At 48.8% G+C, this 57,671-nt stretch carries 45 protein-coding genes, 1 tRNA gene and 2 pseudogenes (2 of these 48 only partly in view); 23 read left to right on the top strand and 25 right to left on the bottom strand.

All coding sequences use genetic code 11. From position 1 onward, the window contains the following. Positions 1–207: the beginning of a sugar phosphorylase gene (locus LC431_RS01995; protein WP_013577163.1), read on the bottom strand. The gene continues 1,596 nt to the left of window position 1, outside the view; the window shows 207 of its 1,803 coding nt (coding positions 1–207); its start codon is at positions 205–207; the stop codon falls past the left edge of the window. A gap of 160 nt (positions 208–367) precedes the next feature. Next, positions 368–1,375, bottom strand: a complete 1,008-nt coding sequence (gene argF / locus LC431_RS01990; protein ID WP_013577162.1) for an ornithine carbamoyltransferase — start codon at positions 1,373–1,375, stop codon at positions 368–370. Positions 1,376–1,543: 168 nt separating this feature from the next. On the opposite strand from argF, the gene rraB reads away from it, so the two are divergent. Next, on the top strand, positions 1,544–1,969 hold the full coding sequence (gene rraB / locus LC431_RS01985) for a ribonuclease E inhibitor RraB (RefSeq protein ID WP_119262127.1): 426 nt from the start codon (positions 1,544–1,546) through the stop codon (positions 1,967–1,969). A gap of 36 nt (positions 1,970–2,005) precedes the next feature. Here the strand turns inward: rraB and LC431_RS01980 are convergent, their stop codons facing one another. The 4 genes from LC431_RS01980 to LC431_RS01965 form a co-directional block, all read right to left on the bottom strand. After that, positions 2,006–3,439 (bottom strand): 6-phospho-beta-glucosidase, encoded by a 1,434-nt coding sequence (locus LC431_RS01980; RefSeq protein WP_223509201.1) that lies wholly within the window; start codon positions 3,437–3,439, stop codon positions 2,006–2,008. Positions 3,440–3,503: 64 nt separating this feature from the next. Beyond that, positions 3,504–5,036, bottom strand: coding sequence for a PTS transporter subunit EIIC (locus LC431_RS01975; protein ID WP_013577159.1), 1,533 nt, complete (start codon positions 5,034–5,036; stop codon positions 3,504–3,506). Between the two features lie 147 nt (positions 5,037–5,183). Next, positions 5,184–5,924, bottom strand: coding sequence for a MurR/RpiR family transcriptional regulator (locus LC431_RS01970; protein ID WP_013577158.1), 741 nt, complete (start codon positions 5,922–5,924; stop codon positions 5,184–5,186). 44 nt (positions 5,925–5,968) lie between these two features. Then, positions 5,969–6,472, bottom strand: coding sequence for a GNAT family N-acetyltransferase (locus LC431_RS01965; protein ID WP_013577157.1), 504 nt, complete (start codon positions 6,470–6,472; stop codon positions 5,969–5,971). Between the two features lie 260 nt (positions 6,473–6,732). Here LC431_RS01965 and LC431_RS01960 point away from each other — a divergent pair, with 260 nt between their 5' ends. From LC431_RS01960 to LC431_RS01925, 8 genes are all read left to right on the top strand, one after another. Further along, the gene (locus LC431_RS01960) at positions 6,733–7,923 is read left to right on the top strand and encodes a YjgN family protein (protein WP_013577156.1); all 1,191 of its coding nucleotides are present in this window, start codon (positions 6,733–6,735) and stop codon (positions 7,921–7,923) included. Positions 7,924–7,926: 3 nt separating this feature from the next. Next, positions 7,927–8,952 carry a M48 family metallopeptidase gene (locus tag LC431_RS01955; RefSeq protein ID WP_013577155.1) on the top strand — a complete coding sequence of 342 codons (1,026 nt, stop codon included), beginning with the start codon at positions 7,927–7,929 and terminating at the stop codon, positions 8,950–8,952. A 754-nt stretch (positions 8,953–9,706) separates the two neighbouring features. Continuing rightward, positions 9,707–10,222, top strand: coding sequence for a fimbrial protein (locus LC431_RS01950; protein WP_015690498.1), 516 nt, complete (start codon positions 9,707–9,709; stop codon positions 10,220–10,222). Positions 10,223–10,276: 54 nt separating this feature from the next. After that, entirely contained in the window at positions 10,277–10,786 is a 510-nt protein-coding gene (locus LC431_RS01945; RefSeq protein WP_013577153.1) for a fimbrial protein, read from the top strand. 62 nt (positions 10,787–10,848) lie between these two features. Next, the gene (locus tag LC431_RS01940) at positions 10,849–11,538 is read left to right on the top strand and encodes a molecular chaperone (RefSeq protein ID WP_013577152.1); all 690 of its coding nucleotides are present in this window, start codon (positions 10,849–10,851) and stop codon (positions 11,536–11,538) included. A 47-nt stretch (positions 11,539–11,585) separates the two neighbouring features. Continuing rightward, a complete protein-coding gene (locus LC431_RS01935; protein WP_013577151.1) occupies positions 11,586–14,201 on the top strand; it encodes a fimbria/pilus outer membrane usher protein in 2,616 nt (871 codons plus the stop codon). A gap of 14 nt (positions 14,202–14,215) precedes the next feature. Beyond that, positions 14,216–15,172, top strand: a complete 957-nt coding sequence (locus LC431_RS01930; RefSeq protein ID WP_162906081.1) for a fimbrial protein — start codon at positions 14,216–14,218, stop codon at positions 15,170–15,172. A gap of 494 nt (positions 15,173–15,666) precedes the next feature. Then, positions 15,667–16,698: a LysR family transcriptional regulator gene (locus LC431_RS01925; protein ID WP_205569701.1), complete on the top strand. Its 1,032-nt coding sequence runs from the start codon at positions 15,667–15,669 to the stop codon at positions 16,696–16,698. An 89-nt stretch (positions 16,699–16,787) separates the two neighbouring features. On the opposite strand, the gene LC431_RS01920 is transcribed toward LC431_RS01925, so the two are convergent. From LC431_RS01920 to pepA, 3 genes are all read right to left on the bottom strand, one after another. Further along, positions 16,788–19,643: a valine--tRNA ligase gene (locus tag LC431_RS01920; protein ID WP_112151030.1), complete on the bottom strand. Its 2,856-nt coding sequence runs from the start codon at positions 19,641–19,643 to the stop codon at positions 16,788–16,790. Further along, positions 19,636–20,121 (bottom strand): DNA polymerase III subunit chi, encoded by a 486-nt coding sequence (locus tag LC431_RS01915; RefSeq protein ID WP_013577147.1) that lies wholly within the window; start codon positions 20,119–20,121, stop codon positions 19,636–19,638. Before LC431_RS01915 ends, LC431_RS01920 begins: the two co-directional genes overlap by 8 nt. 115 nt (positions 20,122–20,236) lie before the next feature. Then, positions 20,237–21,748 (bottom strand): leucyl aminopeptidase, encoded by a 1,512-nt coding sequence (pepA, locus tag LC431_RS01910; protein ID WP_013577146.1) that lies wholly within the window; start codon positions 21,746–21,748, stop codon positions 20,237–20,239. 278 nt (positions 21,749–22,026) lie between these two features. Between pepA and lptF the strand changes: the two genes are divergently transcribed. Both lptF and lptG read left to right on the top strand, forming a co-directional pair. Then, positions 22,027–23,121, top strand: a complete 1,095-nt coding sequence (gene lptF / locus LC431_RS01905) for an LPS export ABC transporter permease LptF (RefSeq protein ID WP_013577145.1) — start codon at positions 22,027–22,029, stop codon at positions 23,119–23,121. Next, positions 23,121–24,191 (top strand): LPS export ABC transporter permease LptG, encoded by a 1,071-nt coding sequence (gene lptG, locus LC431_RS01900; protein WP_013577144.1) that lies wholly within the window; start codon positions 23,121–23,123, stop codon positions 24,189–24,191. Before lptF ends, lptG begins: the two co-directional genes overlap by 1 nt. A gap of 93 nt (positions 24,192–24,284) precedes the next feature. Here lptG and ampH read toward each other — a convergent pair whose 3' ends face one another. Then, on the bottom strand, positions 24,285–25,424 hold the full coding sequence (gene ampH, locus LC431_RS01895; protein ID WP_037033544.1) for a D-alanyl-D-alanine-carboxypeptidase/endopeptidase AmpH: 1,140 nt from the start codon (positions 25,422–25,424) through the stop codon (positions 24,285–24,287). Between the two features lie 219 nt (positions 25,425–25,643). On the opposite strand from ampH, the gene LC431_RS01890 reads away from it, so the two are divergent. Together LC431_RS01890 and LC431_RS01885 are read left to right on the top strand one after the other, a co-directional pair. After that, positions 25,644–25,728: transfer RNA gene (locus LC431_RS01890), tRNA-Leu, on the top strand. Positions 25,729–25,916: 188 nt separating this feature from the next. Beyond that, positions 25,917–25,997 (top strand): annotated as a pseudogene (locus LC431_RS01885) (DUF4102 domain-containing protein); the annotation flags it as partial. Positions 25,998–26,072: 75 nt separating this feature from the next. Here the strand turns inward: LC431_RS01885 and LC431_RS01880 are convergent. Genes LC431_RS01880 through LC431_RS01870 form a run of 3 tightly spaced genes read right to left on the bottom strand, consistent with a single transcriptional unit; the run spans position 26,073 to position 33,113 of the window. Then, positions 26,073–29,303 (bottom strand): HsdR family type I site-specific deoxyribonuclease, encoded by a 3,231-nt coding sequence (locus tag LC431_RS01880; protein WP_223509199.1) that lies wholly within the window; start codon positions 29,301–29,303, stop codon positions 26,073–26,075. A gap of 14 nt (positions 29,304–29,317) precedes the next feature. Next, positions 29,318–30,520: a restriction endonuclease subunit S gene (locus LC431_RS01875; protein WP_223509197.1), complete on the bottom strand. Its 1,203-nt coding sequence runs from the start codon at positions 30,518–30,520 to the stop codon at positions 29,318–29,320. Between the two features lies 1 nt (position 30,521). Continuing rightward, positions 30,522–33,113: a type I restriction-modification system subunit M gene (locus tag LC431_RS01870; RefSeq protein WP_223509196.1), complete on the bottom strand. Its 2,592-nt coding sequence runs from the start codon at positions 33,111–33,113 to the stop codon at positions 30,522–30,524. A gap of 544 nt (positions 33,114–33,657) precedes the next feature. Here LC431_RS01870 and LC431_RS01865 point away from each other — a divergent pair. Further along, the gene (locus LC431_RS01865) at positions 33,658–34,572 is read left to right on the top strand and encodes a restriction endonuclease (RefSeq protein ID WP_223509194.1); all 915 of its coding nucleotides are present in this window, start codon (positions 33,658–33,660) and stop codon (positions 34,570–34,572) included. Positions 34,573–35,271: 699 nt separating this feature from the next. Here LC431_RS01865 and LC431_RS01860 read toward each other — a convergent pair. Then, entirely contained in the window at positions 35,272–35,841 is a 570-nt protein-coding gene (locus tag LC431_RS01860) for a hypothetical protein (RefSeq protein WP_223509193.1), read from the bottom strand. A 626-nt stretch (positions 35,842–36,467) separates the two neighbouring features. On the opposite strand from LC431_RS01860, the gene LC431_RS01855 reads away from it, so the two are divergent. Then, positions 36,468–37,130, top strand: coding sequence for a hypothetical protein (locus tag LC431_RS01855; RefSeq protein WP_223509192.1), 663 nt, complete (start codon positions 36,468–36,470; stop codon positions 37,128–37,130). Positions 37,131–37,419: 289 nt separating this feature from the next. On the opposite strand, the pseudogene LC431_RS01850 reads toward LC431_RS01855, so the two are convergent. Further along, positions 37,420–37,788: pseudogene (locus LC431_RS01850) on the bottom strand (conjugative coupling factor TraD, PFGI-1 class); the annotation flags it as partial. Positions 37,789–38,043: 255 nt separating this feature from the next. Here LC431_RS01850 and fic point away from each other — a divergent pair. After that, positions 38,044–39,120 carry a protein adenylyltransferase Fic gene (gene fic, locus LC431_RS01845; protein ID WP_223509191.1) on the top strand — a complete coding sequence of 359 codons (1,077 nt, stop codon included), beginning with the start codon at positions 38,044–38,046 and terminating at the stop codon, positions 39,118–39,120. A 146-nt stretch (positions 39,121–39,266) separates the two neighbouring features. Here the strand turns inward: fic and LC431_RS01840 are convergent, their stop codons facing one another. Beyond that, positions 39,267–39,602, bottom strand: coding sequence for a hypothetical protein (locus LC431_RS01840; protein WP_013577141.1), 336 nt, complete (start codon positions 39,600–39,602; stop codon positions 39,267–39,269). Between the two features lie 629 nt (positions 39,603–40,231). Between LC431_RS01840 and LC431_RS01835 the strand changes: the two genes are divergently transcribed. Beyond that, on the top strand, positions 40,232–41,368 hold the full coding sequence (locus LC431_RS01835; protein WP_131638388.1) for a porin: 1,137 nt from the start codon (positions 40,232–40,234) through the stop codon (positions 41,366–41,368). Between the two features lie 65 nt (positions 41,369–41,433). Here LC431_RS01835 and LC431_RS01830 read toward each other — a convergent pair whose 3' ends face one another. After that, positions 41,434–41,655, bottom strand: a complete 222-nt coding sequence (locus LC431_RS01830; RefSeq protein ID WP_223509190.1) for a hypothetical protein — start codon at positions 41,653–41,655, stop codon at positions 41,434–41,436. 469 nt (positions 41,656–42,124) lie between these two features. On the opposite strand from LC431_RS01830, the gene LC431_RS01825 reads away from it, so the two are divergent. Further along, a complete protein-coding gene (locus LC431_RS01825) occupies positions 42,125–42,958 on the top strand; it encodes an HNH endonuclease (protein ID WP_198670057.1) in 834 nt (277 codons plus the stop codon). 32 nt (positions 42,959–42,990) lie between these two features. Here the strand turns inward: LC431_RS01825 and alsS are convergent, their stop codons facing one another. Together alsS and budA are read right to left on the bottom strand one after the other, a co-directional pair. Continuing rightward, positions 42,991–44,667: an acetolactate synthase AlsS gene (gene alsS, locus LC431_RS01820; RefSeq protein WP_131638385.1), complete on the bottom strand. Its 1,677-nt coding sequence runs from the start codon at positions 44,665–44,667 to the stop codon at positions 42,991–42,993. 27 nt (positions 44,668–44,694) lie between these two features. Beyond that, positions 44,695–45,477, bottom strand: coding sequence for an acetolactate decarboxylase (budA, locus tag LC431_RS01815; protein WP_013577135.1), 783 nt, complete (start codon positions 45,475–45,477; stop codon positions 44,695–44,697). A 104-nt stretch (positions 45,478–45,581) separates the two neighbouring features. Here budA and LC431_RS01810 point away from each other — a divergent pair, with 104 nt between their 5' ends. Continuing rightward, the gene (locus tag LC431_RS01810) at positions 45,582–46,454 is read left to right on the top strand and encodes a LysR family transcriptional regulator (RefSeq protein ID WP_013577134.1); all 873 of its coding nucleotides are present in this window, start codon (positions 45,582–45,584) and stop codon (positions 46,452–46,454) included. A gap of 1 nt (position 46,455) precedes the next feature. On the opposite strand, the gene LC431_RS01805 is transcribed toward LC431_RS01810, so the two are convergent. From LC431_RS01805 to LC431_RS01795, 3 genes are read right to left on the bottom strand one after another with little or no spacing between them, the layout of a single operon-like run. Next, positions 46,456–46,953 (bottom strand): OmpA family protein, encoded by a 498-nt coding sequence (locus LC431_RS01805; protein ID WP_013577133.1) that lies wholly within the window; start codon positions 46,951–46,953, stop codon positions 46,456–46,458. Positions 46,954–46,968: 15 nt separating this feature from the next. Further along, positions 46,969–48,249 carry a diguanylate cyclase domain-containing protein gene (locus LC431_RS01800; protein WP_037033512.1) on the bottom strand — a complete coding sequence of 427 codons (1,281 nt, stop codon included), beginning with the start codon at positions 48,247–48,249 and terminating at the stop codon, positions 46,969–46,971. Positions 48,250–48,251: 2 nt separating this feature from the next. Continuing rightward, positions 48,252–48,839 (bottom strand): YfiR family protein, encoded by a 588-nt coding sequence (locus LC431_RS01795; protein ID WP_013577131.1) that lies wholly within the window; start codon positions 48,837–48,839, stop codon positions 48,252–48,254. A gap of 587 nt (positions 48,840–49,426) precedes the next feature. On the opposite strand from LC431_RS01795, the gene LC431_RS01790 reads away from it, so the two are divergent. The 3 genes from LC431_RS01790 to LC431_RS01780 all read left to right on the top strand — a co-directional run bounded on the left by LC431_RS01790 (position 49,427) and on the right by LC431_RS01780 (position 53,979). Beyond that, positions 49,427–50,710 (top strand): HAAAP family serine/threonine permease, encoded by a 1,284-nt coding sequence (locus tag LC431_RS01790; protein ID WP_013577130.1) that lies wholly within the window; start codon positions 49,427–49,429, stop codon positions 50,708–50,710. 103 nt (positions 50,711–50,813) lie between these two features. Continuing rightward, positions 50,814–52,181, top strand: coding sequence for an L-serine ammonia-lyase (locus LC431_RS01785; RefSeq protein ID WP_037033510.1), 1,368 nt, complete (start codon positions 50,814–50,816; stop codon positions 52,179–52,181). A 145-nt stretch (positions 52,182–52,326) separates the two neighbouring features. Further along, complete coding sequence (locus LC431_RS01780; protein WP_112197406.1) at positions 52,327–53,979, top strand: dihydroxyacetone kinase subunit DhaK; 1,653 nt, start codon at positions 52,327–52,329, stop codon at positions 53,977–53,979. Between the two features lie 67 nt (positions 53,980–54,046). Here the strand turns inward: LC431_RS01780 and LC431_RS01775 are convergent, their stop codons facing one another. Next, complete coding sequence (locus tag LC431_RS01775; RefSeq protein ID WP_013577127.1) at positions 54,047–54,778, bottom strand: hypothetical protein; 732 nt, start codon at positions 54,776–54,778, stop codon at positions 54,047–54,049. Positions 54,779–55,037: 259 nt separating this feature from the next. Here LC431_RS01775 and LC431_RS01770 point away from each other — a divergent pair, with 259 nt between their 5' ends. Further along, positions 55,038–57,212 carry a YgiQ family radical SAM protein gene (locus LC431_RS01770; RefSeq protein ID WP_223509189.1) on the top strand — a complete coding sequence of 725 codons (2,175 nt, stop codon included), beginning with the start codon at positions 55,038–55,040 and terminating at the stop codon, positions 57,210–57,212. Here the strand turns inward: LC431_RS01770 and rhaM are convergent. Next, a complete protein-coding gene (gene rhaM, locus LC431_RS01765) occupies positions 57,187–57,501 on the bottom strand; it encodes an L-rhamnose mutarotase (RefSeq protein WP_013577125.1) in 315 nt (104 codons plus the stop codon). The two genes, LC431_RS01770 and rhaM, sit on opposite strands and share 26 nt — an antisense overlap. 98 nt (positions 57,502–57,599) lie before the next feature. After that, on the bottom strand, positions 57,600–57,671 hold the final stretch of the coding sequence (gene fucO / locus LC431_RS01760) for a lactaldehyde reductase (RefSeq protein WP_112198611.1). Its footprint extends 1,077 nt past the window's final position; only the last 72 of its 1,149 coding nucleotides appear in the window; its start codon lies off the right edge, out of view — the gene reads right to left on this strand; its stop codon occupies positions 57,600–57,602.

The following is a 57,671-nucleotide window of genomic DNA, read 5'->3' as shown; positions in this document are numbered from 1 at the left end:
TTGCTCGCCGTGACGGATATTATCGCCATAAGTAATCAGATAAATATTGGTACCATCCACCCAGCGGGTGGTGCGGTGTTTGCCGTAATTCCATTTGTCGGCGAGATGCAGGATTTTTTTCAGCAGGTCGGCGATGTGTTCCCGGGGGTAAATCCTGCTTAACAGGCTTTCCAGCCGCAGAACATACTCAAGATTGACTGAGCTCATATCGGTTCCTTCTTCTGCATTTTTGTTTTTTTGACCAAAGCGCTTTAAAAAGGTTAGCTGAAAATGCAGTCTTCTGGCGGGAACGGGCGGGATAAAGTGCAAAACGATGTAAAGATTGCAGCGTGCAGGAAGTGTATCCTTGCTGCACGCCCGGGGGAAATCAGTCGTTACCGAGGGTGGCAACCATCACCGCTTTGATGGTATGCAGACGGTTTTCAGCCTGATCAAATACTACGCTGTGGCTGGATTCAAAGACTTCATCGGTGACTTCCATGCCGCCGTGCAGGCCATACTCTTCCGCCATTTGTTTGCCCAGCGTGGTCTGGTCGTCATGGAAGGCTGGCAGACAGTGCAGGAATTTCACCTGCGGATTGCCGGTCAGCGCCAGCATCGCGCTGTTGACCTGATAAGGGCGTAGCAAATTAATACGCTCTTTCCAGACTTCTTTCGGCTCGCCCATGGAAACCCACACGTCGGTATACAGGAAATCAGCATCTTTCACGCCGGTCGCAATATCTTCGGTCAGGGTAATGCTGCCGCCATTTTCTTTCGCCAGGTGCTCACAGGTGGCGACCAGTTCGGCTTCCGGCCAGCAGGCCGACGGTGCGACAAGGCGCAAATCCAGACCGCATAATGCGGCGGCTTCCAGCAGCGAATTGCCCATATTGTTACGGGTGTCGCCCAGATAGGCCAGACGCATGCCTTTCAGTGGCTGGCCCGGCAGGTGTTCCTGCATGGTCAGCAGGTCAGCCAGCAACTGCGTCGGGTGGAATTCGTTGGTTAAGCCATTCCACACGGGAACACCGGCATATTGCGCCAGAATTTCCACTTTATCCTGACCGTAACCGCGATACTGAATACCGTCGTACATGCGGCCAAGGACGCGGGCGGTATCTTTCATCGATTCTTTGTGGCCGATCTGGCTGCCGCTTGGGCCGAGATAGGTGACTTTCGCCCCCTGATCGTATGCGGCAACTTCGAAAGAGCATCGGGTGCGGGTTGAGTCTTTTTCGAAGATGAGCGCGATGTTTTTGCCTTGCAGGCGGGCTTTTTCGGTGCCGTTTTTCTTAGCCGCTTTTAATTCTGCGGAGAGTTTCAGCAGTGACGAAATCTCTGACGGGGTAAAATCCAGTAACCTGAGAAAATGACGTTTACTCAACAAACTCATGATGTCGCTCCATAGCGCGTAAGCATTTCGGATTGAATTTAAATTCAATTTAACTGGATGGATATGCAAATACAACCCCGCAGCAAAAACTTTGTCGTTTATAGTGGAGACGCGCCCTGCGGTGTGTGAAAATAGCGTACAAACGTCACATTGATTGAGGACAGAGATATGGCAAACCGTGAATTGCTGGAAGAACAACGTGAAGAGACTCGCTTAATCATCGAAGAACTGCTGGATGATGGCAGTGATCCTGACGCGCTTTACACTATCGAACACCACTTATCTTCAGAGAAGTTTGAAGTTCTGGAGAAAGCAGCAGTTGAAGCATTCAAACTGGGTTATGAAGTCACTGACGCTGAAGAACTGGAAGTGGAAGATGGTTCAACCGTGATGTGCTGCGACGTGATCAGTGAAATCGCGCTGAAAGCGGAGTTGATCGACATCCAGGTTGAGCAACTGATGAATCTGGCCGAGGCCAACGGCGTCAACTATGACGGCTGGGGCACTTACTTCGAAGGCGATGACGACGAAGAAGGTGAAGAAGGCGAAGACGAAGATTTCATTGATGAAGATGATGACGGAAAACGTCATTAATCTGAATGCCTCCCCCTTCGCAGGGGGAGGCGTTAATTAAAGCACGTCCCCGTTACTCTCAATCACTTTCTGATACCAGCCGAAACTCTCCTTTTTCGAGCGCGCCATGGTGCCGCTGCCATCATCGTTTTTATCGACGTGAATGAAGCCATAACGTTTGCTGTACTGCCCGGTGGTAAACGACACGCAGTCGATGCAGCCCCACGGCGTATAACCCATCAGATCCACGCCGTCTTCCAGCACGGCTTTTTTCATCTGCGCGATGTGTTCTTTCAGATACGCAATGCGGTAATCATCGTGAATGACGCCGTCATCACCCGCTTTGTCGATCGCACCAAAGCCATTCTCGACAATAAACAGCGGCTTCTGATAACGCTCGTACAAAATATTCAGGGTGTAACGTAGCCCGACGGGATCAATCTGCCAGCCCCAGTCAGACGCTTTCACATGCGGATTCGGCACGCTGCCCGCAAAACCTGACAAGCCATTATCATCACTCGGATTGTGCGCTGAAATCGCGTTGCTCATGTAATAGCTCAGGCCGATGTAATCCGCACAGCCATCGCGAAGTGCCTGTAAATCGCCATCTTCCATTTTGATGTTGAAGCCGCGACGTTCCCACTCTTTCAGCGCATACGCCGGGTAATAACCGCGCATATGGACGTCGCTGAACAGGAAGCGTTCGTGCATTGCTTCAACGGAATACATCACGTCGTCAGGATGACAGGAGAACGGATAGAGCGGCACCATGGCGATCATGCAGCCAATCTGAAAATCAGGGTTGATGTCATGGCCAAGTTTCACCACTTTAGCGCTGGCCACGAACTGATGATGCAGCACCTGATACATCGTCTCTTCCGGATTTTCCTCCTCGGTAAATACCACGCCGGAGCAGCAATAACCGAACAGCGGATATTTCCAGTTACGCTGGTTATTGATCTCGTTGAAGGTCATCCAGTATTTCACTTTGCCTTTGTAACGCTCCATCACCACCTGGCTGAAACGCACAAAGAAATCGACGACCTGACGGTTTTTCCAGCCGCCGTATTCCTTCACCAGATGCCACGGCATTTCGAAGTGGGAGAGGGTGATTACCGGCTCAATATTGTGTTTGAGCAGCTCATCAAACATATCGTCATAAAATTGCAGACCGGCTTCGTTTGGCTGTAATTCGTCACCGTTCGGGAAGATGCGCGTCCAGGCAATCGAGGTGCGGAAGCATTTGAAACCCATTTCGGCGAACAACGCGATGTCTTCTTTGTAGTGCGAGTAGAAATCGACGGCTTCGTGGTTCGGATAGCTGTAGCCGTCAAGCACGCCGTCGGTCATCACCCGGTCAACGCCGTGCGCGCCGCCGGACAGGACGTCGCAAATGCTGATGCCTTTGCCGCCCTGGTTCCAGCCGCCTTCCACCTGATGCGCCGCTACCGCGCCGCCCCACAAGAAATCTTTCGGTAACTGATGATTCATTTGATTCTCCCTGGATACTTGATGAGGGCAGATTGCTTCTGCCCTGTAGATCGTAATGTCAGATTTAATTCATTTCAGCCTGCGCAGCCCGACGGGTTTCTGCCGGTACTTTTTGGGTCGCGGTAACATCGGGTTCATCTTTGAAACCGACCAGCCAGGTGAACAACGCACCGAGCACAAAGGCGACGCTAATGGACAACAGGAAACCGAGGAACTGTGGCATATGACCTTCTTTGAAGAACACCGGCAGTACGGCAATCCCCGGCAGGCAGTAGCTCCATGAAACTGCATTAAAGGAACCGGCAATCGCACCGCCAATCCCTCCTGCGACACAACTGCACAGGAAAGGTTTTTTCAGGCGCAGCGCCACACCATAAATAGCGGGTTCAGTGATACCGAACAGGCCGGTGACGCCCGCAGACAATGAGATCCCTTTCATTTCGCGGCTGCGGGTTTTCAGATACACGCCAAACATGCTGCCGGTCATCGCGAAGACGGCAGAAGCCTGCAGGCCGGTAAAAGTGTCGTAACCCAGCGTCGCGTAGTTGCCGACGGTGACCGGCGTAATGCCCCAGTGAACGCCAAGTGTGACCAGCGGCTGCCAGAATGCGCCCACCACGAAACCTGCAATGGTCGGGCTCAGGTGATAAAGGGTGTTATAAACGCCGCCAATCGCGCCACCGATCAGGTTTCCGACCGGGCCAAACACCAGCAGGGTCATCGGCACCATAATCGCGATACAGAACATCGGTGTGAACAGGTTGCGGATCACCACCGGCAGCACTTTATTGAAGAAGTGCTCGATGTAAGACATTGCCCAGACCATCAGAATGATCGGGATAACCGACGCGGTATAGCTCAGGTATTTCACCGGAATACCGAGGAAATCGAGCGTTGGTGCGGAAACCGGAATACCGACCACGTTCTGCAGGATATTCGCAATATCAGGATTGCTGACCGCTTCACGCATCAGTTGCTGCATGGCCGGATCGGCGGAGTTGATCGACGTTATCTTAAAGGCCGTCAGCATATTCATGTAATCGGGGCTGATCAGCGCGCAGGCTGTAATGACTGCGGTGAAAGGATTGACGTTGAATTTTTTCGCGGCGGTGAAAGCAATCATCACCGGCAGGAAGGTAAAGGCCGTCCACGACACAAAATTAAGAATACGGTAGGTACCGCTGCTGGCGTCCATAATGCCGATGGCAGCCAGGAAGGAAATAATCCCCTGCAAAATACCGCAGGCGGCAAGCTGATAAAGGAAAGGCGTAAAGATGCTGGATATCACGTCCATGACGCGGCTGACAATACCCACATTCGGTGCAGAAACCGGTGCATTTTCATCAATCTGGATCAGTTTCAGCACCTGCTTGTACGCGTCGCTCACGTGATTGCCAATCACCACCTGCATTTGTCCGCCGGCCTCGATAACGGTGATAACGCCTTTCACTCGTTTTAATTCTTCTTTATCGACGGCTTTATTATCTTTCAGAACAAAGCGTAAACGTGTGGCGCAATGTGTGATGCTAATCACATTATTATCGCCACCAATATATTTAACAATATCCTGAGCGGTCTGAGCGTAATCAATAGCCATTGTTTATTATTCTCCTGCGGGAATACAGAGGTGAGCTTTTTTGTTTTTTTACTCGTCGGCAGGAGTGTAGCAAAAGAAAAGGTATTGTCACGATATAACAAAAATCAAATCGGGTGATTTGTTACTTATTAAAAACACCCTGTTTTTTCATTGCGCTGAGTCACGTTTTATTAACGGTAATTTCTTGCCGATGGTCTCAATAATATAAAGTACCGGGATCTGCGTGGTAATATTATATTGTCCTTCGAGGACTATTTGCGGCATGTGATAAGAGATGTTGAGGTCTGCAAGCCGCGCCAGTGTTGAGTTCTCGCTGTTAGTGAGGCTGATGATTTTGCAATTATGCTGGCTGAACTGCGTAGCAAAACGCAGCACTTCTTCCGTTTCACCCGAGACAGAAAGAATAATAGCGATAGCGTCTTTATACATATCACTGTTGATCGGGAAATAAGGATCATCAATAAAGGTACTGAATTTTCCGACATTAGAGAAAAAGCGTGCGCTGTATTTTCCTAATGAACCTGATGTCCCGACGCCGACAAATATAATACGCTGCGCATTGGCAATCTGGCGGGCGGCCTTTTCTAATAATTCATCAAAATCACTGTTATTAATACTTTTGAAATAACTGATGATCTCACTGATGCCAAACGACACCGGCGGCTTTTCTTCATGCTCTAAAAACAACTTGAAACGGATACGAAATTCGGAATAACCGTCGCAATCCATTTTCTTGCAGAAGCGCAAAACTGTCGTGGTCGAGACACCTGCGGCATCCGCCAGTTCACGAATGGTCATGTACATGACTTTATCGCCGTTTTTGACGATGTAGTTGTAGACCGTCAGTTCCAGTTCGTTTAACGCTGAAATGGCTTTATGTGTGAACATTCAGATGCCTGTTTGCAAAGCGCGAATAAAGAACGTCAACGGTGTCAGAGGTGTTTTAACATCGTCACTTCACAATCGACATGGCCGGTGTTGCCGAGGGCGCAGTCAATGTGATGGAAACCCAGACGTTCATACAGCGCAATCGCCTGGGTCAGACTGGCGGTGGTTTCCAGATAGCAGCGGGCAAAGCCCTGCTGGCGTGCATGTTCAATGGCCTGTAAGGCCAGTCGTTTTGCCAGCCCCTGACCGCGCAGTGCTGGCATAAAATACATCTTCTGCAATTCACACAGATCGTTATCTGCACCGGATAAGGGTGCGACGCCGCCACCGCCCGCGACCACCCCGTCCAGTTCTACCACCCAGTAGGCACAACGGGGCTGGCTGTAGGTTTCAAACAGGTGATCCAGATTCGGGTCAGCGACGGTATAGCCTTTATCGGCGGTCAGGCCAAATTCGGCAGAAACGTGGCGGATCACGTTAGCGATGGCAGCGTTATCTTCATGGCGTATCGGGCGCACCCGCACGCTGACAGGAAGGGAGGTCGTCATGTTACTCACTCAGTTTCAATAACAGGCAAACAAACAGACCGTTTTAATACCATTTTAGGGCGTGCTGATGCAACGCCGCAGGCGTTTCCCGATGATTTTACTTATCCCAAATGCGAATTTTTTTCATTGGCAGAGGGAATAATTCGTTGCCTGAAAGGTCAGAGACATGATTAAATCTTCATCGTTACACAATGTGCTCTGCCACCTTTCTTTATTTTAAGAAGGGCGGCTTCCCATTCCTTTCAGGACGAAAGATAAAAATGTCAGATAATAATCAATATAACGATAACCTGCATCAGGTACGTTTTCATGGCAAGGGCGGAGAGTATTTCGCAATATGGCTGGTTAATGCATTATTAACCATCATCACTCTGGGGATTTATTCGGCATGGGCGACCGTTCGCCGTCGTCGTTATTTCCTCGGTAATACCGAAATTAATGGCGACCGTTTTGATTACCACGCAAAACCCGTTCAGATATTGAAAGGACGTTTGCTGGTGATTGGCGGCATTATCGTCTTTTATATTCTGGCCGCACTGCTGCCTCAGCTGGCTCTGTTGATTGCGCTGGTTTTCCTCGCGCTATTGCCCTGGGTGATTATCCGCAGCTGGCGTTATAACGCGATCATGACCAGTTACCGTGGTGTGCGTTTTAACTATCACTGCAAAACAGGCCGTGCGTACTGGACAATGTATCTGTGTCCGATTCTGTTAATGCTGGCGCTGTATATTCCGATCACTGCGGTGGTATTAATTGCCGTTCAGATGGCCAGTATCAGCGCGATTCTGATCAGCGTGGTATTAGTGGCGGTGGCATTGGTACCGGGTGTGGCAGCGGTGCAGGGTATTATCAGCGCCATGACACACGATCTGTATGTGAATAATCTCTTTTTCGGCAATACCGCTTTCCGCGCTGATCTGAAAAAAGCCGCATTTATTAAATATAGCCTGCTGGGCATTGTGTTATTCCTGCCTTTCCTGATCATCGCCCTGTGGCTGATGGGTTCCTTCTTCACTACGCTGTTACAGATGGCTTATATGGGGGGCATGTCTGAAGACATGGCGGGCATGATGCTGATGAGCAATTTATTCAGCTTCATTCTGGCCTTCATCATCATGTTTGTCGGCGCGCTGGTGGTGGCGAGCTATCAGGTGGTGGCTGTGCGCAATTACGTCTTTAACCAGACGCAAATCGGTGACCGCGTGAAACTGCGTTCATCCATGAAAACGATGTCTTATCTGGGTCTGCTGTTCACCAATGCGCTGATTGTGGTCTGCTCGCTGGGGCTGGCAACGCCTGTCGCCCATGTCCGTTCCGCCCGCTATATGGCAGCCTGCACGGCGGTGACCGGTGATTTATCCCTGCTGGAAGTTCAGGCGCATGCTGACACCGCCAACACGGCAGTGGCAGAAGAAGTGACTCAGGCGTTCGACCTTGGCGTCGGAATGTAATGCATGATCATTGAAGGCTTTTATCAGCCTCCTGGACGGGCAGCTCGCAAGGCTGCCCGCCTTTTTTTGGGCGGCGACCCGTGTCTGACGCTGGAAGCTGAAAACCTGAACCCGACTTTTTCTCTCAGCGAGATCGAGGTTTCTGATGCGCTGGGCACGATCCCGCTGTTTCTCACTTTTCCCGATGGTGGCCGTTTTGTGCCTGCCGATGACGGTGCATTTCGTCACTGGTTACGGCAGCATCGCCGGCCCGGCTGGGTATACCGCATGGAAAGCCATAAGCGCGGGGTGCTCCTCACCTTACTGGCGACCTGCCTGCTGATTTTCTTTTATATCTACGGTTTATTGCCGTGGGCCAGCAATGTGATTGCGCAGCGAATTCCCACCACTGTTGAGCAAAACCTCGGGCGTCATACGCTGACACTGCTCAGCGCCAGTGATTTCCGGGATTCGGCGTTGCCTGCCGATAAACAGAAAGCACTTCAGCAGCTTTTCCAGCAGGTGATCCCGCCGTCATTACGCACCGACCGTACGCCGGTCCGGCTGAAGCTGATGAATATTCCCGATGTGGCTAACGCTTTCATGCTGACGGACGGCACGCTGATCCTCAGCGATAAACTGGTGGCGCTTAGCCCGGGTGATGACGCGCTGGCAGGGGTAATGCTGCATGAGATGGGACATCACGCTTACCGGCATCCCATGCGCATGCTGGTGCGTTCCTCGCTGGTGTCCCTCACGCTGTTATGGATGACCGGCGATGTCAGCGGCATTGGCGATACCTTATTACAAACGGCATCGCTGGCGAATGAACTGCAATTTTCCCGCGGTATGGAGCGTGAAGCGGATAACTGGGCGATAGCAGAAATGAAGCGGGAAGGGCGCTCGCTTGAGCAAATGGCGGAAATATACAGCAGGGTATCCGCAGAATCGCAGAAGGAGAAAGCGGACGGCGTGTTACCTGACTGGCTCAGCACACATCCTGCGATGCAGTCACGTATCGGGCATATCAGGGATGCGGCAAAGGAGTAGTGATGATCTAAAACCTCTGACGGGTCCGCGAAAGAACCCGTCAGAACGTGAAGTCTTACTCGTAGGTCACCGTAAAATTCGCGACTGCATTCGCCGATAGCATTAAGTATCTTCAACTCAACGACTTCAGATGAAAAAGCAAAGTCGGGCGAAGATAACAATTTGGAAAAACTGATCAGGTCGTTAATAAGACTTGCGGGTATCAGCGTTACTTCCAGAACTGTGCTTTTGTTTTTATTATCTTTTCATCCTATTTTCTATTTCCTCTGATGATTTTTATAATTATTATTATTTATAATAAACATTTATTTCCGGTTTTGATTGGCCAGCTTTAATAACATATTGTTTTTTAGGCACTCCGCTAATTTTTTTACTGTCATGCCCGTTGATACTTTTTCGTCGGATTGCCTCCCGCGCTGTTATGAAATATCCCATTATATTTCAACTGGATAATGCGAGGTACTGGTATTGTTTAGTCTGTACATTTAATGTGGTGTATGTTCTAAAGTTATTTAATTACTAGTATTTTTGTTTGCGAATATATAGGTTTTTGCATGTAATTCAAGGTTAAAACATTGTTCGTTAACTTTACTAAAATATTAATTAAGGAGATCGGCTGTATTGTTATCCCTGTGATGCACTATTATCTGCCCCAGAAGTAAGGGCGCGTAATTATTTTACAGAACTTACTGCTTTATTAAATCGGACAGTACTGTCTATGAAATGTAAACTCAAAAAGCAAAGGGATATGTTGATGAAAATGAATACCTATTTTAAAGTGGGTCTGTTAGCTGCAGGCCTGGCTGCTGCAAGTGTTCATGCGGCAGATGAGTCTGGTAGCCTGAAATTCAAAGGTGAAATTATTGCCGGTGCATGTACGGTTGATGGTGAACTTGCACCGATCGCATTTGGTGATGTTTCAGGCAGTGCAATTGTTGATGGCTCCGTTGCAAAACAAGACATCACGATTAACCTGACCGGTTGCCCGGCCGTAGCGAATGTGAAGTTGACCACCAACGGTGATAAAGACGTCACCAACAATAAATTACTGAAATTATCTGATTCTTCTTTAGCAACGGGCTTTGGTATTGGTCTGTATAACGAAGATGGCAGCGAATTGGCAGTTCAGACAGAATCGAACCCAGTGGCTGTAAATCCAGAACTGGGTACCGCAGTAATTAACCTGAAAGCAGCTCCGGTTAAAGTGGGCGAATCTGTAACTGGTGGCGCATTTGATGCAACGACCAGTTTCACTCTGTCTTACAATTAATAAAATAAGTGAATTTTTAATTCGCTGATATTTGAATATATAAAGGATTATCTCATGAAAATGAAAATGGTTTCAGCAGCTGTATTTGTATTTGCTGCACTGAGTTCTCAGGCTGCATTCGCTATTGATGGTACACTTAATTTTACCGGTACCGTTAAATCTACTGCTTGTTCTCTGGAGTCAAAAGATTTGACTGTAACTATTGAGAAAGTAGCAGCATCTACCCTTAATGCATTAGCTGTTGGTGAAACTACTCCGGGTGCATCAGAGCCATTTAGTCTGGTATTGCGTGGTTGCCCTGCATCCGTGACGAGCGCAAACGTGAAGTTTAAAGGCAACTCAAGTACCTCTAACCAGTTTACTGATGCAACTCCTAGTGCTGTAGGTACTATCATCAAAGCAGCCGATGGTACTCTTCAGGTTCCAAATACTGATATGCCGGCTGCCCTGGTTGAAGGGGATAACACCCTTAACTATGTTGCTGCTCTGACTCGTACCAAGACTAGTAATGTTGGCACCGGCTCCTGGACTCTTAATCTTCCGTTCGAAATTACTTATCAATAATTTTGAATCTTAATAAATATACGGAATAAGGTGACTTATTCCGTTTTTTTTCGAGGTATTGTATGAAACGTGCAGCCATTTTTATATGTGGCCTGTTAGGGTTATGTTTTATTTTTCAGGCTACCGCTGGTGTAACAGTGGGTGCTACGCGAGTTGTTTTCTCCAGTGATATGAAAGAAACATCGCTTTCTGTTAATAATACAGGCATCGACTCAGTTTTTTTGGTCCGCTCCTGGGTCAGCAATTTTGAGGATGAAAGTAAAGCAAGCATACCCTTTATCGCTACCCCGCCACTTTTCAGAATTGAAAAGAACCAAAATAGCATTATTCGTATTGCGCTGAAATCTGCCGCTGGTTTGCCACAAGATCGGGAATCAATTTACTGGATGAATGTTCTGGTGATACCACCATCACAAAAGAAAAGTGATGAAGGCGGTAGCTTACAGTTCTCAGTGAATAACCGATTGAAATTGATTTATCGTCCTGCCGCGTTAAACAATCAAGATTTAAAAGATATATATTCAAAGGTTAAATTCAGCCGCTCGGGCGAAGGTCTAACTGTGACTAACCCTACGCCATATTACGTCTCATTCGGTAAAATTACTGTAAACAACTCACCAGTAACTGAAAGTGTTATGGTTCCGCCTTTGGCAAGTACGAAAATAAAAAAAGCGCCTATGGGTAATGACGTCTCCTGGACGGTTATTGATGATTACGGCGGAATCTCAAAACTAAGTCATGCCAAAATTTAAATTTGAAAAATAAGATCGCTCAACACCATTTTTAATAAGGAAGAATAATGCAGGACGAAAAAGGATTTTCTGCAAGGAAAAAACAACACTCTTTTTTTTTCGGGACTGTTAATCATTGCGGAGTACAGCAGATATTCAAACTAAAAAGTCTGCCCTTATTAATTTTATTGGCATTTAATTATAATTCTTTTGCAGCAGAAGAATTTAGTGCGGAAATGCTCAAAGCTGTCGGCAACGGCGGTAACATGGATGGCGTCGATCTTAATTATTTTGCCAATGAAGGTGGGCAAGCACCTGGCACTTATTCTGTGGATGTCTTCCTGAATAATGAGTTAATTGAAAGACGCTCTGTTATCTTCGTTGATGTTCCTGATTCACCGGGGAAGATTTTCGGTAAAGTGACGCCTGCGCAACTCTATGAGTATGGTGTAAAAGACGACGTTTTCCCGGCATTAAAAACGCAATCTCCAGGTCAGACGCTGGAAAAACCGCTGGTAACCTATATACCAGACGCCACAGAAAAACTCGATCTGGCAGGGGGGAAGTATTACATTACTGTCCCTCAAATCGGCGTTCGGCCACATATCCGAAATGCTGTAGATCCCTCTCTTTGGGATGACGGTATCCCTGCGTTAATGGTGAACTATAACTATTCCGGCTCCGATACTGACGATGAGATCAGCGGTGACTCGCAATCTAACTATTTGAACCTGCGTAGCGGAATTAACCTTGGTGCATGGCGTTTACGTAATTATTCAACCTATGCTGATAATACCAATGATGATGGCGATAAAACGCAATCATGGGATTCAATTCAAACCTATTTGCAACGCGATGTGCGTTTCCTGCAGGGCGGGCAACTGACGCTCGGTGAATACTCCTCGCCGGGTGAAGTTTTCGACAGTGTCCAGTTCACTGGTGCGCAATTATCTTCTGATGACAATATGCTGCCGGACCGTTTACGCCAGTATGCGCCGATAATTCGCGGTATCGCGCGCAGTAACGCTCAGGTGACTATCGAGCAGGATGGCTACACCATCTATCAAACGAACGTGGCACCTGGACCGTTTTCGATTACTGACCTCTATCCCTCCAGTAACGGTGGGGATATGAAAGTAACAATCAAAGAGGCCGATGGGTCGACAACGCAATACACTCAGGCCACCAGTTCAGTGCCAATCCTGCAACGTGAAGGGCGTCTGAAATACAGCGCCACGGCAGGTCGCTATCGTTCTGGCGTGGAAGATGTAGAAGAGCCTTATTTTGGCCAGTTGACCGCAATTTATGGTCTTTCGTCAAACATCACCGCCTATGGTGGCACACAGTTTGCCGATAATTATAAGGCCGCATCGGCGGGCCTGGGTATGGATATGGGCCGAATTGGTGCGTTGTCTTTAGACGTCACCCATGCAGTCAGTACCCTTGAGGGTATCGGTGATAAGACCGGGCAATCCTACCGCCTCATGTATGCGAAAAATATCGATCAAACCGATACCAACTTGCAACTTGCTGGTTATCGTTATTCCACCAAAGGATATTATTCCTTTGACGATGTGCAGAAATTTAGCGCAGAAACGGAAGACGGGCTGGACGAGTTTAATCGTACCCATAATGCTCGCAGTAAAATTCAGGCCAGCATTAATCAGAATATCGCCGACCTTGCTACGATTTATTTTAGCGCCAGTGAACAAGATTATTGGGGAGGCGATGGCAAAGAACTATCATTACAAACCGGATTAACCAGCTCATTTAAAGGTATGACTTACGGCCTGAATTATAGTTATACCAAAAACCCGGGTATTGATGAATCCGATCAGGTTCTGGCATTTAATATGTCTATTCCGTTCAGCGCATTCATGAATTCATCTCAGGCCTGGGCAAGTTATAATATGACTTCGCGTAAAGATGGTTCAACAACACAGCAAGCGGGTGTTAATGGAACATTACTTGAAAATAATAACCTTAGTTATAGCGTTCAACAAGGTTATGAAAATAAAGGCGGCGGTGCCTCAGGGTCTTCCTCATTAGATTATAAAGGTTCATCCGGTGAAGCGCTGGTGGGGTATAGCTATACCGATCAAAATAAACAAATGACCTATGGCCTGTCAGGTGGCGTATTAGTACATGAAAATGGTGTAACGCTTTCTCAATATATGGGCGACAGTGTGACGCTTGTTAAAGCACCTGGGGCATCTGATGTTTACATTGAAAACAGTACGGGTGTGAGTACCGACTGGCGTGGTTATGCTGTCGTACCTTACGCTCAGCCGTACAAGAAAAATGAAGTGAGGCTAAGAACCGAAAGTATGGGTTCGAAACTGGATATTGCAGAACCTTCATTAACCGTTATACCGACCAAGGGCGCAGTCGTCTTGGCGAAATATAATGCCAAAGTAGGCGATCGTGCGTTAATTACGATGACTTACGCAGGTGCACCATTGCCGTTCGGTACTGTAGTTTCTGTCATGGACAGCGAAACAGACAATACAGGCATTGTTGGTGAGAATGGCGAGGTCTATCTGACCGGGCTGGCAGCACAAGGGCGCTTGTTGGCGAAATGGGGTAATGGCACAGAGAAGCAATGCTATGCCAGTTATCAACTCGCGAGCACCCCGGAAACTGCTGAAGATTTGATCAAGCAAGCCTCTGCACAATGCAAATAATTATGAGAAAGATAATGAACAGACAGAATATTCCTTTATTGAAATCGATATGTAATCTGGGGTTATTCATTGCCATTGCTTTGACCTGTTTTGCCGCAAGCGCGGGGTGTCAGAATGTGCAATCTGAAAATAGGTTCAGTACGAGTGTAGGCACTTTGCCAATAACTCGTGAAACACCCATAGGCAGTGTTTTCTATACCAATGCCAATCCGGCAGGGGGGAAGAAATTTGCCGATTCTTGCACTGGTACCTACTTCTATACTATTAAAACGCAAGCCACACGTACGCCTATGGGAAATAATATTTTCGGAAGCGGGACCGGTGAAGGTAGTGCCGAAGGAATCGGTTTCAGAGTTAAAATAGACGGAGAGGTGGTCAACAATGATTCAACCGTTGTCAGAACGAGCGCGGTTTCACCTCTCATGTCACCTCAGGTCAATATTGAATTTCTGAAAACCGGCACGGTTACGCCGGGTTGGATAATTGGCGTTTTGTTTAGCGTGTATTTACATGATGATAGTGGCAACCAATACAAAGTAGGGTCATACAATTTTTTTGCGACAATTAGTGAAATTGGCTGTGATTTTATCGATTCCTCATCCATCTCGGTTCCTATGCCGCCGGTGAGTAATCAGGACTTTGATGGTATCGGCAGTGAATCGAGTAAAACGGCTAATGCAAATATCCGTCTTACCTGCGGTGCCAATACACCGGTCTATTTCCGCGTATTCAATAATGAAGGTCGCAATAATATCATTCCTGTTTCTTCAGATAGTGAAGCAAAAGGACTTGGGATCCGTCTGGCAATGAATGGTCAGGATCTGGATTTTAATACTTCTTATAATATTGTTAACACAACCCGGGAAATGGATGTCACTATTCCGTTGCAGGCACGTTATGTACAAACTGACGAGCAGATCACGGGGGGCGAACTGAAAGCCACTGCAGCATTTGTTATCCAGTATAATTAATTGCGGTAAACAACGAAGCCCCTGGTGAAAACTGGGGGCTTCGTTGTTTCTTTTTCAATGTGAAGATTCGTACACACCACCACCCGCCCCAAATGGCAGATGAGTAAATCACACTCGTCCCGATAACACGCCTTATTTTTCCATTTATCGGGATGGACAGGAGACGAGTCGTATTGGCGAAAACGACAATGCTTAAAATGAGGTTCAATTCGTGTTATTTGCTGAATATATTTTTCAGAAAAGTTAATTATGGTTATATCTTTTTGAATCATAGAAAATTTATAAGAAAAAAATATATTTTATAAAAAAAAGTGGATTTTACTTTAACTTTGTTAAAGGTATAGTTAAGTAAGGTTTAACTAAAACTGTCTTGCAGCCTGCTATTTACTTTATATACCGTGGTGTTAATGAAAGGCATTATTTGTTTTTTTAGACAAAAACCTTATTTTTACAGAGTGATACATGAAATTTAATTGCTGGTAAGGAGACCAAAATTGAGTATCTTGACTATGATTGATGTTGAGAATACGAACTCTCGTATTTCACCAGAGGTCAGGGGACTGGACAGGATGAAAGAGAACACACTCACCGATCGTTTTAAAATGGTGAAAAATTTTGATCTCAATTTATTGACTACGTTTGAGGCTGTTTTTATTCATCGTAGCGGAACCAAAGCCGCAGATGCCCTTGGCATCACGCCTTCTGCTGTCAGTCAGGCACTGGGGCGCTTACGTGTTCATTATAATGATGCATTGTTCATCAGGGATGGTAAGGCACTGGCACCGACCACCGTTGCGATCGGGATACACGAAGGCCTGGCGGAGGCTTACGACAATTTAGTGGCGAAATTGCAGAATATCTCGTTTGATTCTCTGCCGACCCGACTTGTTGTTCACTGCTCACCTTACATTTCAATGTTTACGATAAACGTGATGCGCAAGGTACTGGATGAAATTGCACCCGACTGTGAAATAGTGCACAGCACGAGCGGCAATTCGATTGCTGAAACTGAAGATGCTCTGATTTTCCGTAAGGCTGACATCATTTTTGACGTTCATCCGCACGTTAGCCATTCCCGGGTTAGCCAGCATATTTCCAGCGAAGTGCCGGTGATGATTTGCCGCCGATCGCATCCTCGCCTTAGAGGGAGCCTGTCAAGGGAGCAGGCTGCGCAAGAGAGCCATATTTTCGTTGATTCCGAGAGTACTAGTCTTTTATCTAACAGGTTGGATGTTAATACTTTGCTGCAAGTTGACAGGAAATGTCGGTTTATCAGCCCTTCATTTCTCTCCATTATCTCGATGGTAGAAACATCCGACATGCTGGCTTTTATCACAGAACGTTTCTATGAAAAAATGAAAAATGCTTTTGATATCCAGAAGTTGTCGACGGATATGACGTTGCCTTCTCAACCGGTCTATATGGTTTACAATAAAGCAGCACTTAATAACCAGTTTTTCTCAACGCTGGTGAGAAAAATGACAGATACTTTTTTGCAGGAATTTCAGAATAATTCCCCGCGTTAATCAGGGTGTAGCAGGAATAAAAAATGCCAGTCAGGTTTCCCTGACTGGCATCTGTTTTTATAGATTTTAACATTTACATCTGGCTGAGATTACAGCGCAGCAATCGTGGCTTTCTGTTCCGCCAGTTTCACTTTCGCTTCACCACAGGCCGTCAGACGTTCGCGCTCTTTGGCGACAACCGCTTCCGGCGCACGCGCCACAAAACCTTCGTTAGACAGCTTGCCTTCGATGGAAGCAATCTCGCCGTCCAGTTTCGCCATCTCTTTGTCCAGACGTGCCAGCTCGGCATCTTTATCAATCAGACCGGCCATTGGGATCAGCAGTTCCGCACCTTCCACCAGCTTAGTAACAGAGACCGGGCCTTTGTCGCCAGCAGGCAGAATGGTGATGGACTCCAGACGCGCCAGAGACTGAATAAAGCTCAGGTTCTGTTCCACACGACGTTGTGCATCCGCACTCGCGCCACGCAGCAGCAGTTCCAGCGGCTTAGCCGGAGACAGGTTCATCTCGGCACGCACGTTACGGATAGCGATGATCGCCTGCTTGATCCACTCGAGATCGGCCAGCGCCAGTTCGTCCGCTTTTGCTGCATCAAACTCAGGGAAAGGCTGCAGCATAATGGTTTCTGCTGTGATGCCTTTCAGCGATTTCACGCGCTGCCAGATGGTTTCGGTGATGAATGGAATAATCGGGTGCGCAAGACGCAGCAGACCTTCCAGCACTTCCACCAGCGTATGACGGGTGCCACGCAGTTGCGCTTCGTTGCCACCGTTCATGACCGGCTTGGTCAGCTCAAGATACCAGTCGCAGAACTGGTTCCAGGTGAATTCATACAGAATGCTGGCAGCCAGATCGAAGCGGTAGTTATCCATCGCTTCCCGGTAAGATTTCACCGTGCGGTTATATTCCGCCAGGATCCAGCGGTCAGCCAGTGACAGCTCAAGTTCGCCGCCGTTCAGGCCACAATCCTGATCTTCGGTGTTCATCAGCACGAAGCGGCTGGCGTTCCACAGCTTGTTACAGAAGTTGCGGTAGCCTTCAAGACGCTTCATATCCCAGTTGATGTCACGGCCGGTAGACGCCAGTGCCGCCAGCGTGAAGCGCAGGGCATCAGTACCGTGCGGTTCGATGCCATTCGGGAATTGCTTCTCGGTGCGCTTGCGGATTTTCTCTGCCAGTTGCGGCTGCATCATGTTGCCGGTACGTTTTTCCAGCAGATCTTCCAGCGAGATACCGTCAATCATATCCAGCGGATCGATAACGTTACCTTTGGACTTGGACATTTTCTGCCCTTCGTCGTCACGGATCAGGCCGGTCATATACACGGTGTGGAACGGAACCTGTGGCTTACCGTTTTCGTCTTTCACGAAATGCATGGTCATCATGATCATGCGCGCGATCCAGAAGAAGATGATATCGAAGCCGCTGACGACCACGCTTGAAGGGTGGAAAGCTTTCAGGTCAGGTGTCTGTGCTGGCCAGCCCAGTGTGGAGAACGTCCACAGACCGGAAGAGAACCAGGTGTCGAGCACGTCTTCGTCCTGAGTCAGCACGACGTCTGCGCCCAGGTTGTTCTCGCTGCGCACTTCCGCTTCGTCACGACCAACAAACACGTTGCCTTCGGCGTCATACCACGCCGGAATGCGATGTCCCCACCAAAGCTGACGGGAAATACACCAGTCCTGAATGTCACGCATCCAGCTGAAGTACATGTTTTCGTATTGCTTCGGCACGAACTGAATGTCGCCTTGCTCAACGGCTTCCACCGCAACTTTCGCCAGCGGTGCAGTGCGCACGTACCACTGGTCAGTCAGCATTGGTTCGATAACTACGCCGCCACGGTCACCGTAAGGCACGGTCAGATCGTGAGGTTTGATTTCTTCCAGCAAACCGGCTTCGTCGAAGGCGGCGACCACGGCTTTACGTGCGGCAAAACGCTCAAGGCCACGGAACTGCTCAGGGATATCGTTGGCGCATGCATCGCTTTCTTCGCCGTTAGTATCGAAGATTTCAGCGGTCTGGCGGATGTCACCATCGAAAGTCAGGATATTGATCATCGGCAGGCCGTGACGTTTACCGACTTCATAGTCGTTAAAGTCATGCGCCGGGGTGATCTTCACGCAACCCGTACCTTTTTGCATATCGGCGTGTTCATCGGCAACAATCGGAATACGACGGCCTACCAGCGGGAGAATGATCTCTTTGCCGATCAGATCGCGGTAACGCGGATCTTCCGGGTTAACGGCAACGCCGGTATCACCGAGCACGGTTTCCGGACGCGTGGTGGCGACCACTAGGTAATCTTTGCCTTCAGCGGTTTTCGCGCCGTCAGCCAGCGGATAACGCAGGTGCCACATGGAACCTTTGGATTCGCGGTTTTCCACTTCAAGATCTGAAATCGCGGTACGCAGTTTCGGATCCCAGTTCACCAGACGTTTTCCGCGGTAAATCAGGTCTTCTTTGTACAGACGAACGAACACTTCGCGCACGGCGTCAGACAGGCCTTCGTCCATCGTGAAGCGTTCACGCTCCCAGTCCACGGAATCACCCAGGCGGCGCATCTGGCGGGTAATGGTGCCGCCGGATTCTGCTTTCCAGTCCCAGATTTTGTTGATAAACGCTTCACGGCCGTAATCGTGACGGGTTTTGCCTTCTTCAGCGGCGATTTTACGTTCAACCACCATCTGCGTTGCGATACCCGCATGGTCAGTCCCCGCCTGCCACAGAGTATTTTTCCCCTGCATGCGCTGATAGCGGATCATGGCGTCCATGATGGTTTGCTGGAAAGCATGACCCATGTGCAAGCTGCCGGTGACGTTCGGCGGCGGGATCATGATGGCAAAGCTTTCTTTACTGGTGTCACCATGTGGCTTGAAATAGCCCTGTTGTTCCCAGTGCTCGTAAAGCGGCTGCTCGATGTCTTGCGGGTTATATGTCTTATCCATTTCGCTTCGTATTTTCGTCGGTCAATGTGGTGACTGAGGGCGGCGTGGCCGTCGTCAAAGAGAAACCCACGCTGCGATAGGCTTTGTAGCGTTCGCGCGCAAGTTGTTTAAGGGAATCTTCGTAAGGAACGAAGTCTACCACTTCATGGAAAGCAGTAGCAAAATCTGCAAACTCAGGCAGCAGGCTGATGAGCAAGTCGCGTGGCGCATTGCCGCGTTTTCCCGGCCAGCATAATTCTACCGGCGCACCAAAACGCGGGCCTTCACCGGCCAGATTATGGGGCACAAAGTGGTTCGGCTCGCGTTGCCAGAGCGCTTCATCCAGGCGCTCAGCTTGTTTCTGATCTTCACAGGCCAGCAGAACACGTTTGCCCATCCGGTAACGTTCAGCGGCGACCAGACAGGCCAGTGCTTCGTGCGAGCTGAGCTCGCCACTGGCGTCCGGCGCATCGAGAAGAAAGAAGGTTGCCTGTTTCATGATGAGTTCACTGTGCTGCTGAGAAAAAACAGGGGCGCAACTGGTGCGCCCGCCTGTGGAGGGGCTGGCGAACCAGACCCTGATAGTGGAGATTATATCTTATTTAGCAGAGGAATCACTCATCGCCATCCAGCCCTGCACGGTTGAGCAGGAACTGTGACAACAGCGCAACCGGACGACCGGTTGCGCCTTTGTTCTTGCCTGAACGCCATGCGGTACCGGCGATATCCAGATGTGCCCAACTGTATTTGCGGGTGAAACGCGACAGGAAGCAACCGGCGGTGATCGCACCACCCGGACGGCCACCGATGTTTGCCATATCCGCAAAATTAGAATCCAGCTGTTCCTGATATTCATCAGCCAGCGGCAAACGCCATGCACGGTCACCCGCCTGTTCGGACGCGCCGATCAGTTCATGCGCCAGAGGATTGTGATTCGACAGCAAACCGGTGATGTGATGGCCAAGCGCAATCACGCAGGCACCGGTCAGCGTAGCGACGTCAATCACCAGCTCAGGATCGAAACGTTCAACGTAGGTCAGTGCATCGCACAGCACCAGGCGGCCTTCGGCGTCCGTATTCAGCACTTCGACAGTCTGGCCGGACATGGTGGTCAGAATGTCGCCCGGACGGAATGCCTGGCCGCCAGGCATGTTTTCACAGCCTGCCAGCACGCCAATGACGTTCAGTGGCAGATTGAGTTCAGCCACCACACGCATCGCACCGTAAACGGCTGCGGCGCCACACATGTCGTACTTCATTTCATCCATATCCGCAGCGGGCTTAATGGAAATACCGCCGGAATCGAAGGTCAGACCTTTACCCACGAGCACGATAGGCTTAGCGTCCGGGTTAGGATTTCCTTTATATTCCATCACCGACATCAGTGATTCGTTTTTCGAACCCTGACCCACCGCCAGATACGCATTCATTCCCAGCTCTTTCATCTGCTGCTCGCCGATAACGCGGGTCGTGATGTTGGTGCTGAACGCATCTGCCAGCTGACGGGCCTGTGACGCCAGATATGCGGCGTTACAGATGTTCGGGGGCATATTGCCGAGATCTTTCGCGGCTTTAATACCGGCTGACACCGCCAGACCGTGTTGAATGGCGCGCTCACCGCTGGTCAGTTCACGGCGGGTCGGCACGTTGAACACCATTTTACGCAGCGGACGGCGCGGCTCGGTTTTGTTGCTTTTCAACTGATCGAAAGTGTAAAGCGACTCTTTGGAGGTTTCGACCGCCTGACGCACTTTCCAGTAAGTATTACGGCCTTTTACGTGCAGCTCGGTGAGGAAGCAAACGGCTTCCATAGAACCGGTGTCGTTCAGGGTGTTAATGGTTTTCTGGATAACCTGCTTGTACTGGCGCTCATCCAGCTCGCGTTCTTTGCCGCACCCAATCAGCAAAATGCGTTCTGAAAGAATATTCGGTACATGATGCAGTAAGAGGGTCTGGCCCACTTTGCCTTCAAGTTCGCCACGGCGAAGCAGGGCGCTGATGTAGCCATCACTGATTTTATCGAGTTGTTCGGCAATCGGTGACAGGCGGCGAGGTTCGAAAACGCCGACTACAATACAGGCACTGCGTTGTTTTTCCGGGCTACCGCTTTTTACGCTGAACTCCATGCACTCTCCTGAATCTTAAAGACAAGGGCGGGAGGTACGGCTAGAATGAGTCGCCGGAGACACTCTCCCGTCATTGTGTTAACGACCTGTGTTAACCTTAAACGGCGTTAGTTTTTATTTTGGCGGCTATAAGCAAGTTCCTATAGGACACCCCAATTCTCGGTGTTGTAATACTATTTTAGCTGCGAAGGTTGCCATATGATGAGAATAAATGACGGATTAGCGATGAAACTAGCGATTTTCCTTCAAAAAGACAAGTTTTCACAGGCGTATTAAGCGTGATCATCATTAGATATCTGGTTAGGGAAACCTTCAAGAGCCAATTTGCCATTCTGTTCATTTTGCTTCTCATCTTCTTCTGTCAGAAGCTGGTCAGAGTGCTCGGAGCAGCGGTCGATGGCGATATCCCAACAAATTTAGTTCTCTCACTTCTGGGCCTTGGCGTTCCGGAGATGGCGCAGCTTATTCTGCCGCTCAGTCTGTTTCTCGGCCTGCTGATGACGCTCGGTAAACTTTATACCGACAGTGAAATCACGGTCATGCACGCCTGTGGTCTTGGAAAACGGTCACTGGTCATCGCCGCGCTGGTTCTGGCGCTATTTACGTCAGTTTTTGCCGGCGTGAATGCGATCTGGCTCAGCCCGTGGTCGTCGAAACATCAGGATGAAGTGCTGGCGGAGGCGAAAGCCAACCCGAGCATGGCCGCGATGGTCGAAGGCCAGTTCCAGCAAGCCCAGAACGGCAATGCGGTGCTGTTCGTTGGCAGTGTTAAAGGGAAGGAATTCCATAACGTCTTCCTGGCTCAACTGCGGCCGAACGGCAACCAGCGGCCTTCCGTTGTGGTCGCTGATAAAGGACATATGTTGCAGCGTGCGGACGGCTCCCAGCAGGTGATGCTGGATAAAGGCACCCGTTATGAAGGCACTGCGCTGTTGCGTGATTTTCGCGTGACGGATTTCACCGATTATCTGGCGGTTATCGGGCATCAGGCTGTACAGCTTGACCCTAATCAGTCGGATCAGATGACCATGACGCAACTCTGGAATTCCAACGAACCGGAAGCGCGGGCAGAGCTGAACTGGCGTTTAACGCTGATCGTTTCAGTCTTTATTATGGCGTTGCTGGTGGTTCCGCTCAGCGTGGTGAATCCTCGTCAGGGGCGTGTACTCAGTATGCTGCCGGCGATCCTGCTGTATCTGATTTTCTTCCTGCTGCAAACCTCGCTGCGCTCCAACGGTGCCAAAGGTAAGCTGGATCCGATGCTCTGGATGTGGGGAACCAACCTGCTCTACTTTGCACTGGCATTGGTGCTTAATGCATGGGACACCTTGCCGGTTCGCAAGATCCGCGCGCGTCTGAGAGGAGCTGCCTGATGTTTGGCGTATTAGACCGTTACATTGGTCGCACTATTTTCAACACCATCATGATGACGTTGTTCATGCTGGTGTCACTCTCCGGCATCATCAAGTTTGTCGATCAGTTGCGTAAAGTCGGGCAGGGCGGATATTCCGCCGCTGGCGCCGGTTTATACACCCTGCTGAGCGTACCGAAGGATATCGAAATCTTCTTCCCGATGGCAGCGCTGCTGGGCGCATTGCTGGGCCTCGGCACGCTGGCAACACGCAGCGAGCTGGTAGTGATGCAGGCATCCGGTTTCACCCGCATGCAGATTGCCGCCTCCGTGATGAAAACGGCGATTCCGCTGGTGTTGCTGACCATGGCGATTGGTGAATGGGTTGCGCCGCAGGGCGAACAAATGGCGCGTAACTACCGTGCGCAACAGATGTACGGTGGCTCACTGCTTTCCACGCAAAACGGAGTGTGGGCAAAAGACGGTCACGATTTTATCTACATCGAACGCGTGGCGGGTGAAAAAGAGCTGACCGGCGTCAACATCTATCATTTCAATGAAGAGAATAAACTGCAGTCAGTCCGTTACGCGTCATCCGCGACCTTTGATAATGGTGAGTGGAAACTCTCTCAGGTGGATGAATCTGATCTGACGGATCAACTGCAAATCACCGGTTCGCAGACGCTGACCGGCGTATGGAAAACCAACCTGACGCCGGACAAACTCGGTGTGGTTGCGCTCGACCCAGATGCATTGTCGATCAGCGGCCTGCACAACTATGTGAAATACCTGAAGCAGAGCGGGCAGGAAGCAAAACGTTACCAGCTGAATATGTGGAGTAAAATCTTCTCGCCACTGTCGGTTGCGGTGATGATGCTGATGGCGCTGTCGTTCATCTTCGGGCCTTTACGCAGCGTACCGATGGGGGTGCGCGTGGTGACCGGTATTTGCTTCGGTTTTCTGTTCTACGTGCTTGACCAGATATTCGGCCCGTTAAGCCTGGTTTACAGCATTCCGCCGATTCTGGGCGCATTGCTGCCGAGCGGGCTTTTCTTCGTCATCAGCATGTTCTTACTGCTGAAAAAACGCTAAATCCGGCAGTACAGATAAACAAAAAGCAGGCTCTTTTCAGAGGCCTGCTTTTTACATCTGAATTCTGAATTCTGAATATTGAGAACTGAGCCGTCAGATCTCGTTATTACGCACCAGATCGGCCACCAGATTGTTCACGCCATCGCTCATATTTTTAAACTTGGTCAGTTCGCTGCGGGTCACAACCACGAACACGCCTACACCGCGCTGCGGCACCATCGCGACATACGTGATAAAGCCACCACCGCCGCCGGTTTTCTGAATGATACGTGGCAGCAACGGCGTCGGCGCCATCGTTACCCAGCCCATTCCCAGCGAGTCCGCCATTCCCGGTACATCCATTCCTTTGAGCGAGACCAGATCCGTACGCTTGTAATACATCTTCTGCGCCATATCGGCGGTTGTAGTGCGTTGCCCGAGGAACTGACGCATCCAGCGGCCCATATCGGCAGGCGTGGAGTAAAGGCCTCCGCTGCCTGCTGCCGCAATAGTGTTGATACACGGGCTCGGACGCAGACCTTCCATCAGGCGTGAACACTGGCTGGCGTTTGGCGTCAGCGTGGTATCGACCATGCCGAGCGGCTGAGTGATTTGCTCGCGCAGCAACTGGGTATAAGGCTGATTAGCGGCTTTCGATAATGCATCGGACAGCAGGTCAAACGCCAGATTTGAGTAAGAGGCGCGTGCACCCGGCGGCACAGTCAGTTTGGCGACACTCAGCCAGCTCCAGCGATCACTTTTAGTCGGCCAGGTGAAGACGGCACGATGTGCGACACCGCCCGGCTGCTCGCGCGGCAAACCGCTGGTGTGGGTGGCGAGATTCAGCAGGGTGATCGGATTTGTGCCGCTGTAAGCAGGAACACGGGCACCGGCCGGGGCGTATTTACGCAACGGATCGTTAATACTGACTTTGCCCTGCTGCGCCATTTTTACCAGCACTTCACTGGTAATAAGTTTGGTCAGCGAGGCGATACGCACCACAGAGTCTTCACGTGGTCGCAAATCGGAACCGGGACGGGTTTCCCCGAAGCTGCGGAAAACCTGCTGATTGTTATCAACGACAACCAGCGCCATTCCCATCGCGCCGCTGCCGTAAAAGATGTGTTCTGCATGGTCATCCACGACCTGCGACGCCAGACGCGCATTCTGCTGCGCGTGGCTCCATAAAGGCGTACTGGCGAAGGCCAGCGCGAGGAGCGAAAGTGAGAGTTTTTTCAACAAGCTGGTATCCATCAACAGGGCAAGATCTATTCGTGATTTGTATACTAATGCGAAGTTTGAGAAACGGCATTGGAAAAACGTGGGTAAACAGAAGATTTTTGTCAGCAAATCCTCACTGAGCTGCGGTGTATGACTGTTTTTTCAACACTTAAACCGAACAACACGGGATAACTATTGCGTGACCGGCTGGGCTGGGTATAATGCCCACGTTTTCCGCATACTACTTTCAGTGCCGAAGTGGCGAAATCGGTAGACGCAGTTGATTCAAAATCAACCGCCGCAAGGTGTGCCGGTTCGAGTCCGGCCTTCGGCACCATTAGTATGTAAATTAAGTCACCTGCGGGTGGCTTTTTTTATACCTAAAATCCAGCAGTTACCCACCTCTCTCGCTATATTAACTCTCTCAAGGTCAACCGACTTCAACGTACATCTACCAACAGATGTTGGTACAGATGATGGTATTTCCGGTTCGATAATGCTTGTACCAACAGGGAGGGGATAAGCATGGCTCTAACAGATATCAAAGTCAGAACAGCTAAGCCAACGGATAAGCAATACAAGCTGACGGAAGGCAATGACTTTTATCGAGGTCATGATGCAGTACCTCTAATAAAGAACACTCAGCATAAGTGTGGCAAGACTTACGCTGAGGGACGTCCATTACATCACTTCACCAGCAGCATCTCTGTCACTTAAAAAATCTTCCGTCTGTGAAAAAATAAACTGTTTTAAAAACTGATCAATACGAATGTTCAGCTTAAACAGGGATATGGTTACGCCATCTTTTTTTTCAAAATAGATTTTGGCTTTTGCTTTATCTACCGTTACTTTTAATGCGTCGAAACGACCAAAGTCGTTGAGATTCTTATCATTAACCCTATCAGCCATTAATGCTATGAGTAGCCCTTTATCTAAACCAAGAGCATTAACAACTGCGTTTAATTGCGCATTTTCAGCGTTATCTTTATAGGTGTTGATGTAGTCTCTAAAAGTATAGCCTTCAAGTAGTTGCGCATCGCCGCGCTGCAAGTCGTGCAAGAAGAGTTTGGCGTACTTTTGCTCAATTTGGGTGAGCGTTGCAAACGACTTGTGCAGCTCATTTAATGTGGATTCAATACTCTCTGGGTCTTGATGTTTGTTCAACTCTTTTAAAAATTTATCAAAGCGGCTGTTCATATAGTCGGCATCGATTTTGCCGGTATCTATTTCAGTTAAATAACCACTGATATCAAAAGGCACATCGCCGCCACCAGCACCGTCGTGATCACCTTTGCCTACCAACTCTTTATAGCGGAGGGCAAGGCTCAGGTAAGTTTGTTCGTCTATAGTGAGCGTTATCTCATGTTCTACATCATTTTCAGTAAAAGAATAGACCGATTGTTCCCAGTGCAAACCTTGTACTTTAGCCGCTTCCTGATGCTGACTAAAGGTGTTAAACAACTTGGCAAATTGGGCACAGGTTTCTATATCGTCTGGCAGTTTTTCAAAATTCTCAATACCGGCGCTAACAAATAGCTCGGTAATGTCGGCCACTAATTCATTCATGGCTTTTAGATTGCTTTCTAACTTATCAACAAACAAGCCGATAGGCTTATCACCAGAATAAAGTTTTACCGCAGCATTAATGTGCTGCTCCATGGTATGTGGATAGCGATAATAACGAATGATGCCGTGGGGTTTGTCGGGGCCAAATAAGCGATTGGTGCGAGAGAAAGCTTGAATAATATTCTGATATTTAATTACCTTATCTAAATACAAGGTATTAAGCCATTTCGAGTCAAAACCAGTTAGCATTTGATCCACTACAATCAGTAAATCTAATTGCTTCGAAGGCTCGGTATGAATACGCTCGTAAGGCTTTTTATGGGCAAGCCGCTTGGCTACATCTTTTTTAAAACCTGCATGGTGCGCAAAATCATAATCCTGACCGTAACGCTCGTTGTAGTCGGCCATAATTTCGTCTAAGCCATCCCCTTTAAAAGTGGGGCCACGGTCACCACTGCCGTCGTTATCAATATTAGGATCAAATAAGGCTGTGATTTTCAGCTCAGGTTTAGCCGCTTTTAAACGCCGGTAATAGTCAATTGCTTCAGCGATACTATTTGTGGCTAAAATGGCGTGAAACTTATTGCCTTGGCTGAGAACATCCCATTTATCTAGGATGTCACTGACGACGTTTTCCTGATGGGTGACAGTTGAATATTGGCTTTTAGGTACATAGTCTTCAATACCTTTGTGATATTTTCCTGTGGCATCTTTATAGCCAGCCATAGGTACATCGTTTATGTAGTGATTAAACTTTTCCTTTTTAGCTGGATCCCCCATTGCATCAGCAACCGACCCAGCTTTGGCTTGTTCTAATGCAACTTCTTTCCTTAAATCACTATCTTTAAAGGTAGGCACTTTATAAGGATCAAAGCCCAAAACGTTACCATCACGTATACCATCCGCTATGCTATAGCGATGCAACTCGTTACCAAAAACGTCAGCGGTAGTATTGCTATTGATTTTATTTTCATCATGAATTGGCGTGCCAGTAAACCCAAAAAATAGTGCCTTAGGGAATGTTTTTTTAATGCTTACTAACATGCCTAGTTTATTTTCTTTACCACCACTCATCGTCGAACGGTGTGCTTCATCAATTATAAATACCAAGCGCTTAGCTCGGATTTTTTCTATGTCTGCAGAATTTGTTGCTGACCCCTCATCATCAACTTCTTCAAAAATATTACTCATTTTTTGAATGGAGCTAACAATTAACGTATCGGCGGGGGCGGTGCTTTTTAATGTGGTAATCAGTACATGAGTATTTTCGGTGGCTTGAACGTCTTCGCCATCGCTGGCAAAATTGCGATATTCAGTCAGCGACTGGGTACCCAGCTCAATCCTGTCCATTAAAAAAATCACTTTATCGGCATCTTTGGATTGTGCAATCAACTGCGCCGATTTAAAGCTGGTCATAGTTTTACCCGAACCCGTGGTATGCCACACATATCCCCCGAGTCGATCGGGATTATTGGCCGCGTTACCCAGTTGCTGCCAGTTGGTTTTGGCCACTTTGTCAGATATCGCATTGGCGGCGTAATACTGATAACTGCGCATTACCTTAAGCACGCCGTCGGTATCGTCGGCGACGGTATAAAAGCCAATCAACTGGTGCGCCATAGGGATGGAAAGCAAGGTAGAGGCGATGTCTTTCCAATGGTTCATGGGTTCGTTATTAAAATCGGCCCAGTTAAACTGATAGTCGGGGTTAAACTTGCCGTCGAGCCCAGGGTTGGCAAAGTATTTGGCCTCGTTTGGCTCCATGGCCACAAACACCTGGATGAGCGAAAACAGGCCGCTAAATACACCCTCTTTGCTGTATTTTTCAATTTGGTTCACTGCCTGGCTAACCGGAATGCCGCTGCGCTTCAGCTCTACATGGATCACCGGCATACCGTTAATCAGTAGCAGCACATCACCGCGTCTGTCGTTACGTAAAGGGCTACCGCGTTCAAATTTAGGCTGCTGCACTATTTGGTAACGGCTTTGGCCAGCGGCAATTTCCTGGCGGTCGTATATTTTTAAGCTGACTTCTTTGCCCATATGCAAGGTATCGGCTGGGTTATCGCGCTTAATGGCCACGGTTTTGCCGTTAATTAAACCGTTTAGTTTGAGCGGGGTTTTTAGTTCTTTGATTTGCTCAATAATTTGCTGCATTTCAGTCGCGGTAAGCGGGACATCATTTAAACGATCCCGCTGGCGATTGTTTTCAAACAAAATGTTTGCCCAGTTTTGCAGTAAATCCGCTTCGGTTTTGTTTTTGAGTATCTCAGTTTCCCAGCCCTTATGGGTCAGTACTTCAATAAAGGCCTGCTCAAATTGCGCTTCGGTTTTAAAGGTAATCATGATGGCGCTCCCTGTTAGACAAACATTTTGCTTAAGCAGGCCTGCTTAATGTTATTGAGTTTAGTGATTTGTTGTTGGTGTTGGTTGAGCAATGCGTCGAGCTTTTGGAAGTAGTTGCCGATTTGGGTTTGTTCTGACTCAGAAGGTGCCATATAACTATAAATATTCAGTTCATCCCTATTTATCTTTGGCATGCCCGTGCGCGACGAAACTGAAACCGAGTATTTGTAAAAGTCTTCGGTATGAAGAATTGCAAATAAATAATTTTGAACTACTCCATTTTTGGTATTCAATACATATGCGTCTGCACTAGCAAGCCCTTCAAAAGGTGCGATAACATACTTTGCTAGTTGAGGGTTAATTTTTCCATAAATTATATCACCATTATTAAAATGGAATTTTCCGCTTATTAAATTGCTATCTTTTACTTTCAATACATTATTGTAAAATCTTCCTGTGAAAGATTCTATATTTCCTGGGCCGACATGAAATAACTCACTATACTGGCAGTTTCTCGGATCTACCATGTTTGTTGAAATATCAACCGTGTCGCTCCAACTGCGTTCCACCCACTCCCCACTAAACCCTTTAAAGCGGATTTCCGGGAGGGTTTCGCCTTGTTTGGGGAACATTTTCTCCAACATGGCTTTTTTAATGTTGCTGAGCTTGTCATGCTTTTGCTGGTGTTGGTTGATCAGCGTGTCGAGTTTTTGGAAGTAGTAGCCGATGGCTATTTGTTCTTGTCTTTTAGGTGTACTAATTTCGGTGTCTAAGATGTTTCTGTTGTACAGTCGTTTGATGGTGCTGCCTTCTAGCCCGCTCCATTTAACCATAGAATAAAAAACCTTTAAGAAAGCATTGTCTATATTTCCATCATGTTTTAGCCAAACAATATTTGAGTCCTGAAAGTATTGCTCTTCCCCTTTGTATTCAACAACGCGACCAATACTTCCAGACGCTGACAGTAGAAGGTCTCCCACAACTGGATATGGGTATTTTGCTTTATATTCATCAAATAGAGATTTACTAATAAAAGCATCAGGTTGCTTTCCAAAAGTACCTATTTTAAAGAATGGAACGTCACCAGCTATGGTCGTTTGATGCTTAAAAATTCTTTTATTCATCGCGACAGAACCAAGATCACCCAAAGTTAGGTTTTCCCACTCCCCACTAAACCCCTTAAACCGAATCTCCGGTACCATATTATCCACACTCATCTTATTCACCCTTCAATAAGCTGGTGAGCTCTGCCAAGCCCTGTAAATCAAATTCATTACCTGTAAGTTCACTCATCATCTGCGCCAGTGCTTGCTCGGTGTTTTTTATCTCATTCGCCACTTGCGAATAGGTGACGGCGTATTTATCAGCAAGGGCTTGCACTTGGTTAGTCAGTTGGCTAATCACGGCGTTTGGCATGGCTGCGATCTCGGTGCTAAATGGCGCAATCCATTTAAGGTGCAGCAGGTTGTTCACCTGTTCATCGGTTAATTTTTCGATAGCTGTTTTGGTTTCTGAGTGCAGGACTGCGGCCGCATCTTTGATCGTTTTTTTCAGGGTTTTTTCTTCATCAATTAATTTGCTTGCGCGAATAATTTTGGCTTCATAGCTGTCTTCGGCAAATTTAGTTTTGGCATCTTTTTGCTCTTTCAGGAACGCTTTGGCGGCTTTGCCTAATTCGGTATTGGCAAAGCCGTCTTTGCTTTCTTTGACCGTATCTTGTTCTTTTTCTTCTTCGGTTAGAGATTCTAAAATTTCTTCCAGCGTGCTGGCGATTTCTGCCAGGCGGGTTTCTTTAGCTGCCAGGGCTTGTAAGTCATCATTTAAATAAGTTTGTTGCACTAAATCAAACGGCAGTATGTGGCCTTTCCAGCCGTCATGTACTTCGGTGTCTTTGCCGTCTTTCTTCTTAATGACCATATTGGGGTCAATTTGTTTGGCGGCGGCAAAGCCTTCGGTGTGTATCATTTCTAAATCGGCACTGATGATTTGCCATTGGTTGTTTAGAAATTGGTAAGCCATGTATTTGTCGATTAAGGCAATAGGGGCTAAGCGAGTAAATAGCTCGGCACTTAATACCGCCTCTTGTTGGTTACGCTTTACGCTTTGCCAGTTCTGTATTAACTGAGTGTTTAAGTGGTCATCAAAGCCATTAAAGGCCTGGTTGTAGGCGCTGATAAAATCCAGCACTTGCGGGTGCCCACTAATGCTGGCGTTGACGTCCTGTTTGGCAATGGCCAACTCACTGTAAGCGGAAGATTTTGGTGTAAACAGAGTACCGTGCAATTGCGGGAACGCTTGCCAAAAATTGTCTAACTCGGCAATTTCGCTGTTGGGGATCCCGCCGAGCATGGTGGCGTGTAAATCCCAGCGTTGCGCCGCCGCAGAGGAATCCACATAGCGCGGTATATTGAGGTTGTAGCCGTTGTCGCGCAGGGTTTGTTTGCTCACCAGTTGCGAAAACTTGTCGATACTTTCGCGGTTAATCACCGCATCAGTAATGCGCTTGATATCACTGGCTTGAAGTTTGTTGTTTTTGCCTTCTTTCATAAAGTGTTTGGAGGCATCGACCACTAATACATCGGTGTTTTGGCGTTTTTGTTTGAGGACTAAAATCACCGTTGGAATGCCGGTGCCAAAAAAGATATTGGCCGGTAAACCGATAACAGTATCAATGTGATTCTGCTCAATGAGTTGCTTGCGAATTTGACCTTCTTCACCGCCACGGAACAGGACACCATGGGGCAGAACAATTGCCATAATGCCATCCGGCTTTATGTGGTAGAGGTCGTGCAGTAAAAAAGCAAAATCGGCTTTGGTTTTAGGGGCTAAGCCAAAACGTGAATAGCGTGGATCGCTGTCTTTAAAGCTAGGGTCCCAGTTTTGTGAGTAAGGCGGGTTGGATACCACTGCATCGACATGTAAGGCGTAGTATGAGCCTTGAGGATCGTTATCATCAAAATACGGCCAATCTTCTTCCAGGGTGTCGCCATTACGGGTTTTAATGTTACTGGCTTTGATACCGCGCATGATGAGGTTCATACGGGTTAGGTTGTAGGTATTGGCTTTTAACTCTTGGGCGTAATAGGTGATGCTGTCTTTGTTTTTAGCGTATTTCTCGAACGCCTCACCGATATTGATCAGCAACGAACCAGAGCCGGAGGTAGGGTCGTAAATTTTGATGGTATCTTTGTGTTTTAACTCGTGGGCGATGATGTTCGACATAAGTACCGAGACTTCATGAGGCGTGTAAAACTCACCGGCTTTTTTACCCGCATTGGCGGCAAATTTCTCAAGCAGGTATTCGTAAATGTAGCCCAGGACGTCATACCCTTGATTACCATTCATAGGGATGCTTTTGATCAGGTGCAGTAAGTCGCTGATGGCTTTGGTGCGTTTGCCAGCACTTTCCCCCAGTTTGCTTAAACCTGTTTCTAAGGTGGTAAAAATGCCTTCAAACAGTTTTTTATAAGTTGGCGAAATCAAACGGCTAAAGGCTGAGAGCGCATCACGCACGTTAGATTCATCAAATTCGGAAGTCGGATCAATCCATGTAGAAAACAGATTATCGTAGGCTATAAAGTAGCCCAGGTTGTCTTGCACATATTTAACGGTATCGCCGTCTTCTTCATTGAGGGCTTTGATGTCTTCGGGCGTCATCCCCTGTCTGGTGACAAACTGCATTAGCTGGTCGCTTAGGTACTTGTAGAAGATAAAGCCAAGTATGTAATCTTTGTATTCGTTGGCTTCAATTTTAGAACGCATCTGGTTGGCAGATTCCCAGATTTTTGCCGCAAGCTGCTGTTTATTCACTATGAGTCCCGTTAAAAGCAATTTTTTTGGAAAGGGCTATTTTAGGGTTTTGATTGTACGTTTGATAAGAGCCTCTTGCCAGCGGCAAGGCCTTACGAGTCTGTATCAGTGAGTAGTCTGAGTTTCGATTCCCACCAGGACAACCATCTTCATATGAGACTGCCTCGATGTTGCTTTCAATGGCGCGAGTATTTATCCATCGCGGTGGGCTGTTGATTGATTTTTTAATTAGGGAGTGAAGCGGCTTGCGTACATCAATTATTGGGATTCGATGGCCGAGCATAACCATAGTGAAGCTTCTACCGACTCAAGGGGCTCGTTATGCCGGACTGAGAGTAGAGCAAGAAGCGATTAAACGGGATGGCTGGGGTAATTTTTCCGATTTATGATGTGGAGATGAAATTTTACCTTATTCAGTTTAATTGGTAACAGTTGTGTTCATGTTCATCACGAGTTGGAAGTACACTTGGTTGCTAAAACCAACTAATCTATAGCTTATTGGTTTAACAACTAATCTAAGAAAACCATTATCAGGGATGTTTCTATGACCGTTCCGACCTACGATAAATTTATTGAGCCATTGCTACGCTATTTGGCTGATAAACCTAATGGTGTACATGCTCGTGATGCGCACGAAGCCGCTGCTGATGCACTTAATCTTGATGATAATCAGCGGGCAGAAGTGATTGCCAGCGGTCAGTTAGTTTATAAAAATCGGGCTGGTTGGGCACATGACCGCCTGAAGCGAGCCAGTTTATCGCAAAGTTTATCCAGAGGAAAGTGGTGCTTGACGCAAGAAGGGGTTAATTGGGTACATGCCCATACTCTGCCACTCACAGACGAGGAAGTGAACCATCTAGCGTTTGATTTCATGAACGTGAAGCTTAAACAGCAGCCAGATGCTGTTGATCTTGATCCAAAACCAGTGGTACTGAACAAGGAAGCGCTGGCAAAAAGCAGCCCAGATGATCGTCTTGATCAGGCGTTAATAGAGCTACGGGACACGGTTGCTGGTGAGTTGTTGGAAAATCTGTTGCAAGTCTCCCCGGCACGTTTTGAGGTTATTGTCCTGGATGTTCTTCATCGTCTGGGGTATGGCGGACATCGGGATGACCTACAACGCGTGGGTGGCACCGGTGATGGTGGAATCGACGGGATTATTTCGCTTGATAAACTGGGACTCGAAAAGGTTTACGTACAGGCTAAACGCTGGCAGAACACTGTTGGCCGCCCGGAACTCCAGGCGTTTTATGGTGCGCTGGCGGGACAAAAGGCCAAACGTGGCGTGTTTATCACAACTTCCGGTTTTACTTCACAGGCGCGAGATTTTGCCCATTCAGTAGAGGGCATGGTTCTTGTTGATGGCGAGCGCCTGGTTCATCTGATGATTGAAAACGAAGTCGGCGTTTCTTCCCGTTTGGTTAAAGTTCCCAAGTTGGATATGGATTACTTTGAATAATTATTTAATTTAAACAGGAGCTGTGGCTCCAGTTATTTACCCGGAGAGATTTCTCTTTGAGGGCAGATCTTCGTGCTATTTGGGTATTTTACTAATGGTGAGTTCGGGATTAATATCTCTAGGTTGAACTTTCATCCTCAGGAGTCTTTGGCGGGAACGCGTGATGTGATGGACGTCCCTTCCTAACTTAGTCTGTGCCATACTTTTACTGACTGCGTTAATTCGGGAGTAACATCACATCACTACATGGTAAAGCTCAGGAAAATCGGGAAATGATGGCTGTAAGCCACCTAAGCTAACTCAATTTTTTTCGTAACTTCCATAGCTGTATTACTAATACCCACATGTAAAAAGCCAGAGTCAGCGAAAGAAGAGTTACAAAACAATAGGCAGTTTTCACTGCATTATATTTTTTAATCGCTGTGAGCCCCGACTCATGGTATGTGTTTAGAGATTCTCCAATTAGCTTAATTGTATCGGGTAGAAAGATTGCGGCTATTATTAGAGCCATTACTGCAACGGGTAGTGCTTTGGATAACAAGACACTGGATACGGTTGCACGTGCAGCGACGTTATCCTCTTTATAGTCTTTAGGCATTATTTCGAGAGCTTTCGTGATCTCCAAATACCACAGGCTAAAAAGGATAGCAGCGATTGCCATGAGCAGGCTTGAAGCAGAGAGTAGAACACTCATTTTATTTATGGATTAGCCTGAATATGAAACTTGTTACAAAGTTGATTGTAAGATGAAGGAGGTATCTCAAATGTGGATACACTTCCTTTTTTCTTGATTATTTCTGAAAGACTTCCATCAATATCGGCTAAGGTTTTATTTAGTTCATTCACTACATTTTGGCTATTTATAACAACAGTGTAATCCTGTGTATTGTTCTGACGTGTTGCTCGTTGCAAAGTTGCTTTAAGGGTATTGTCGATATGGGGACGAAGTTGATATTGAAACTTCGAAATTACAGATTTAATTATCGAGCGACTTTCAGTCAGTGTAGTTTGGAATAGACTGCTGACCGTCCGTTCATCTGGAATCTCGCCATTGAATGTGTTTTCAATCAATAATAGTAATCGATATTCAAGCATGTCGCTTCCACGTTTGAATACTTTTTGTCCTCTAAACATAGTAAGGTATTCACTGAGTGAGGCTTTTGCGCAGGTATTTAGCTGATTATTTAGATCTGCAATACTGCATCCAAGAATGGCTGCAACCTCTGTTTCTTCAGCTGGGGTAAAATTGAGAGTGATTGTAACTGGCAAGATTATCTTCCTGTTTAGGTTAAGCATTTACCGTAAAATCATATTCGTCATGACGCCATATGGTCAGCCAAGAAATCTGTGTTCGTTGTCTCAAAATTGACATCGGTATTATTATCACTAGGTGTGAATTTTCGATAAACCCTCGAAAGTCTATGAAATCACACTTGTAATATTAGGCAGTACAATGGTTTAAGTGTAAGTATCCTGCTTGAGGGCAAAAACAGTCTGCTCTTCGGTGAATCGTGACTTTTTCATCGGCACCACCTCCGTTCAGGGGAGTGTTTATCATGCCGGAATTCTGTTTCTGAATGGAGCAGGATTTTGGGGTAGGGTCAGATTATTCTGTGTTCTAAAATATTTATTTTTTACTTGAAGATGATCTTCTGATGTAAATGTGATGAAGATTACAGATGTTTACTTTCTACTTCTTTAGTCTTAGTGCTGTGAATAATAGCGAATATATCCAAATTTGGATTCTTTTTAGGAATGAAGCATTAAATGGAAATAATGAGCTTTGAGGAAGTAATTACTTATCTTCATAAGAAATCCCGACCATACTCTCTACTACCAGGTTTATGTTATGCTGTTTTATCCTCATATAAGGTTTCATTTTTTTGGAATAGGTTATGGATAAAATACTGGATATAGTAATTGGATGGATCACTGCTGCTGTGTCTGACGGGACATTGCAGATAAAGCAGGTTCTTCTCTTTATTTTTATTGCAGGACCATTGGCGATGGTTATTTGGAAAATACGAGGGATTATCGAATTTATTAATGAAGTCAGGAACTCTAGATTAAATGAGTTGCAGTATCTGCTGAATAGCCACAAGCTTTCGGATGAGGTCAACATCTGTATAGAAGATGAAATTACAAGGATAATAGGGTATCGCATGACCGGCATTGCGGATGTCGGCAGACAAAAAATTATTTTGCCGCTATTGGTAGAACATAGGACTTCAATACCGGTTGATTTCTTCAAGAAATTCAGGTCTTTTTTGATAATTGAAAAGTGTAGTCTTATATTTAAGCGGGGATTCTCTTTTTGGTTTGAGATCGTCATTTATGGTTGGTTTTCATTGCAGTTTTTATTACTTGCTGTTTTGTCTTTGGTTTTGTCTATATACAGGCATGAACAAATTCCTGTTTGGGGACACTTAATGTTATACTTGGTTTCTGCAATTTTATTTCTGTTCTTTATTGCTTTTGCGAAGTTGATTCCCCGATCTGGAGAATGTAAGTTATTAAATAATATACTACAGGCCCAATATAATAATTCATCTGAATGATTTATTGATGATGGGGCGATTATATATACTTTTTGAAAGCCCCACTCCAGTGCGATCGCCAGCATCCACGTGCCGAGGCAAAAAACAACCAGAATTCCGGGCAACAATGCGAGCCAGCCGAGCAATCCGGGGCGACGCGCTGGTCCTGACGGCGCATGCTCAGCGGCAGCTCGACGTAGCGGCAGATGAACCATGCCTCGTGCGCCTCATCCAGTTGTATCTGAAAAATGTCGTGTTCATGCTGTGGTGATGCAAGTTTGCGCCATGCCTGAAAGCCCTGCAAATTCATACGGGCGATTTGGGCGATGTTTTCCGGCATCAGTTGATTGCGCGCTGCGTCCGGTAACAGGATGCGCAGTTTCCAGAGCTGGCCGCCTTCCAGCAGGGCGAATGCCTGACCTTTAGGTAGCTGCATCAGTGAGGCGGGTTCCAGTAGTGGCACCTGCACACTGCTTACGCGATCCTGAGTGCTGCTGGAAAAACTAATGCCACCCTGAGCGTCGGCGGTGGCGGTTTCCCGTACCCGTACCCGCATCATGCTCAGACTGTTGAAATTGCCGACCAGCTGGCCCACTTTGGCGCGGTCGCCGATGCGGGCCTCAATATCAGAGAGCGTCTGGGTATAGACCGTGACCTGCACGCCAGCGCCTCCATCTTTAGCCTCAGCGTCTGGCGTTCGAATTAATTCAAACTTTTTAAACATGTGATCGGGACATGCTTATGACATCGACACGTTTCGGCTATGTGTTGATGAAATGCATTTTTTTAAACATGTGGTCGGGATATGTTTACGGCATCGACACGTTTCGGCTATATGTCGATAAAATACGCTTTTTTAAACGTGATAGCGTGACATGTGTATAGTATCGACATATTATGTCCACATGTCGATAAAAACGGTTTTTATAAACATATGAACTGGGATCCAGAAACCCCTTACAACGAACTGCCGATACTGCCGCCTGACCTGGAGCGTATTGAAACGCGCAGTGTACTCAAAGCGTGCATAAATGCGCGCGCAGCAATCGCTGAGTTGAAAACTGCCGGTGAGTTGATCCCCGACCAGGGGCTGCTGATAAACATCCTTCCGATGCTGGAAGCGAAGGACTCATCGCGCATAGAGAACATCGTAACTACCAGCGATCAACTCTTTCAGTATGCTGACCGCGCAGATGGCGCAGATCCGGCGACTAAAGAAGCGCTGCGCTATCGTACTGCGCTTTATGATGGCTATACCCACCTTGAGGACTATCCACTCTGTACAAACACAGCGGTAGCTATCTGCACCAAATTGCGCGCAATTCAGACTGATATCAGAAAAACGCCGGGTACGGTATTGCGTGATCAGAATAATAACGTGGTATATACACCGCCGGTGGGTGAAGACGTTATTCGTAATTTACTGGCGAACTGGGAGCGGTTTATACACGGTGATGATGATTTAGATCCGCTGGTGAAAATGGCTATTGCGCATTATCAGTTTGAATGTATCCACCCGTTTCCGGATGGAAACGGGAGAACTGGCCGTATCCTGAATATACTGTATCTGATCCAGAGTGAATTACTTTCGCTGCCTATCTTGTATCTGTCCCGCTTCATCCTGGAGAGACGTGATGATTACTACACGTTCTTGAGAAGGGTGACAGAAGAAGGTGATTGGGAGTCGTGGATATTATTCATGCTGAAGGCTGTGGAGAGCACATCTCGATGGACGACTGATAAAATAGCGGTTGTTAGGGCATTGATGGCAGAAACTACAGTGTATGTACGCGAGAAGCTGCCGAAAATCTATACCCATGAACTTATCCAGGCGCTTTTTGCACAACCGTATTGTCGTATCGATAACCTTGTCGAACGTGGGGTGGCCAAGCGCCAGACGGCATCAATGTACCTCAAACAGTTGGTCGAAATTGGCATACTGGAGGAAATGAGCGTTGGCCGTGAAAAGCTGTATCTCAACACCAGACTGCTACAGGAATTGAATCAGTAGGGAATGGATGTAGAAAACACAAACTTGGGCAAATGGTGATGCCAGTGGCATCACCATTTGCCCAGATACCGAGCCGAATCTGCGCAACCAACTCGGTGGAATCAGCCAGACAGCGCGTAATGTGATGCAGGATATCGCCGCGCGTGTCAGTTCATCGGATACACCGTAAGCTTTTTGCTTCTTGCGAGCCCGCTGTTGGCCTGCTCGCATAATTCAAAGAGCACAGGGATCAGGTGAGCGGAAGCTTTCAGATAATCGCTGACCTGCGAAATCCCTTCCGGGAGCAATATCTCGCTGTTCTCCAGTCCTTCGCTTAAGCACAACAGCCCCTGACATAACCCGCCGGCGGATTCTGACGCCAGCGCATTGAGGTCATACAGCTGAGCATCATCAAAGTGACTGAAATCCAGCCCGGCGATAAGCGAGCGAAAGACGGAGATAGAGTTAGTAGTGAACGCGGTGTGGTTATCAGAATCAGTCATACAAGTCATTCCATTGTCAGTGAGTCGAGGCCCCCGGTACTGGCGAGGTGATTGCCGCTGCCAGAGAACTTTATGCCTGTTCGTACGCCAAAGAAATAACCTGTTTATATTTACAGTGTTTTGTTGTCAGATCTGGAATGTGTCTCGCAAAATCCGTTCCGGGAATTGGGGATATTCACCACCAGAACGCTATTCATGAGATAAAAATTGAAATGGGTGAATGAATAACAGTATTTACCGGATATTATTCTGGCGATGTTGAAAACCACTCAAATTAAAATAATGAAAGCGGTGGGTTGTCACGTAGTGTTATTATCACGCCGGCATGATTTACTTATTGATGCTGTTTTTCCGATGTAATTGTTATTAAATATTTCAATTCTGGTATTCTTATCGTTTACGATTGATGGATTACTCATCGTATTGATACCTGTTTAATCAATAATACAAATAATGTTTCTATGAGTTACATTTAAAAACCTGTTTGTTTAATAATTCACCTAAACATATTTTTCTCTTATAGGGAACTTTCTGAATTTTCACTTTGCCCCCCGACATACCTATGTTAATTATTTATACGCGGCGCAAGACCGCACACACATCACATAAATAATAAAGACAGGGTAATAATGAGCAATTTAAAAGCGTCAATCTTAATTGGCGGCGTCGTGCTGTCGGCATTATCTGCCAGTGCGCAAGCCGAGATTACTGTTTTAGATAAAAATCCTCAAAGTAATGCTTTGCTGGCGCCATTAAGCTTGCAGGTCGGCGGGAGCATCCGCCCAGAGTGGATTTTCAATAACGGCCCGGAGCCGGGTTATTATAAAAATGGTCACGATGGCGGCACCCGTTTCCGCTTCCGTGGTGATTATAAACTGACGCAAAACACCTCCGTCATCGCTTACTACGAACTGGGTGTGGACATGGCGAACCTTCTGGGTATGAATGATCATTATCCGGAAGGCGGTCAGCGTGATACTCAGCGTCAGTTATATGCGGGCTTTAAAGACGATCGTTACGGGACATTAACCTACGGCCACCAGTACGGTATTTATTATTCCGTTGTCGGGATTAAAAGTGACGTCTGGGATAACGATGGTCATGCGGGCGGTACGGGTATTGGTATTAACGGCAGCTACGATGGCGCGAATAAGCCGAAAAGTAGCCTGAAATATACCAACGACTTTGGCCCTGTGACGTTATATGCCAACTATTTATTGCCGGAAGATGAAATTCAGGCGGGCGAGAATCAGCATTATCGCCGCAATAATGGTGGCGGTTTAGGGTTCGATTATAAACTCACCAAAGATTTAGTCTGGAGTGCGGCTTATAGCCTGACTGATGCCACGGTTAAAGATAATCAATATAACGAAAAAGATTATCATCAACAGTTGTCTGGTACGGCTTTAACCTGGCAGCCAAATAACTGGTACATCGTCGGAACCGGCAGCTATTACAAAGATTTCGTGCCGAGCACACGTGAAAATCCTGTCGATCATTACTTCGCAGGCAGCGGTTACGGGGTGGAAGGTTTCGTCGGTTATACCTTTAATATCGACAAGCCGTTCCTGAAATCTATCCAGCCATACGTTGCAGCCGATTCCCTGCAACTGAAAGGCGGCGAAGAATATCACGCGAACCACGTTTATCTGGGCGCGGGTACCACCATCGGTTACGGTTTGTCTGTTTACGTGGAGCGCACATTAGCGCACACCACAGACGACGAAGCGGACGCCACCTGGGTTACCGTCTTCTACGATTTCTAATTCACATGCCTTGTGGATCATCAGGCCAGCGCAGTTGCGCTGGCTTTTTTACGTCTGCAATCTGCTTAATGCGCCAGTGCTTCCGCGACGTCGACGCTCACCACATCATCCTCGCTAATCGGCATTTCCAGTGTCTGATACAGCACTTCAAGCCGTTCACACAGAATATAGCTCAGCAGATCTTTCGCCTGCGGATTATCCAGCGACACAATGGCATAAGACAAGGCACGGCAGTGATCGACGATCTCTTCCAGTTCCAGCGGGGTATTGTCGTAAAGGTTAGGCATGTTGAGTACTCCAGAAAATAGTGAATTTACTACCACTTGAGACGCTAACCTCGTGGTGGTAGCTCAAACAGCGTTAGCGTTACCGGTTTTCTGGATCCGGTGCTTCATGAGAAGCCACTGTCTGAGCCACCATAATTTGGGTGAGAACAGACCGTACCACATTCCCCATTTTTTCATAGGGTTGTCGGTACCAGAAAATGACAGAACGCTAATTCTGACTGCGGATTTTGCCGCAGTGAAGAGAGTTTAATACGTGGGGATTTGTACAGTAAGCGGAATTTTTAGGCAGTTTTCAGTTTTGCGAGAAGTCTTGGAAAAGGTATGAAACTTGAAAAGTAACGGCGTTGTCCATTGCGTTTATTTGGCGATAAAAGTAGTCAAACCATTCAAAAAATAAATGCATGAGTTGTATGCAATTGAGAACATCTTATACTTTCAACCTATTGATTCAACTAACAGGTATCGATAGATGATGGACGAAGAGATGTGTGTCGTTCTTGCGGAGAGTGATGACTCCAAATGGGATGACAAAACGGGAGAGCGATATCATTTTCCTAAGCAGTATCAAAAGTCACTCAGCCCTGGAATGCGTTTTGTGTATTACAAAGGGAGGCTAAAGGCAGAGCATAAAGAGTATTCGTCACAGCGTTTGTCTGATGCCCCGCACTATTTTGGTATCGGACGCATACGCGAGATCAAACCGGATGAAGCCGGTCATCTATATGCAGTATTGACGGATTTCCAGCCGTTTGAACAGGCTGTGTTAGCTAAAAATGACGGTGTCTATTACGAAGAAATTCCAGACCAACAAAAAACCAATTATTGGCGTTTTAGTGTTCGTCCCATATCAGGAGAGGTTTTTGCCGATATTGCTGTTGCGTCTGCGCTAACGGAATCACGCTTTATTATGGATGACATTAAAAGCGAGGAAATCCGTATAGAAGATGAAGCCGATGAAGAGTCTCTGGTTTCATATGAGGAAGGGAAGAAAACTTCTAAGTTCGTTACAAAGTATGAAAGAAACCCAAAACTGAAGAAGTTGGCAAAAAGCATACATGGCACTACCTGTTTCGCTTGTGGCTTCAACTTTGGTGATTTCTACGGAGAATATGCGACCGACTTTATCCATATTCATCACGTTGTGCCTGTTTCCGAATTTGGTAAATCGAAGATCGTAAATCCAAAAACCGATCTTGTTCCCGTTTGCGCCAATTGTCACGGGATCATTCATCGCAAAAAAGACCGTACGCTCTCGATTGATGAGCTAAAAGCTATGATAGCTGCGAGTAAAAAAACGCCCTGACAAGGGCGTTTTGCATCTAAAAACCCCACCCCCTAAAAAATCCGCCCCATCTCCAGTTGCCCCATCAGCAGCGCGTTATCACTGTAATCCACCGGGACGGCGACAACGGCGGGGCCTTGTACGTCCATGGCGGCGCGCAGGGTGCTTTCCAGCGTTTCGGCGGAGGTGACGGCAAAACCTTTGGCGCCGAAGGCGTCGGCGTAGGCTTTGAAATCAATCGGGCCGAACTGGATGCCGGAGGTGCGCTGGTATTTTTTCTCTTCCTGGATTGCCACCATGTTGTAGGCCTCATCGACCCAGATGATGTGCAGCAGGTTGACGCCGAGGCGTACGGCGGTTTCCAGTTCCATGCTTGATTGCATAAAGCCGCCGTCGCCGGATACGGAAACCACTTTGCGGCTGGGATCGACCAGCGCAGCGCCAATCGCCCACGGCAGCGCGACACCCATGGTTTGCTGACCGTTGGAAATCAGCACCTGACGCGCACGGAAGCTGTAAAGGTAACGGGCGATCCAGATGTGAAAACTGCCCATATCAACGCACAGGGTGACGTCGCTGTTAACGATGTCCTGCATCGCGCGCACCAGACGCAGCGGATGGATGGCAAACTGGTTCAGGCTGCGGCCTTTCTGGGCCAGCAGTTCACGTTGCTGGCGGCGATCTTCGAGGATCGCGATGGCGGAGGCGCTCAGGTCGATGCGCTGCGGGATCTGCTCCGTCAGCAGATCCAGTGTGTCGGCGATATCGCCCACCAGTTCGACGTCCGGCAGATAGTCGCTGTCGGTTTCGGCGGGCATCACGTCGATGTGGACCAGTTCGGCGCTGCCGTTGCTCCATTGCACCGGTTCATACTCGACCGGGCTGTAACCGATGGTGATGACCAGATCTGCGTTACGCAGCAGGCGGTCACCGGCCTGATTGTTGAACAGACCGACGCGACCGGCGAAGCGATGGAACGAAGCCTGATCGATAACGCCTGCCGCCTGATAGGTGCTGGTGACCGGCAGATCGCTTTTATGCAGCAGACGACGGATCGCCTCGGCATTGCGCGGCTGGCTGGCCATCAGGCCGAGCAGCAGGACCGGATTTTTGGCCTGTTTCAGTAATTGTGCGACCTGCAATATCGCGTCGTGCGGCGCGCTGCCCAGTACGGGCGGTTGCGAGGTCAGGAGTTTGCCGCTGGCCGGTTCATTGACGATATCCATCGGCAGGCTGATAAATGCTGCACCCGGACGCCCGAACTCGGCGGCGCGAAAACCATTCGCCAGCACTTCGGCCAGTGCGGAAGACGAGGTGACTTCGGCGGAATACTTGGTGACCGGGCGGAACATCGCGACGGTGTCCATGGTCTGGTGCACCTGTTTAACGTGGTCGGCGCGTTTCACCGCGCCCCCTAAAGCCACCAGCGGATCGCCTTCGGAGGTCGCGGTGGCAACGCCGGTGATCAGGTTCGAACAACCGGGGCCGGAGGTGACCAGCGCGACGCCCGCTTTCCCGGTCAGGCGGCCGACGGCACCGGCCATAAAGGCGGCGTTGGCTTCGTGACGCACCGGAATGGTTTTGATGCGGGAATCGACCAGCGAATCGAAAACACGATCGATTTTTGCGCCGGGAATGCCGAACACGTGTTTGACACCCTGTGCTTCAAGCTGCGCGACGACCAGATCCGCACCGCATTTCCATTCGCTTTGGCTGTCTGAATTTTTCATGGCTTTATTCCTTTTGTCTGCGGACTGTTAACTTTCAACGGACTGAATCGCATCATTTAAATCGTCAGGGCATAAGTTGGCGTGCAGGAAATCACTGTCCTGCGGAAAGTCGATCAACAGCTTTTCGACCGTGCCGAAAGTCAGCACGCCGCGCTCAACCTGGTAATCCAGCACATGGCCGCCGCTGCTGCGTGTCTGATTGATGAAATGTTCGTGATAGCCCGCCACGTTGATGCCCTGCATATACGCAGGTGTCAGAAAGCCAATCAGCACGCCCTGGCTGTTTTCAATATGAAATGTTGGCTGCGCTTCGATGGCTTCGAGCATCGGTTTATAAGGGCGGTGCTGTTCCGGTACGGTGCGAGTCTCGACGCGGCTGAACTCACCATCAATGCGCAATGCGCAGAAGGTGTTCTGACTGGCGACGGCGTTATCAATTACGGCGTGGATTTGTTCACGGCTGTGCGGGCGGTCAATCACGTATTCATTAGTCGGGTTAAAGAATGTCATGACGGCGAAGGGCGTTTTTTGTTCAGGAAGGGCGCGCCGGGCGCTGCCGTCGCCACGCAACTGGAAGATATTACTGTTGAATGCGATCAGTTCGCCGTCGAGATGGTTAAAGGTGCCGAGGCCAAAATCGCCGTGTTTCAGCAGGTCTGCCATCGTGGTGTCGCCTTCATAGACGCCGCTCAGCAAGGCGCTCATCAGTGACGACTGATAAAGCACGCGGTCAGGATGCTGATGTTTAAACGCTGTCGCCGTGCGGGCAATATCGGCGACGCAGGAACAGGACTCAGAATGGCTTTTCATGCAGGAGGTCTCCGTCGAATAATTAACTTTGCTAACTAAAAGGTTGACCCCATTCCGTCCTGAGTTCCAATATAAGGAGGTGTTTACTTTGAGACGTTTTTGATATGGAACTTCGTCATCTGCGTTATTTTGTCGCGGTAGCCGAGGCGGGCCACTTCACCCGTGCTGCCGAACTCCTGGGAATATCCCAGCCTCCCCTGAGCCAGCAAATCCAGCGGCTCGAACATGAAATCGGAACCCCTTTACTCAAGCGTCTGACCCGTGGCGTCGAGCTTACCGAAGCCGGAAAAGTGCTGTATGACGACGCACAAACCATCATCAAACTGACCGATGCCGCCTTTGAACGTACGCGCGCGGTGGCACGCGGCCTGAACGGTACGCTGCGCATCGGTTTTGCCACCTCAACGGCCTTCAATCCGCAGGTGTTTGAGCTGCTGCATCGCTTCCGTGACAAGTACCCGGGCATGGTGCTGGAGCCGCAGGAAAAAGATATGGCGGGGCTGATGACCGCGATGAGCGAGGGCGCGCTGGATGCGGCGTTTATCCGTCTGCCTTGCGAGCGCAGCAAGGAGTTCAGTTATAAGGTGCTGGATATTGAGGAAATGATGGTGGCGTTGCCGAAGAAACATCCGCTCAGTCAGGGGAAAGAAGTCCGGCTGGCAGCGCTGCGCCACGACACGCTGATCACCTTTCCCCGCGATTTATCGCCGGGGCTTTATGATGCCGTGACACAGGCGTGTAAAGAGGCGGGATTTTCGCCGCGCTACGGGCAGCAGTGTCCGCAAATTACCTCGGCGCTGAGTATGGTGGCGACAGGATTTGGTTACGCGCTGGTGCCGGCGTCGCTGAGTAAGATTGATGAAACCAATGTGCGCTGTCTGCCCCTGGCAGGGCAGACATTAACGACGCAGATCGCTCTGGCCTGGCGCAGAACCGATAACTGCAAGGCGGCGCTGCATATGGTGGGGTTGTTGTAAGTTACACCACAATAATCACAGAAACGCGACGGTTCTGGGCGCGTCCGGCCTGGGTTTTATTGCTGGCGACCGGCTGGCTCTGCCCTAATCCGCGGGTATGGATATTGGCGCGTGGCATGCCGGCATCGGCAAAGGCGGCGGCAACGGTGTTAGCGCGGCGCAGAGACAGATCGTTGTTGTAACCGGCGTCGCCGTAGTTGTCGGTATGGCCGTCGAGATTGACTTTATTCAGCCCGACATGCAGCAGTTCACTGGCCAGTTTTTCCACCGACTGCTTACTTTCTGTCGAAAGCGTCGCCTGATTATTGCCAAACAGCACTTTAGCATCCAGCCCGAGTTCCCAGCCTTCGGCTGTCTGTGAGAAGCCGTTTTTTTGCAGTACGGCGATCTGTTCCGGCGTTAATCCCGCCGGTTTGGTCTGACAGGCGGCCAGCAGCAGAATGCACAGCCCCATTGCGGCGAACTGAAACCAGGTCTTGAAAGTGTTGCAGGTATTCATTGTCATTAATTCCTTTTAGTCTTTCATCACGACAGGAAGCGGCATGCCTGAAGAAACATGCCAGCAACTGCCGGAAATTTTTTTCGAGCGGTACATGGCCTCATCGGCCTTATCCAGTAACTCTTTCGCGTTAGTGGCCTGAGAAGGCGACAGCGCGATACCGATACTGAGAGAAACATCCAGCGTCTTGTTATTGAGCAGGATGACAGGGGTTTTCATGATTTCAACAATGCGTTCGGCAAAAGCCACGGCCTCTGCGGTGGAAACCATCGGTTCAAGCAAGATGGCAAATTCATCACCGCCCAGACGCGCCAGCACATCGCCTTTTCGCAGTGTTTTCGCCAGCCGTTCACCAATCACCATCAGCACGCGGTCTCCGGCAGCATGACCGAGTGAGTCATTGATCTCTTTAAAGTTATCGACATCAATAAACAGCAACGCGAGTGACAGCGCCGGGCGCATCGGGTTAAAGCATTGATTAAGCGTATCAATGAAAAACGCGCGATTATGCAGGCCGGTCAATCCGTCATGCAATGCTTTTTGGGTCAGTGAGACGTTCTCGTTGCGCATATGGTTTTCCCAGGCTTCCAGCTCCGTCAGCAGGCTGTTGAAGTCCTGGCTCAGCGTGTGCAGCTCGGCAATCGGCGCAGAAGGGACACGCAGGCTGAACGAACGGTTAGCGCTGACGTCATGAGTGACGCGCGTAATGTGGCCGAGAGCATCGACAATACCTTTTTGCATCCGGCGGGAAAAATACAGCGCCACCAGGGCCGTCAGTACCAGACAGCCGATCAGGCTAAGCACCGTTTCCAGCAGGAAACCCGCCAGGGTTCCGCCATTACCGGCGAGCCAGACCGTACCGATGAGCGAACCGGAATGGTTCACCGGCATCGTGACAGGCTCCGGGAAAGCCAGGTGGCCGACGAACTGCCCGAGCTTGTCCCAGTTGCTGTTCACCGGCCGCTGCCATTCTGTGAACGTTGCACCGGCGGGGGTCAGAATTTTAGCCTGCGTGAAATCGCCGCGTTTAGCGATGAACTCCAGCGACTCGTGCGCGGCGGCAGGATCATTAAACACCAGCGCCGCTTCGGTGGTGTAGCTGATAGCGCGTGCGGTCAGTTGCAGATTATTTTCGGCATGCGAACGCAGGGCGATCAGGGCCAGCAAGATCAGTAAAAAACCGGCAAGGCCAATCGCGGTCAAAATCACAATCACATGGATTCTGTTCAGTGCGGCATTCAGCGTCGGGCGCTGGCGCGGCTGTTCTGTGTCAGGAACAGGAATTTTATTTTCCATGGTTACTCCTTTTCCCTGGCAAGTTGTAATACGGCGGGATTAACCCGCACACCGCTGCGGGACAGCGTGTCCAGATTCAGTTTGAATCCGGTGTGAAGGGGCGTGATCACCAGACAGAAAGCGTTCAGTAATCCGCAGGTCTCGTCTTCTTCGCTGATCGTTAAAATGGCATGGCCTTCCAGGCGCTGATGCAAATCGTTCTGCTGTTCAGCCGTTATTCTGCCGGAATAAATGGCATCGCACTGCGCGGTCAGCAGCGGGCTGTCAAAAGGCAACGTCATCACTTTGAGCGGTCTGCCAGCAAAAGCGCTGCCATCGGGCGTGAGTAGCGCCGCGTATTTAACTGGCTGAATGATGCAAAGTGTTAAAGAAGACGAGGTCGTTTTGTCGGGCCAGCGCGAATAACTGAGGATACCGTTAACGGTCTGGGCGACGGCGGCGTCGGGTGACGTCTCGCTGGTTTCTGCGATAACCGGTTTTAACGGAGCGATCAGAAGCACCATCAGCAGGGCGAAGCCATACGCAGCCTTAAAAAAATGGCCGACACGTATCTTCACTAACAGGTAAAAAGGTGATCGGGCTTTTTCCATAGCGTCACTCTGTGTTTCTTCCGGTTGAAATTGTTTCACCGGAATAAGAATAACTTTATCGGCATGATTTCTGAAAGCGTCAATAAAAAGTTTTTCACCCTGAAACAACACGCATCTTGTGTAGAATTTTTTACAGAAACCAGGAAAACAGCGAATACTGAAGAGAATCTAATGAATGTTTAGGTTAATGAGCGTGGTTGATTTTTGAGCAGCGATAAGAGGGGCGGCGTCGATAAATAATACACATTGGTGTTATTTCAACCGTTATTAAAATAATAGTCACGGTCATAACAAAATATGACAAAAAATAAATGTTACCGTAATCACCGTTTGATGAATTTAAATTGCAGGAAATGTTAATAGATTGGAATTTAAAGGAATAATAGACGGCATTTTAGCTATATTCGTGACCATGATCTCAAAGCCACACCGTTAGTCAGATTTTTATGCTGCTGATAGGTATCATGCCCGCATTAATGGTATGTTTTAACCGTCAGGGTGGTTTTTTCGATGACGGGTGCAGTAAAAAAACATCAACCATTCCTGGGGAAAACGGAATTATTTTTATAATTAGGTGCTGAGGAATCATGGATAATACAACAATCGGGACGCTGTCTGAAAAATCAATAAGTTCCTGGCGTAAAACTGACACCATGTGGATGTTAGGTTTATATGGAACGGCAATTGGTGCGGGTGTTCTTTTTCTTCCTATTAATGCCGGTATTGGCGGATTAATTCCGTTAATTATTATGGCGATTCTCGCCTTCCCAATGACTTTCTTCGCTCACCGCGGATTAACCCGTTTTGTTTTATCGGGTAAAAATGCCGGTGAAGATATTACGGAAGTCGTGGAAGAACATTTTGGTATTACGGCCGGTAAATTAATTACACTGCTGTATTTCTTCGCCATTTATCCTATTTTGCTAGTTTACAGCGTGGCGATCACTAATACGGTTGAGAGTTTTATTACTCACCAGATGCATATGAATGCGCCACCGCGTGCGTTGCTGTCACTGATCCTGATCCTCGGATTAATGACACTGGTGCATTTTGGTCAGGATATGATCGTGAAAGCGATGAGTATTCTGGTATTCCCGTTTGTGACGGTGCTGATGGCGCTGGCGCTTTACCTTATTCCTAACTGGAATATGTCAGTGTTTACAAACGCCTCGCTTTCCGGTAACGGCGTAGGTCACGGTATGCTGATGACGCTGTGGCTGGTGATCCCGGTGATGGTGTTCTCGTTCAACCACTCGCCTATTATCTCCTCTTTTGCAGTGGCAAAACGCAAAGAATACGGTGATGGCGCTGAGAAAAAATGTTCGCGCATTCTGGCATTTAGCCACATCATGATGGTGATCACGGTGATGTTCTTTGTCTTCAGCTGCGTCCTGAGCCTGTCTCCGGCCGACCTGATGGAAGCCAAATCGCAAAACGTGTCTATTCTGTCTTATTTAGCGAACCACTTCTCTAACCCGGTCATTGAATATATCGCGCCATTTATTGCCTTTATTGCCATTACTAAATCTTTCCTCGGCCATTATCTGGGTGCACGCGAAGGTTTTAACGGCATGGTGATTAAATCTTTGCGCAGTAAAGGCAAGAAAATTGCCCTGCCAACGCTGAACCGTTATACCGGTATCTTCATGTTATTAACCACCTGGTTAGTGGCAACCCTGAATCCAAGTATTCTGGGTATGATCGAAACGCTGGGCGGTCCGATTATTGCGATGCTGTTATTCCTGATGCCAATGTATGCCATCCGTAAAGTTCCGGCGATGAAAAAATACAGCGGCCATATCAGTAATGTCTTCGTTGCTGTAATGGGTCTGATTGCGATGTCAGCCATTGTATTCAGCCTGATGGGTTAATGATTAAAGCTTCTGAAATAAAGTGAGCGGGAATATCCCGCTCCTTTCTCTCCCGTTTTTCTGTTTATTCCGCCCGTAAATAATTTCACTTGGAGTACCCACCGTGATCAGCGTCTTCGATATTTTCAAAATTGGTATTGGTCCTTCCAGTTCGCATACTGTTGGCCCGATGAAAGCCGGGAAAATATTCACTGATGAACTTATCTCTTCAGGCCATATAACCCAAACCACCCGCGTGGCGGTTGATGTTTACGGATCATTATCATTAACCGGTAAAGGTCACCACACTGATCTGGCTATTATCATGGGGCTGGCGGGGAATATGCCGGATGATGTGGATATCGATGCGATCCCGGCGTTTATCCGTGAGGTAGAAAATACCGGACGTCTGATGCTGGGCAAGGGCGCAAAAGAAGTGGATTTCCCGGCCAGCTCAGGCATGAATTTCCATTCCGGTAATCTGCCGTTGCACGAAAACGGCATGACAATCAGTGCGTTCAGCGGCGATGAACTGCTCTATACCCAAACCTATTACTCTATCGGCGGTGGCTTTATTGTCGAAGCCAGCAAATTTGGGATGCAGGATGAAAATCCGGTGGTGCGCCCGTATCCGTTCCGTTCGGCCAGCGATTTGCAAAAACACTGTACGGACACCGGCCTGTCGTTGTCGGCACTGATGCTGCAAAACGAACTGGCGGGACACACACGCACAGAAATCAGCGATCACTTTGCGGCCATCTGGAATGTGATGAGCGAAGGCATTACGCGTGGCATTCATACCGAAGGCTTGCTGCCGGGACCGATGAAAATCAACCGCCGTGCCGCCGCACTGCGCCGCATTCTGGTGACGCAGGATAAGAACAATGTCGATCCGATGGGTGTTGTTGACTGGATCAACATGTACGCGATGGCGGTTAATGAAGAAAATGCGGCAGGCGGGCGTGTGGTCACTGCACCGACCAACGGCGCGTGTGGCATTATTCCTGCCGTGCTGACGTATTACGATCAGTTTATCCGCCCGATCAGCCCTGATTCGTACAGCCGCTTCTTCCTGGCTTCCGGCGCGGTCGGTATTCTGTTCAAAATGAACGCTTCGATTTCCGGTGCGGAAGTGGGGTGTCAGGGCGAAGTGGGCGTGGCCTGTTCTATGGCGGCAGCAGGTCTGACCGAACTGCTGGGCGGCAGCACCGCGCAGGTGTTTATGGCGGCAGAAATCGCGATGGAACATCACCTCGGGCTGACCTGTGATCCGCTGGCCGGACAGGTTCAGGTGCCATGCATCGAGCGTAACGCCATTTCGGCTGTGAAAGCCGTTAATGCGTCGCGTATGGCATTACGCCGCACCAGCGAACCGCGTGTGTGCCTCGATAAAGTCATCGAAACCATGTACGAAACCGGCAAGGACATGAACTCGAAATACCGTGAAACCTCGACAGGCGGGTTGGCTATCAAGGTTCTCGCCTGCAATTGATTTCTTTTCTCATCATTTCCTAAAAGGCGGGAAACCGCCTTTCCCGCCCCCTTCGTTACTTTTCCCTGTGTTATGTTTTGGGTTATCTATACTGCGTAGAAGCTCTTTTTTTCACCTGGAAAACAGTTAAAAGGAAAGGTCCGGTATGTCTAAATTCTTTATGAATGACCGCAAGACTCTGATTAACGATGTTATTGAAGGGGTGATCCTGACCTCTCCCTACAAAAACCTGGCAAAACTGGACATCGATCCGGCAATCCGCGTTGTCGTGCGGCGTGACTGGGATAAGAAAAAAGTTGCGCTGATTTCAGGCGGTGGCTCGGGTCATGAACCGGCGCACGTGGGGTTTGTCGGCAAAGGCATGCTCACGGCGGCGGTGTGTGGCGAAGTGTTTGCTTCTCCGAGCGTGGACGCCGTGCTGAACGCGATTGTGGCGGTTACCGGCAAAGCGGGCTGTCTGCTGATCGTCAAAAACTACACCGGCGACCGTCTGAACTTTGGTCTGGCCGCTGAGAAAGCAAAAGGTATGGGCTATAACGTCGAGCTGGTGATGGTCTCCGACGACATTTCCCTGCCGGAAAACAAGCAGCCACGCGGCATCGCCGGTACGGCGCTGGTGCATAAAATTGCCGGTTACGCGGCTGAGCAGGGCAAATCCCTGAAAGATGTCACCAAAATCGCCCAGCAGGCGATTAATGCGACCGCCAGTATTGGTGTCGCGGCGGCGGGGTGCAGCCTGCCGGGAGGCGGTGAAGATGAAGAAGAGCAACGTATCGAATCGGGCCACGTTGAGCTGGGATTAGGTATTCACGGCGAACCGGGTGTGTCGACCATGAAAACCCAGAACAGCAAAAAAGTGGTGGATACGCTGGTCGGCAAGCTTGCGGAACATGTGAAGAAAAGCGACAAGCTGGCGGTGCTGATCAATAACCTCGGCGGCGTCTCTCCGCTCGAAATGAATCAGATCACCAAAGAACTGGTGCATTCTGCGCTCGGCAGTTCGATCCGTTATCTGATTGGCCCCGCATCGCTGGTCAGTGCGCTGGATATGAAAGGGTTCTCGCTCTCGGTGATTGCCCTTAAAGGCGGCATTGAGGAAGCCTTGCTGGCAGAAGTGGAAGCCTCCGGCTGGCAGCCTCTGGTGAAGCTTGAGAAACTGGCGATCAAAAAAGGCAAGAAAATCAGCGATAAGAAAACGGTAAAAGCCTCGTCCAATGCGCAGGTTGGCAAAATCGTTGAAACCATTACTCAGACACTTTCTGATCTGGAAGATGAGCTGAATAAACTCGATGCCAAAGTCGGTGACGGCGATACCGGTTCGACGTTTGCCACCGGCGCGCGCGATATCCAGAAAGAAAACAAAGGCAAAAGATTACCGCTGAATAATGTGGCCGATCTTCTGGGCGTTGTCGGCGATCGTCTGGCGACCGTCATGGGCGGATCCAGCGGCGTGCTGATGTCGATCTTCTTTACCGCCGCCGGTAAGAAAGTCGGTGAGGGTGAGAAGTTGCCGAAAGCGTTGCTGTCCGGTCTCGAACGCATGAAGCATTACGGCGGGGCAGATCTCGGGGATCGCACGATGATCGACGCACTGCAACCGGCGCTGGAAGCCCTTGGCAAAAAAGATGCGCTGAAAGGGGCGGCTAAAGCGGCAGCCAAAGGGGCCAAAGACACGGCCAGCATGAAGAAAGCCAATGCGGGGCGCTCTTCTTATCTCAGCAGCAACAGCCTGAAAGGGGTGAAAGATCCCGGCGCAGTGGCCGTTGAAAAAGTGTTTGAGGCGCTGGCGAAAAAATAAGATTGAGCTCAGCAAAAAAGAAAGGCCTGCGGGAAACCGGCAGGCCTTTTTTATGGCAATGAAAACGTCAGGTAATCGCATTGGGATCAATCAGCGAATAAAGCTTTTTATCATGGATCCGCTGTGAAATTTTGTACTGATTTTGTTCATAAATAACGAACTTGCCGATACGGATCGCTTCACGGGAATCCCTGTTAGCAAAATGGTCGTAAACACCGCCGGGATATTTCCCCTTCAGGCCACGGTTAGACCATTTATTCATTTTCATTTTCCACTCAAGAGAATAATGCGCCAGAGGGCAGACGATCTTTGCCCACGGATCGCAAATCAGTGCGTTCTCAAGGATTTTGCCGTTGTTATGTACAGGCTGGGTGCCGACTAATACCAGGCAATGGTCGACCGGACGCGTAATGAAGATGCTGATCACTTTTAATGGCGTACCGGCGAGCCTTTCCCATTTTTGAATGTTTTCACTGATATAACAAAATGCGACGCGGGCATTTTCGCCGCAGTTGCCCGCATTTTCTTTCCCGTTGCGATAATCTTCTTCAACTTTCCGGTAAAGCTGCTGGGAGGAAAGATTGAGCTTTCGCAGACCCCGCACCATGGCACCCCGATCCCTGTCGCCGCCCAGTGAATGCAGCCGGTATTTTTTAGGATCCGACATCATCAGACCATCAATCATTCTTTTATCCGGATAAAACTTATTGGCAGATTTCAGCGACAGTCGTGAACGCGTAAACAGCATGGCTTCGGTAAGCTTGGGTAAGAGTAATTTCTGGAAACGTTTATTATCCATAACGCTATTTTTCCTTTAAAACCTGATTCAGCAATGGACTATTTGAGCACTCTTTATTGCCGTTATAAAGGAAATGACTTCTTAAGAAATACTGGATCTGCTGAGACCCTCCGCGCCGGAGCAACCTGGATATAATACGGCGCTCAGTCAGAAAACATAATTTGATCTAAAACAATTTTAAGCGATTTGCTCACCCGCCGCAGTTTCCGTCCCCGTATAATTTGCGGCCAATTATTTGCCGCCGAACGAAGACCTTACTATGCCAGTCAGTCTGATCCAACCCGATCGCACCCTGTTTTCTTACCCACGTTACTGGGCCGAATGCTACGGCACTGCGCCGTTTTTCCCGATGACCCGGGAGGAAATGGAACAGCTTGGCTGGGACAGTTGTGATGTGATCGTGGTGAGCGGCGATGCGTATGTTGACCATCCGAGTTTCGGCATGGCGATCATCGGCCGCATGCTGGAAGCGCAGGGATTCCGCGTCGGGATCATCGCGCAGCCGGACTGGACCAGCAAAGAAGATTTCATGAGGCTCGGGAAGCCGAATCTGTTTTACGGCGTGACTGCCGGCAATATGGATTCGATGATCAACCGTTATACCGCCGACCGGAAGCTGCGTCATGACGATGCCTATACGCCGGGTAACGTGGGTGGAAAACGTCCAGATCGCGCGACGCTGGTCTACACGCAGCGCTGTAAAGAAGCCTACAGCGATGTACCGGTTTTGCTCGGCGGTATCGAAGCCAGCCTGCGACGTATTGCACATTACGATTACTGGTCCGATACCGTGCGGCGCTCGGTACTGGTGGATTCCAAAGCTGACATGCTGATTTATGGCAACGGCGAAAGGCCGCTGGTGGAAGTGGCGCACCGTCTGGCGGCGGGCGAATCTATCACTGATATTCACGATGTGCGTAACACTGCCGTGATGCGCAAAACGGCGCTTATCGGCTGGAGCGGTGTGGATTCCACGCGGCTCGATAAGCCGGGGCGGATTGAACCGATCATGAACCCGTATGGCGAAGATCTGCCGTGCTCGGAAGGAGAGTTGCCTGCGCCGGATGCGCCGCAACCGGTAACGGTGCGCGCGCCAAAGCCGAAACCGTGGGAGAAAACCTACGTTCTGTTGCCGTCATTTGAAAAAGTGAAGGCTGATAAAGTGCTTTACGCGCATACCTCGCGCATTTTGCATCACGAAACCAATCCTGGCTGTGCGCGTGCCCTGATGCAAAAACACGGTGACCGCTATGTGTGGATCAACCCACCGGCGATCCCGCTGTCGACCGAAGAAATGGACGAAGTGTTTGGCCTGCCGTTCCAGCGCGTACCGCACCCGTCTTACGGCAAAGCGACAATTCCGGCATATGACATGATCCGTTTCTCGATCAATATTATGCGTGGCTGTTACGGCGGTTGTGCGTTTTGTTCGATCACCGAGCATGAAGGGCGGATCATTCAGAGCCGCTCGGAAGCGTCGATCGTCCGCGAAATAGAAGAGATCCGCGACAATGTACCGGGATTCACCGGCGTGATTTCCGATCTGGGTGGCCCGACCGCCAACATGTATATGCTGCGCTGTCAGTCGCCGAAAGCGGAACAAAGTTGCCGCCGTGCGTCCTGTGTGTATCCGGAAATCTGTACGCACATGGACACTAACCATGAACCGACGATCAACCTTTACCGCCGTACGCGCAGCCTGAAGGGCATCAAGAAAATACTGATCGCCTCGGGCGTACGTTACGATCTGGCGGTAGAAGATCCGCGTTATATCAAAGAGCTGGCCGAACATCACGTGGGGGGATATCTGAAGATCGCGCCGGAACATACTGAAGCCGGACCGCTGTCCAAAATGATGAAGCCTGGAATGGGCAGTTATTACCGCTTCAAGGAGCTGTTTGACAGCTATTCCAAACAGGCCGGAAAAGAGCAATATCTGATCCCGTACTTTATCTCCGCACATCCGGGGACACGTACTGAAGACATGATCAACCTGGCGCTGTGGCTGAAGAAAAATCGCTTCCGGCTGGATCAGGTGCAGAACTTTTATCCGTCGCCGCTCGCCAGCGCCACCACCATGTATTACAGCGGCAAGAATCCGCTCGGTAAAGTGGATTATAAAAGTGAAGACGTCGTGGTGCCGAAAGGCGATCGTCAGCGGCGGTTGCATAAAGCCTTGCTGCGCTATCACGATCCGGTGAACTGGCCGGTGATCCGCGAGGCGCTGACCGCGATGGGCATGCGCCGTCTGATTGGCATCCGGCCTGATTGCCTGGTGCCGCCGGACGGTTTTGATCCGAAGTTTGCGGCGTCAGTTTCAGGCAAAGCGAAACCGGCCACCACGCGTTTTACCGCCTCAAAAGCGCAAAATCCGTCTGCCGGAAAAGGAAAACCCGCTGGTCAGCGGGTTAATCGAGGTAAAAGACCGGTTTAAGATCGTTACTGACCGGGCTGTTATCGGCATTGGCAGGCATTACGTCTGCCATATGCTTCCACCATTTCTGGCAGATTTCCGTTTTTGCTACCGCGTTCCATCTTTCTTCTGATTCTATTTCCACATAGCCAAACAGCAGATTACGTTTTTCATCAAGAAAAATGCTGTAGTGATGCGCGCCGTGGGCTTTCAGGGTTTCCGCCAGCTCCGGCCAGATTGGCGAATGACGGCGCTGATATTCATCGTGTGCATTCGCATTAACCTGCATCACGAAGGATTTACGGATCATGTTTTTCTCCGGTTAGATTTACTCCCCCCCTTCGCAGGGGGAGGAGTAAAGAAATCACAACTGTTTTCTCCCGCTTCGCAGGGGAGGCGCTTAAAAAACTACATTGCTTTCAGATACAACTCGCGCACTTCTTCACGAGTTGCGGTGCGCGGATTGCACGGTGCGCACGG

This window comes from Rahnella sp. GSA61A, assembly GCF_019969905.1.
GTDB lineage: Bacteria > Pseudomonadota > Gammaproteobacteria > Enterobacterales > Enterobacteriaceae > Rahnella > Rahnella aceris.
The sequence above is the reverse complement of the archived record's forward strand: the minus strand, read 5'-3'. Positions and strand labels throughout refer to the sequence as shown.

Bases quoted from the DNA above. Each gene is read 5' to 3' on its own strand.
- argF (WP_013577162.1), bottom strand. From the start codon at position 1,375: ATGAGTTTGTTGAGTAAACGTCATTTTCTCAGGTTACTGGATTTTACC.
- rraB (WP_119262127.1), top strand. From the start codon at position 1,544: ATGGCAAACCGTGAATTGCTGGAAGAACAACGTGAAGAGACTCGCTTA.
- LC431_RS01980 (WP_223509201.1), bottom strand. From the start codon at position 3,439: ATGAATCATCAGTTACCGAAAGATTTCTTGTGGGGCGGCGCGGTAGCG.
- LC431_RS01975 (WP_013577159.1), bottom strand. From the start codon at position 5,036: ATGGCTATTGATTACGCTCAGACCGCTCAGGATATTGTTAAATATATT.
- LC431_RS01970 (WP_013577158.1), bottom strand. From the start codon at position 5,924: ATGTTCACACATAAAGCCATTTCAGCGTTAAACGAACTGGAACTGACG.
- LC431_RS01965 (WP_013577157.1), bottom strand. From the start codon at position 6,472: ATGACGACCTCCCTTCCTGTCAGCGTGCGGGTGCGCCCGATACGCCAT.
- LC431_RS01960 (WP_013577156.1), top strand. From the start codon at position 6,733: ATGTCAGATAATAATCAATATAACGATAACCTGCATCAGGTACGTTTT.
- LC431_RS01955 (WP_013577155.1), top strand. From the start codon at position 7,927: ATGATCATTGAAGGCTTTTATCAGCCTCCTGGACGGGCAGCTCGCAAG.
- LC431_RS01950 (WP_015690498.1), top strand. From the start codon at position 9,707: ATGAAAATGAATACCTATTTTAAAGTGGGTCTGTTAGCTGCAGGCCTG.
- LC431_RS01945 (WP_013577153.1), top strand. From the start codon at position 10,277: ATGAAAATGAAAATGGTTTCAGCAGCTGTATTTGTATTTGCTGCACTG.
- LC431_RS01940 (WP_013577152.1), top strand. From the start codon at position 10,849: ATGAAACGTGCAGCCATTTTTATATGTGGCCTGTTAGGGTTATGTTTT.
- LC431_RS01935 (WP_013577151.1), top strand. From the start codon at position 11,586: ATGCAGGACGAAAAAGGATTTTCTGCAAGGAAAAAACAACACTCTTTT.
- LC431_RS01930 (WP_162906081.1), top strand. From the start codon at position 14,216: ATGAACAGACAGAATATTCCTTTATTGAAATCGATATGTAATCTGGGG.
- LC431_RS01920 (WP_112151030.1), bottom strand. From the start codon at position 19,643: ATGGATAAGACATATAACCCGCAAGACATCGAGCAGCCGCTTTACGAG.
- LC431_RS01915 (WP_013577147.1), bottom strand. From the start codon at position 20,121: ATGAAACAGGCAACCTTCTTTCTTCTCGATGCGCCGGACGCCAGTGGC.
- pepA (WP_013577146.1), bottom strand. From the start codon at position 21,748: ATGGAGTTCAGCGTAAAAAGCGGTAGCCCGGAAAAACAACGCAGTGCC.
- lptG (WP_013577144.1), top strand. From the start codon at position 23,121: ATGTTTGGCGTATTAGACCGTTACATTGGTCGCACTATTTTCAACACC.
- ampH (WP_037033544.1), bottom strand. From the start codon at position 25,424: ATGGATACCAGCTTGTTGAAAAAACTCTCACTTTCGCTCCTCGCGCTG.
- LC431_RS01880 (WP_223509199.1), bottom strand. From the start codon at position 29,303: ATGATTACCTTTAAAACCGAAGCGCAATTTGAGCAGGCCTTTATTGAA.
- LC431_RS01875 (WP_223509197.1), bottom strand. From the start codon at position 30,520: ATGAGTGTGGATAATATGGTACCGGAGATTCGGTTTAAGGGGTTTAGT.
- LC431_RS01865 (WP_223509194.1), top strand. From the start codon at position 33,658: ATGACCGTTCCGACCTACGATAAATTTATTGAGCCATTGCTACGCTAT.
- LC431_RS01855 (WP_223509192.1), top strand. From the start codon at position 36,468: ATGGATAAAATACTGGATATAGTAATTGGATGGATCACTGCTGCTGTG.
- fic (WP_223509191.1), top strand. From the start codon at position 38,044: ATGAACTGGGATCCAGAAACCCCTTACAACGAACTGCCGATACTGCCG.
- LC431_RS01840 (WP_013577141.1), bottom strand. From the start codon at position 39,602: ATGACTGATTCTGATAACCACACCGCGTTCACTACTAACTCTATCTCC.
- LC431_RS01835 (WP_131638388.1), top strand. From the start codon at position 40,232: ATGAGCAATTTAAAAGCGTCAATCTTAATTGGCGGCGTCGTGCTGTCG.
- LC431_RS01830 (WP_223509190.1), bottom strand. From the start codon at position 41,655: ATGCCTAACCTTTACGACAATACCCCGCTGGAACTGGAAGAGATCGTC.
- LC431_RS01825 (WP_198670057.1), top strand. From the start codon at position 42,125: ATGATGGACGAAGAGATGTGTGTCGTTCTTGCGGAGAGTGATGACTCC.
- alsS (WP_131638385.1), bottom strand. From the start codon at position 44,667: ATGAAAAATTCAGACAGCCAAAGCGAATGGAAATGCGGTGCGGATCTG.
- budA (WP_013577135.1), bottom strand. From the start codon at position 45,477: ATGAAAAGCCATTCTGAGTCCTGTTCCTGCGTCGCCGATATTGCCCGC.
- LC431_RS01810 (WP_013577134.1), top strand. From the start codon at position 45,582: ATGGAACTTCGTCATCTGCGTTATTTTGTCGCGGTAGCCGAGGCGGGC.
- LC431_RS01805 (WP_013577133.1), bottom strand. From the start codon at position 46,953: ATGAATACCTGCAACACTTTCAAGACCTGGTTTCAGTTCGCCGCAATG.
- LC431_RS01800 (WP_037033512.1), bottom strand. From the start codon at position 48,249: ATGGAAAATAAAATTCCTGTTCCTGACACAGAACAGCCGCGCCAGCGC.
- LC431_RS01795 (WP_013577131.1), bottom strand. From the start codon at position 48,839: ATGGAAAAAGCCCGATCACCTTTTTACCTGTTAGTGAAGATACGTGTC.
- LC431_RS01790 (WP_013577130.1), top strand. From the start codon at position 49,427: ATGGATAATACAACAATCGGGACGCTGTCTGAAAAATCAATAAGTTCC.
- LC431_RS01780 (WP_112197406.1), top strand. From the start codon at position 52,327: ATGTCTAAATTCTTTATGAATGACCGCAAGACTCTGATTAACGATGTT.
- LC431_RS01775 (WP_013577127.1), bottom strand. From the start codon at position 54,778: ATGGATAATAAACGTTTCCAGAAATTACTCTTACCCAAGCTTACCGAA.
- LC431_RS01770 (WP_223509189.1), top strand. From the start codon at position 55,038: ATGCCAGTCAGTCTGATCCAACCCGATCGCACCCTGTTTTCTTACCCA.
- rhaM (WP_013577125.1), bottom strand. From the start codon at position 57,501: ATGATCCGTAAATCCTTCGTGATGCAGGTTAATGCGAATGCACACGAT.